This window comes from Paraglaciecola algarum, assembly GCF_021532655.1.
Lineage (GTDB): Bacteria > Pseudomonadota > Gammaproteobacteria > Enterobacterales > Alteromonadaceae > Paraglaciecola > Paraglaciecola algarum.
Genome location: NZ_JAKGAS010000016.1, coordinates 1 through 57,671 on the forward strand (window position 1 = coordinate 1; position 57,671 = coordinate 57,671).

General features: G+C 38.4%; 43 protein-coding genes and 1 other RNA gene (1 of these 44 running past the window's edge). 21 read left to right on the plus strand and 23 right to left on the minus strand.

Annotated features, from left to right (window positions below; genetic code table 11):
* The 3 genes from L0668_RS19090 to L0668_RS19100 all read left to right on the plus strand — a co-directional run.
* Positions 1-120: transposase (locus L0668_RS19090; RefSeq protein ID WP_441295211.1), on the plus strand; the 120-nt coding region annotated here is incomplete at its 5' end.
* 228 nt (positions 121-348) lie between these two features.
* Complete coding sequence (locus L0668_RS19095) at positions 349-960, plus strand: hypothetical protein (RefSeq protein ID WP_235314324.1); 612 nt, start codon at positions 349-351, stop codon at positions 958-960.
* 423 nt (positions 961-1,383) lie between these two features.
* The gene (locus tag L0668_RS19100) at positions 1,384-2,151 is read left to right on the plus strand and encodes an Abi-alpha family protein (RefSeq protein ID WP_235314325.1); all 768 of its coding nucleotides are present in this window, start codon (positions 1,384-1,386) and stop codon (positions 2,149-2,151) included.
* Between the two features lie 133 nt (positions 2,152-2,284).
* On the opposite strand, the gene ssrA is transcribed toward L0668_RS19100, so the two are convergent.
* Positions 2,285-2,642: a transfer-messenger RNA gene (ssrA, locus tag L0668_RS19105) on the minus strand.
* Positions 2,643-2,935: 293 nt separating this feature from the next.
* Between ssrA and L0668_RS19110 the strand changes: the two genes are divergently transcribed.
* Complete coding sequence (locus L0668_RS19110; protein WP_235314326.1) at positions 2,936-6,358, plus strand: ThuA domain-containing protein; 3,423 nt, start codon at positions 2,936-2,938, stop codon at positions 6,356-6,358.
* Positions 6,359-6,465: 107 nt separating this feature from the next.
* Here L0668_RS19110 and smpB read toward each other — a convergent pair whose 3' ends face one another.
* Complete coding sequence (gene smpB / locus L0668_RS19115; RefSeq protein WP_235314327.1) at positions 6,466-6,945, minus strand: SsrA-binding protein SmpB; 480 nt, start codon at positions 6,943-6,945, stop codon at positions 6,466-6,468.
* Positions 6,946-7,095: 150 nt separating this feature from the next.
* Here smpB and L0668_RS19120 point away from each other — a divergent pair, with 150 nt between their 5' ends.
* A complete protein-coding gene (locus L0668_RS19120; RefSeq protein ID WP_235314328.1) occupies positions 7,096-7,527 on the plus strand; it encodes a type II toxin-antitoxin system RatA family toxin in 432 nt (143 codons plus the stop codon).
* Positions 7,528-7,584: 57 nt separating this feature from the next.
* Complete coding sequence (locus tag L0668_RS19125; protein WP_235314329.1) at positions 7,585-7,911, plus strand: RnfH family protein; 327 nt, start codon at positions 7,585-7,587, stop codon at positions 7,909-7,911.
* Here the strand turns inward: L0668_RS19125 and L0668_RS19130 are convergent, their stop codons facing one another.
* Both L0668_RS19130 and L0668_RS19135 read right to left on the minus strand, forming a co-directional pair.
* Positions 7,912-9,123, minus strand: a complete 1,212-nt coding sequence (locus tag L0668_RS19130) for a response regulator (RefSeq protein ID WP_235314330.1) — start codon at positions 9,121-9,123, stop codon at positions 7,912-7,914. It lies immediately after the preceding gene.
* Positions 9,110-11,788 (minus strand): ATP-binding protein, encoded by a 2,679-nt coding sequence (locus L0668_RS19135; protein ID WP_235314331.1) that lies wholly within the window; start codon positions 11,786-11,788, stop codon positions 9,110-9,112. The genes L0668_RS19130 and L0668_RS19135 overlap by 14 nt, the downstream gene beginning before the upstream one ends.
* A 302-nt stretch (positions 11,789-12,090) precedes the next feature.
* Between L0668_RS19135 and L0668_RS19140 the strand changes: the two genes are divergently transcribed.
* On the plus strand, positions 12,091-13,308 hold the full coding sequence (locus tag L0668_RS19140; protein ID WP_235314332.1) for an EAL and HDOD domain-containing protein: 1,218 nt from the start codon (positions 12,091-12,093) through the stop codon (positions 13,306-13,308).
* A gap of 30 nt (positions 13,309-13,338) precedes the next feature.
* Here L0668_RS19140 and ppsR read toward each other — a convergent pair whose 3' ends face one another.
* Positions 13,339-14,151, minus strand: a complete 813-nt coding sequence (gene ppsR / locus L0668_RS19145) for a posphoenolpyruvate synthetase regulatory kinase/phosphorylase PpsR (RefSeq protein ID WP_235314333.1) — start codon at positions 14,149-14,151, stop codon at positions 13,339-13,341.
* A gap of 194 nt (positions 14,152-14,345) precedes the next feature.
* On the opposite strand from ppsR, the gene ppsA reads away from it, so the two are divergent.
* Complete coding sequence (gene ppsA, locus L0668_RS19150) at positions 14,346-16,721, plus strand: phosphoenolpyruvate synthase (RefSeq protein WP_235314334.1); 2,376 nt, start codon at positions 14,346-14,348, stop codon at positions 16,719-16,721.
* Between the two features lie 85 nt (positions 16,722-16,806).
* Here the strand turns inward: ppsA and L0668_RS19155 are convergent, their stop codons facing one another.
* The gene (locus tag L0668_RS19155; protein ID WP_235314335.1) at positions 16,807-17,028 is read right to left on the minus strand and encodes a PGPGW domain-containing protein; all 222 of its coding nucleotides are present in this window, start codon (positions 17,026-17,028) and stop codon (positions 16,807-16,809) included.
* 154 nt (positions 17,029-17,182) lie between these two features.
* Between L0668_RS19155 and L0668_RS19160 the strand changes: the two genes are divergently transcribed.
* Positions 17,183-17,365, plus strand: a complete 183-nt coding sequence (locus L0668_RS19160) for a DUF1289 domain-containing protein (protein WP_235314336.1) — start codon at positions 17,183-17,185, stop codon at positions 17,363-17,365.
* A 265-nt stretch (positions 17,366-17,630) separates the two neighbouring features.
* Positions 17,631-18,818 (plus strand): amino acid aminotransferase, encoded by a 1,188-nt coding sequence (locus L0668_RS19165; RefSeq protein ID WP_235314337.1) that lies wholly within the window; start codon positions 17,631-17,633, stop codon positions 18,816-18,818.
* A 111-nt stretch (positions 18,819-18,929) separates the two neighbouring features.
* Here L0668_RS19165 and rraA read toward each other — a convergent pair whose 3' ends face one another.
* Entirely contained in the window at positions 18,930-19,409 is a 480-nt protein-coding gene (rraA, locus tag L0668_RS19170; protein ID WP_235314338.1) for a ribonuclease E activity regulator RraA, read from the minus strand.
* Between the two features lie 151 nt (positions 19,410-19,560).
* On the opposite strand from rraA, the gene glmS reads away from it, so the two are divergent.
* From glmS to ydiJ, 5 genes are all read left to right on the plus strand, one after another.
* Complete coding sequence (gene glmS, locus L0668_RS19175) at positions 19,561-19,983, plus strand: methylaspartate mutase subunit S (protein WP_235314339.1); 423 nt, start codon at positions 19,561-19,563, stop codon at positions 19,981-19,983.
* Positions 19,983-21,353, plus strand: coding sequence for a hypothetical protein (locus tag L0668_RS19180; RefSeq protein WP_235314340.1), 1,371 nt, complete (start codon positions 19,983-19,985; stop codon positions 21,351-21,353). The genes glmS and L0668_RS19180 overlap by 1 nt, the downstream gene beginning before the upstream one ends.
* Positions 21,350-22,552 (plus strand): glutamate mutase L, encoded by a 1,203-nt coding sequence (locus L0668_RS19185; RefSeq protein WP_235314341.1) that lies wholly within the window; start codon positions 21,350-21,352, stop codon positions 22,550-22,552. Before L0668_RS19180 ends, L0668_RS19185 begins: the two co-directional genes overlap by 4 nt.
* The gene (locus L0668_RS19190) at positions 22,543-24,117 is read left to right on the plus strand and encodes an AMP-binding protein (protein ID WP_235314342.1); all 1,575 of its coding nucleotides are present in this window, start codon (positions 22,543-22,545) and stop codon (positions 24,115-24,117) included. Before L0668_RS19185 ends, L0668_RS19190 begins: the two co-directional genes overlap by 10 nt.
* Positions 24,118-24,396: 279 nt before the next feature.
* The gene (gene ydiJ / locus L0668_RS19195; RefSeq protein WP_235314343.1) at positions 24,397-27,420 is read left to right on the plus strand and encodes a D-2-hydroxyglutarate dehydrogenase YdiJ; all 3,024 of its coding nucleotides are present in this window, start codon (positions 24,397-24,399) and stop codon (positions 27,418-27,420) included.
* A 128-nt stretch (positions 27,421-27,548) separates the two neighbouring features.
* Here the strand turns inward: ydiJ and L0668_RS19200 are convergent, their stop codons facing one another.
* The 9 genes from L0668_RS19200 to lldD form a co-directional block, all read right to left on the minus strand.
* On the minus strand, positions 27,549-28,007 hold the full coding sequence (locus L0668_RS19200) for a GNAT family N-acetyltransferase (protein ID WP_235314344.1): 459 nt from the start codon (positions 28,005-28,007) through the stop codon (positions 27,549-27,551).
* 71 nt (positions 28,008-28,078) lie between these two features.
* The gene (locus tag L0668_RS19205) at positions 28,079-29,254 is read right to left on the minus strand and encodes a cupin domain-containing protein (protein ID WP_235314345.1); all 1,176 of its coding nucleotides are present in this window, start codon (positions 29,252-29,254) and stop codon (positions 28,079-28,081) included.
* A gap of 37 nt (positions 29,255-29,291) precedes the next feature.
* Positions 29,292-30,518 carry an adenylate/guanylate cyclase domain-containing protein gene (locus L0668_RS19210; protein WP_235314346.1) on the minus strand — a complete coding sequence of 409 codons (1,227 nt, stop codon included), beginning with the start codon at positions 30,516-30,518 and terminating at the stop codon, positions 29,292-29,294.
* 103 nt (positions 30,519-30,621) lie between these two features.
* The gene (purB, locus tag L0668_RS19215) at positions 30,622-32,001 is read right to left on the minus strand and encodes an adenylosuccinate lyase (protein WP_235314347.1); all 1,380 of its coding nucleotides are present in this window, start codon (positions 31,999-32,001) and stop codon (positions 30,622-30,624) included.
* Between the two features lie 10 nt (positions 32,002-32,011).
* A complete protein-coding gene (gene hflD, locus L0668_RS19220; RefSeq protein ID WP_235314348.1) occupies positions 32,012-32,683 on the minus strand; it encodes a high frequency lysogenization protein HflD in 672 nt (223 codons plus the stop codon).
* Positions 32,683-33,813, minus strand: coding sequence for a tRNA 2-thiouridine(34) synthase MnmA (mnmA, locus tag L0668_RS19225; RefSeq protein WP_235314349.1), 1,131 nt, complete (start codon positions 33,811-33,813; stop codon positions 32,683-32,685). Before mnmA ends, hflD begins: the two co-directional genes overlap by 1 nt.
* A 242-nt stretch (positions 33,814-34,055) precedes the next feature.
* Positions 34,056-34,349, minus strand: coding sequence for a hypothetical protein (locus L0668_RS19230; RefSeq protein WP_235314350.1), 294 nt, complete (start codon positions 34,347-34,349; stop codon positions 34,056-34,058).
* A 209-nt stretch (positions 34,350-34,558) separates the two neighbouring features.
* Positions 34,559-35,275 (minus strand): substrate-binding periplasmic protein, encoded by a 717-nt coding sequence (locus L0668_RS19235; RefSeq protein WP_235314351.1) that lies wholly within the window; start codon positions 35,273-35,275, stop codon positions 34,559-34,561.
* A gap of 367 nt (positions 35,276-35,642) precedes the next feature.
* Positions 35,643-36,779 (minus strand): FMN-dependent L-lactate dehydrogenase LldD, encoded by a 1,137-nt coding sequence (lldD, locus tag L0668_RS19240; protein WP_235314352.1) that lies wholly within the window; start codon positions 36,777-36,779, stop codon positions 35,643-35,645.
* Positions 36,780-36,895: 116 nt separating this feature from the next.
* Here lldD and L0668_RS19245 point away from each other — a divergent pair, with 116 nt between their 5' ends.
* Positions 36,896-37,816 carry a LysR family transcriptional regulator gene (locus L0668_RS19245; RefSeq protein WP_235314373.1) on the plus strand — a complete coding sequence of 307 codons (921 nt, stop codon included), beginning with the start codon at positions 36,896-36,898 and terminating at the stop codon, positions 37,814-37,816.
* A 702-nt stretch (positions 37,817-38,518) separates the two neighbouring features.
* Positions 38,519-39,340, plus strand: a complete 822-nt coding sequence (locus tag L0668_RS19250) for a VWA domain-containing protein (RefSeq protein ID WP_235314353.1) — start codon at positions 38,519-38,521, stop codon at positions 39,338-39,340.
* Positions 39,341-39,730: 390 nt separating this feature from the next.
* Here L0668_RS19250 and L0668_RS19255 read toward each other — a convergent pair whose 3' ends face one another.
* Positions 39,731-40,498 carry a phytanoyl-CoA dioxygenase family protein gene (locus tag L0668_RS19255; RefSeq protein ID WP_235314354.1) on the minus strand — a complete coding sequence of 256 codons (768 nt, stop codon included), beginning with the start codon at positions 40,496-40,498 and terminating at the stop codon, positions 39,731-39,733.
* 71 nt (positions 40,499-40,569) lie between these two features.
* On the opposite strand from L0668_RS19255, the gene L0668_RS19260 reads away from it, so the two are divergent.
* Together L0668_RS19260 and L0668_RS19265 are read left to right on the plus strand one after the other, a co-directional pair.
* Positions 40,570-40,773 (plus strand): hypothetical protein, encoded by a 204-nt coding sequence (locus tag L0668_RS19260; protein WP_235314355.1) that lies wholly within the window; start codon positions 40,570-40,572, stop codon positions 40,771-40,773.
* A 67-nt stretch (positions 40,774-40,840) separates the two neighbouring features.
* Positions 40,841-41,614 (plus strand): IclR family transcriptional regulator, encoded by a 774-nt coding sequence (locus L0668_RS19265; protein WP_235314356.1) that lies wholly within the window; start codon positions 40,841-40,843, stop codon positions 41,612-41,614.
* Positions 41,615-41,679: 65 nt separating this feature from the next.
* On the opposite strand, the gene L0668_RS19270 is transcribed toward L0668_RS19265, so the two are convergent.
* The 5 genes from L0668_RS19270 to L0668_RS19290 all read right to left on the minus strand — a co-directional run bounded on the left by L0668_RS19270 (position 41,680) and on the right by L0668_RS19290 (position 51,586).
* Complete coding sequence (locus tag L0668_RS19270; RefSeq protein WP_235314357.1) at positions 41,680-42,759, minus strand: NHL repeat-containing protein; 1,080 nt, start codon at positions 42,757-42,759, stop codon at positions 41,680-41,682.
* Between the two features lie 212 nt (positions 42,760-42,971).
* A complete protein-coding gene (locus tag L0668_RS19275) occupies positions 42,972-43,586 on the minus strand; it encodes a GntR family transcriptional regulator (protein WP_235314358.1) in 615 nt (204 codons plus the stop codon).
* Positions 43,587-43,853: 267 nt separating this feature from the next.
* Positions 43,854-45,335, minus strand: coding sequence for a tryptophan halogenase family protein (locus tag L0668_RS19280; RefSeq protein ID WP_349815659.1), 1,482 nt, complete (start codon positions 45,333-45,335; stop codon positions 43,854-43,856).
* Positions 45,336-45,455: 120 nt separating this feature from the next.
* A complete protein-coding gene (locus L0668_RS19285; RefSeq protein ID WP_235314359.1) occupies positions 45,456-47,996 on the minus strand; it encodes a hypothetical protein in 2,541 nt (846 codons plus the stop codon).
* A gap of 17 nt (positions 47,997-48,013) precedes the next feature.
* Positions 48,014-51,586, minus strand: a complete 3,573-nt coding sequence (locus tag L0668_RS19290; protein WP_235314360.1) for a TonB-dependent receptor — start codon at positions 51,584-51,586, stop codon at positions 48,014-48,016.
* 782 nt (positions 51,587-52,368) lie between these two features.
* On the opposite strand from L0668_RS19290, the gene L0668_RS19295 reads away from it, so the two are divergent.
* Complete coding sequence (locus L0668_RS19295; protein ID WP_235314361.1) at positions 52,369-53,868, plus strand: tryptophan halogenase family protein; 1,500 nt, start codon at positions 52,369-52,371, stop codon at positions 53,866-53,868.
* A 23-nt stretch (positions 53,869-53,891) separates the two neighbouring features.
* Here L0668_RS19295 and L0668_RS19300 read toward each other — a convergent pair whose 3' ends face one another.
* Positions 53,892-55,415, minus strand: coding sequence for a tryptophan halogenase family protein (locus tag L0668_RS19300; RefSeq protein WP_235314362.1), 1,524 nt, complete (start codon positions 55,413-55,415; stop codon positions 53,892-53,894).
* A gap of 699 nt (positions 55,416-56,114) precedes the next feature.
* Here L0668_RS19300 and L0668_RS19305 point away from each other — a divergent pair.
* Positions 56,115-57,671 carry the beginning of a TonB-dependent receptor domain-containing protein gene (locus L0668_RS19305; RefSeq protein WP_235314363.1) on the plus strand. 2,091 nt of this gene lie beyond the right edge of the window, so 1,557 of the gene's 3,648 nt are visible here — the first part of the coding sequence; it begins with the start codon at positions 56,115-56,117; its stop codon lies beyond the right edge, outside the window.

Below are 57,671 nucleotides of genomic sequence, written 5' to 3' on the forward strand. Positions count from 1 at the left end.
AACAAAAAACTGAATCGTTTTAGCCTTCGAGGTAAAGATAAAGTGCAAGGCCAGTGGCACTTATTCTGTTTGATACATAATTTAGAGAAACTCAATAATTACGGACAGCTAGCGGCGTAGATCGCCTAATCACCACTAAAAATGAAGCCCTTTAAGCCACTAAAAACAGCTATACCGAGCCTGACAAAAGCCAAAACCGGGAGAAGTAAAACCACGAGTAAAAAACTTTGCAATATCTCTTGGCTCAAGGCAAAGTTGTGAACATAATAAATTTAAAGAAAAGCGATGCATGGAATAGTCAAAACCGACTTTTTCTACAGCCTCGTTATGTGACTGGAGAGTACATAGATGAGTGATAGTCCCCATAATACGGAAGGCACCATCAAGCAGGAAAAAACCAATATTTCTGCAGTGCAGTTCTCTGTCCAACAGTTATTTTTCGCACTTATAGGGACTTTAGGAGTGGTCATTAGCACTATTGTTGGTGCTGGATGGTATATGTATACGCAAGGGGTATTCAATCCTGATGAGGAGGCAAGGCGTGCCGCATCGGAAGCGCGTTACGGATTTGAAAAGGCACAGGCGGATTTAGTTGCTGCGCGTACAAAGATTGAATCTCTTAATGCTAAACTGTCTGAGAGCGGCGCAGCAATTGCAAGTCTTGAAGCTGGCCTGGAATTGAAAAAGTCGGAACTCGATTTTCATGTGAACCAAAATACTCTCGTCACACAAATTATTGTAGCGTGCATCAACGCAACAACTGCAGGTGAGGAATCAGAGGAGGCGACTGCTACCGCGAAACCAGGCCAATATAATTATGCTGGCGGTGCAGGTACCGCGGCTGCAGCGGCAGCAATTACGGCAGTAGTAAAAGCTCAGAGCGGTTCTCGCGTAACCGCAGATTGTGCGAAGGTATTTAGTGAGAAAATCGAACCGTTGTTAAAAAGAACAGCGAATTGAACCAGACGTCACATAACAAACAGCTCAAATACGTGTCGCTTCGCTCCACCGGACTCGCTACCGCTCGCCGTTTAGCTGGGCGTTATATTTTAAATAAATTTTTGCACGAGGATTTAATCTATGAATACTAAATTTAAAAAAAGAATTACCTATACAGTTTCAATATTTCTTTTACTTGGCGTAGCTCTCTTTGTTTCTATGGAAGACTATCAAAAAGAAAATATGTCTCGGTTATTGAGTCACATATTTTCCAGCAAACAGGCTAATTGATGTGATTTTCAACAATACAATTAGTGCTTTAAAAATATAACAAGGGTTTTCAAGTCGGACAAATTACAGTTGGCTTTTTGTTCGTGCATCACATATTTTAGCCAACTGCAATTTGCCGTTTAAAACAGCGTTAGGGCTCCAAGGAGAATTAGGATGAACGACGAAAATAAGAGTTTGGACGTTCTTGGGATAAAGCCTGTTGCCGACTCGGTCAATACTTTAACAAAAGGAACAGTTGAAGGGGCGTCTGCATTCCTAAGTAGAATCTGCTTGCCAGCTGCTGAAGAATTTGGGCTTTTGCTGCGAGATAAAGTTAGCGCATGGCGCTCAAAGAATGCTGTAGCAATAGCAAATAAAGCCCAGAAACTTCTCGAATATCAAGTGAAGGGCGTAGTTTTAAGTGCTCACCCTAGAATCATTTATTCTACTATTGAAAATGGATCATGGGCTGAAGACGACTTTATGCAGAACCTATGGGCTGGTCTCTTGGCATCATCTTGCACCGCTGATGGCAAGGATGAGAGCAACCTTATTCTTATAGGTCTTTTATCTCAACTGACTTCTAGCCAAGCTAAAATTATCACTCATGTTTGTACTATAGCTAAAACTTTCAAAAGCAAAAGTGGTTTTATAGCATGTGATTTGGTTTATCTGGAAGCTCATGAACTGATGAAAATCTCGGGCATAACTGATATCCACCAATTAGATAGAGAGTTAGATCATCTTAGAGGGCTAGAGCTAATCCATGAAGGGTTTAACCCCGATCATCTGATAGCAGGCGTAACACCTCATGCTTTGTGTTTGCAGCTTTTTGTAAGAGCGCAAGGTTACGTAGGTTCGCCAATTGATTATTTTGGTGCGGAAGAAAAGAGCCCTAACAAATCAAGTAACTCGGACGCTGCAAGCAGCGCCGGTCCTTGAAGCGTTGAACAATTCTTTTGGTAAAGGTAAATAAAGTACACCAACTAGTTGTTTGATAAATATCTGCGTGGTCAAAGAGTGGGCTGTTAGAAAATAAAAAACCCTTAAGCTATTGAAACTTAAGGGTTTTATTTGGTGGAGCTGGCGGGAGTTGAACCCGCGTCCAGAAAGCGTTAGCCGTCGGTACTACATGCTTATTTTGTCTTTTATTTAACTACGTGGAACTCCGACAAACAGGATTTCGTTGCAGCTGGCCTAATACTATTTCGCGGTTCACCCTTAGACAAGGTTCCCTCGCTATCCTGCTGGGATGACCTTCCGAACCTCTACTAGCAGAAAGAGTATGAGTGGAAGGGCTTAGCCGGTTATTAAGCGGCTAGAGCGTAGTTTTCGTCGTTTGCGACTATTTAAATGCGGCTTTTTACGAGGCAAACCGCTCCTCGACATGCACCTAAAGCCTCAAGAATCCTGTCGAATCCAAAATCAGCCCCAAAGGTAGTTGGTTGCAAACTACCAACGAACCCATTCTAACATAGCTAGTGGCGAAAAGAATATAGAAATCAACGAACTCAATTCAACTGCTTACAAAATATACTGCCTTTCAGTTTGTCATTAAAAAGATATAGGTTTGTTAAATATCGTAATAAAGGTTTAGGGCTTTCAATTAAACGGATTGCGGCTAAACCGCTTGATTTACAACCTATTAACTATTGACTCGCATATAGTAAGGCTTACTATGTCGCACATTAAGAATAATGAAATCGTTACCATAGGTTGGGTTTGTATGAAAATTAGGTCCCGTGCTTTTGCCACTTTATGTAAGTTAGTTCTAGTTTTTTTTCTAGTAAGTTGCGGTGTAGATAATCCTCAAGTTTTAAACCAAGAGAGTAAAGAAGCACAAAGTAAAATATTGATTTTTAGTAAAACCGCAGGATATCGACATAAGTCGATTGAATCTGGAAGTGAGCTATTAAAACAGGCTTTAGTTAATAGCGGTATTGATGTCGTGATTTCTGAAGATGCGGCTTTGTTCAATGATAAAAATTTATCAGAGTTTTCTGCTTTAGTCTTTTTAAATACTACGGGTGATATATTAAACGAACAGCAGCAAGTGGCTATGCAGCGGTATATTCAAGCAGGTGGCGGGTTTGTGGGAATACATGCGGCAACGGACACCGAATGGGGCGGTGATTGGATTTGGTATCGCCGTTTAGTAGGCGGTGTATTTGCAAGTCATCCTAATGTGCCGTCGAATGTACAAACGGCTCGCATTCAAGTCATAAATAAAGACCATCCAGCTACAGCTCACCTGCCAGATAATTTTTTACTAGCTGACGAATGGTACGACTTTAAAAGTTTATCTGACCGTCGCATAGACTTAATGAAAGTAGACGAAACCAGCTATACCGGTGGCAAACATGGGGAGTATCACCCCCTTGCTTGGTATCATGAGTTTGATGGCGGCCGTGCTTTTTATACGGGTATTGGGCATAACGCCGAAAACTTCGAAAAACCTATGTATATAGATCATCTTTTAGGCGGGATTGAATTTGTCATTGGTGAAAATAAAAGAGATTACAGTCTCTCAATGCCTGAACCGAATCGTTTTATCAAAGAAACCTTGGTTTCTGGCCTGAAGGAGCCGGTAAGTTTAGATATTACTCCAGATGGAAAAGGTGTCATTTTTGTCGAAAGAGCAGGACAAGTTAATTGGGTTGATACTGAGTCTGGTGACATGCAGCTGCTTGGTAAAATTGAGGTGTACCATGAAAGGGAGTTTGGCTTATTGACGGTTGCATTAGATCCTAACTTTGCCATAAATCAACATATATACATGATGTACAACATTCCTTCTAATCTAGCTGATACAGGTCCGATCCAGAGAGTGTCAAGGTTTACTTTAGTACAGGGGAAACTCGATATGTCATCTGAAGTAACCATGCTTGAAAGTCCAAATGAAGATTCATGTTGCCATACGGGCGGCAATATGGAATTTGATGAAAAAGGTCATTTATTTATTGCTTTTGGCGATAATGCCAATCCTTTTGAAGCATTTGGCGTTGGGCCGTCTGATTTTAGAGCAGGCCGACAAGCTCATGATGCTTATCGAACTTCAGCCAACACCCAAGATTTACGCGGTAAAATATTACGAATTACTCCTCAGGCAGATGGCACTTATAGTATTCCTAAAGGTAACCTGTTTAGTGATCCTGCAAGGGGCAGGTCTGAAATTTATGTAATGGGCACACGTAACCCCTATACATTAGCTTATGATGAGCAAGAACAAATATTGTATTTTGGTGATGTGGGTCCTGATAGTAAAGCCTATGACGAGCGACATGGTGCTAAAGGGTACGACGAGGTAAACCGCGTTAAAGAAGCGGGTAATTACGGCTGGCCTTTGTTTATTGCAAATAATAAAGCCTATCGCCAGTTTAATTACGCAACTGAAGAGCCCGGTAAGTGGAATAATCCGTTAAGCCCGCAAAACGTATCCCCTAATAATACCGGGATTGAATGGTTACCACCTGCTCAACCCGCCTATATTTGGTATCCGTATGGTCATTCAGATAAGTTTCCTGAATTAGGTGCAGGCTCAAGAAATGCTTTGGTAGCTGGTGTTTACCGAACTAAACTAGGAGAGGGCGCCTTACCCAGTTATTATGATGGTGGTTTGTTTATTTCTGATTTTATGCGCCGTTGGATAAAAGTAGTATTTAGTGACAAAAATGGCGATATCTACAAAATAGATAAATTTGCGCCAGAAGCTGAGTTTCATGCGCCACTGGATTTGAAGTTTAGCCGTCAAGGTCATTTATATGCACTGGAATATGGCGCTAAATGGTTTAGTAATAACCCTGATTCTCAGCTATCTAGAATTGTATATACCGGAGATGGGAATAGGGCGCCAATTGCGAATATGCGGGTGTCTGCAAGTAACGGCCTTGCTCCATTAAGGGTTGATGTATCGGCAGCAGATTCTTCAGATCCAGACAATGACCCATTAACTTATAGCTGGTCTTCAGTGTTGTTAACTTCAGGACAAAACCCTGAGCAGGCTGATATGAGTCAAGGGCAGCAGTCTTCAGGAAAAGACAGTACCTATACCTTAGATAAAAATGGGCAATATTTAATTCGTCTAACCGTGACAGATGTTGAAGGTGCGAGTGATACTGTGCAACAGTTTGTTGAAGTGGGTAATGCTGCTCCGGTTATTGAAATATCTGTAGAGGGAAATCAGGATTTTATATGGCCTAATGTTTCCTCCCATCAATACAAAGTTGTGATTAATGATGTTGAAGATGGCAGCGTTACGCAAGGAACCGCTGAGTTTGAGCGAGTTGATATAAGCTTAGTTGCGGCACAAGATAACGGCGCACAAGCAATAGGACATTTAGCGAATGATCCATTGGGTCCAGGGCGTGCAGCCACTAAAAAACACTTATGTATTGGTTGTCATCAGGAACAAGCCGCGTCTATCGGTCCATCTTTCCAACAAATTGCCGATAAATATATCGCTTTAGATGACCCCATCACTTACCTGAATAACACGATTGCAGCAGGTAGTACGGGTAAATGGGGACAGCATCAGATGCCTGCTCACGACTTTTTATCAGAAGAGGTACGCAGTAGTTTAAGCCGTTATATATTACTGAATAAATCTAAAGCACCAGGTTTGCCTTTGATTGGTCAACTACCAAAAGTGAAAAAAGAAGGAGACTATTATTTAAAAGCGGAATATCAAGACAGCGGAGCTGAAGGTTTATCAGCAATCAAAGTACAACAACGTTATGCATTTCATTCACCTATTCGAATGGGCGAAGAACTGTTTAAAGCCGCTGGTAAGGCGCCAAACTTAGGGTTTGACGGAGGGGGGAAATCCATTGTTATGTCAGGGCCTAATGCTGTATTGCCCCTTGGTGAATTTGACTTAACTCAAGTCAAAGGACTAGAAATAACCCAAAAGTATATAGATTGGTTGCCAGAGCAAGCTAATTTTGAAATAAGGATTGACAGTGCAGATGGAAAAGTAATAGCAAAAGGGCAATTTAGTTATAATCAAGCTGAAGCCTTTAGTTTAGTGTCAAAACGTTTTAATTTTTCGACTCAACAGGTCAAAACACCTTTATTTCTAGTGGTGAATTTGACCGATGCTAAAAAAGAGCAGGGTGTCGCGAATATAGTTTCAGTACGTTATCTTCGTTAGAGCTTTTGCCAAGTGTATTTAAAAATGGCGGTAAACATAATGTTTACCGCCATTTTTTATGTGGAATTTATATACTCGTGGTTAGATAGGGGGAAAAGGTAAGCGTGTTATTGACTGTGTTTCATCATGCGCTCTTTATCTCTGGCCCAATCACGATCTTTTACCGCATCACGTTTGTCATGTTCGTGTTTACCTTTACCGAGATAAATTTCTACTTTTACCCAATTCTTTTTCCAATACATAGCGGTGGCTACGATTGAGTATCCTTGGCGCTCTACTGAACCAATTAATTTATCCAGTTCCCTTTGCTTGAGTAATAGTTTACGTTTACGTGTAGCGTCGCATACCACATGACTTGAGGCTTGGTTTAATGGTTGGATAGTTGAACCGATCAAATAAGCTTCACCTTTTTCTATGGTGACGTAACTTTCAGAAATATTTACTTTGCCCGAACGAATACTTTTTACTTCCCAACCTTGCAAAGCCATACCAGCTTCTAATTTGTCGTTTAAATTATACTGGTGGCGGGCTTTTTTGTTGAGAGCGATAGTGCTGTCGGAATTTGATTTTGACTTCTTTTTATTCATGGGCGGTATTATAGAGATTGTGTTTAGGCGTACAACAAAAATTATGAAAAATGAGTAATAAACCTCAAGTAGCTAGATTCTGATGATGCCGAATAATAGATTAATATGATAACCTAACCATATTCATAGCTGGTAGGTATTGGAGAGTGGATGTCGAATGTTTCGCGTAGCGCATTAGTCGCTTATAGCGCCGATTCCATGTTTGATTTGATCAATGATGTGACTCGTTATCCTGAATTTATTCCGGGATGCGCTGAAACCAAAGTGTTAGAACAAAGTGATGATGAGATGCGTGCATCAATCCTCATTTCAAAAGCTGGAGTAAAACAGTGGTTTACCACTCATAATAATCTTCATCGAGCTGAGTCGATTCAAATGGATTTAGTGGACGGTCCTTTTTCACAATTAACCGGTGGTTGGACAATTAAAGCGTTAAGTGATTCAGCTTGTAAAATTGAACTTAATTTAGATTTTGCGTTTTCTAGTAAACTTGTCGAAATGGCTTTTGGTAGGGTGTTTAACTCTATTGCAGCTAATATGGTGGTGGCGTTTACAGAACGTGCCAAACAAGTGTACGGCTAAGTTAAAGCCTGTACTTAACCTAACTAATTGAATGCAATTGTATCTAAAGTAGAAATTATGACAGATAAACATATATCAATTGAAGTGGTGTACGGTACACCTGATAAACAAGTATTATTAGACGTTGAAATCAAGCCTGGTGCTACAGTAGAACAAGCCATACTGGCTTCCAATATTAGTCAACACTTTGCTGAAATTGATTTAAATATCCATAAAGTGGGTATTTGGAATCGTAGTTGTAAATTAGACGACATACCCAAAGATGGCGACCGAATTGAAATTTATCGCCCATTGATTGCCGATCCAAAAGAAGTCAGACGTCGTCGTGCGGAAAAAGCTAAAGAAGAGGGGCGAGCCAATAAAGTCACTGGCGGGAGAGCCTAATTATTTGCTTCGTTTATTGTTTAGGAATTTTTTAAATATTTTGTCAGTGGTGGATTTTTCTAGGGGTTTTAATATATAGCCTTTGGCTCCACGTTCCATTGCTTTGGAGACTACTGATTTATTTTTATTACCAGACAGAATAATCACTGGGGTATCTTGATTTAAGCCTTTTTCAGAAGCGATTTGATCGACTAAATAAATGCCATTTGTATCAGGTAAATTGACATCCATTAATATTAGTTGGAATTGTTTTTCTTTTATTAATTCTATTGCTTGTCGACCATTTGTAACTGATTCGACATTTGTTTTGTAGTTACGCAATAACATTTTTGTTAGCTGCATACTGATTATATCGTCTTCAACTAGTAGGATGTTGGGTATCTGTGTCGCTTGTTCTAGCAGCTCATCAGCATCCACTTCTTGCTTGTATAAACGATTAAATTGATAGTCTTCTTTAGGTTTATCGCTTGGTACAGTTTCTTTTTCAATTGGTGGTGGTTGAATAAAATGCTCTAATAAATGAATAGTTTTGGACTGAAGTTTCAATAATTCAACTCTCATCTGGTCAGAACGAATAGATGATAAGAGCATTTTTAGTTCAGGAATGTTGATATGGATAGATTTGTCTGACTCAATGTGACTAATCGCCGTATCTATTTCAAGCTCTAATTTACTGAGTCTATTTTTAGATTGTTGGTCAAATAGTTTTATATCATTTAATCGACTTTTAATTGATTGTCGAAGTGGTTCTTTAAATGATTCTATTTGTTGGTGTTGTGTTGCCTTACTAATATGGGTAACTTCGAATTGTATTCCCAACTCAATTAACAAGTGATCGCATATCAGGACTATTCTGTGGATTTCATATACTGGCCTAGATACCATATAGTCATCAATAATTTTGGCATTGTAAGCTTCATAGGCTTCTGCTTCGCTTTTTCTAGGGATTAAACTAACTATTCGATGATCGCATTTTTCATAGTCACTAATTGCTTCAATTGCTCGGTAATAATTGTATAAACTATTTTGCAGTGTATCTCCTGGCAATAATAATATTTTAGGCTCTTTATTTACTAATAAGCGGCATAACTCCTTTAAAGTATTACATTTTGTAATTTTTTCGTAATGCTTACCTAATACTTCTAATACAAGTTCGTCACTTTCTGGATCGGTAACGAATAGTACTATGTGACTTTCGTTAGTTTTCTTCATTATACTGACTACAATGTTTATTTAGTGTGTTAATAAGTAATTGAATACTTTCTTCAATTTGTAGCCATATGGGATAAAGATAAGTCTTGTTAGGAGTTCCACAAGCTTCTAGTGATTCACATTGATGGCTAAGTATCTCTGCTCCAACAATCATGGCGCTACTTTTTAAACTATGGGCTGATTTTTGTAAATCTGGCCAATTTTCATTTACTACTCTGTTAGCCATGTCGTGTTTAATTTGGGCTAAATTCGCTGCAAACTGCTGGAGGTAGTCGATTTCGTCTTGTTTTTTTATGTGCCCAACGACGTCATAGAATTTTTCAATATCGAAACATTTTACTGGTGCAGTTGAAATACTATCAATAAGAGGGTCGATAAAAACGTCAGTGTCATTCAGTCCGAGAAGTACATCATATTTCTGTTGAGGCTCGCTGAACTGGTGTTCATCATCAATATCAATACGTGCATTTTCTGATTTTGCGGACGCTAACAGGCTCTCATCAATATTCTTAATTAATTGTGTTAATTGAACTGATGATATAGGTTTTATTAATACTTTATTTGCGCCAGCTTGAATACATTCTCGGTTACACCGTTCTGTTTTGTCAGCTGTTAAAATATACATTTTACTAGGTGTACATTGCTCAGCTTCTTCAATTTCTCTTAATATTGATATTAATTTTGCTCCTGAAACCAGGGGCATTTGATAGTCACTAATAACAAGATCAAAAGATTGTTGTTCAAAAAAAACTAGGGCTTCCTCAGCAGAAGTAGCGAAATTAATAGCTACGTTAATATTTTCAAATTGCTTTTTAAATATATACATATTGTCGGGATTATCTTCTACTAAAAGAGCTCGAATTTTATTTTGAGGGGTAAACAGATTATTCTCTTTGTGGTAAGCGGTCACAGAGTTTGTGGGTAACTCGCGTTTGGCAATAAGTAACAAGTCATCCAAATGCAATGGGGTTAAATTTACGATGTACTTATTTGACTGTGCATCTTCTGGTGGGGCTTGATCTAAATAGAGCATTTGTCTATCAGAGAACTTCTTTAAACCTATACAATTATCTAAATATAAAGGATTAATACATAGTATTTCTGTAGATTTTAACTCTTTTGGTAGGTTTTCCGAATAATACACTGAGAACTTTAATGACTCAGAATATAATAGAGCGACTTGATAAAAATAAGGGTCATTAGTGACTATACTTGTATCTTGATTAGGGCTTGTATCTATTTGGGTGATTTCTGCAGCTGAGACCGACTCTAAAGGGAGTTGAACTGTAAATTTCGCTCCTTTAGCTATTTCACTTTCTACGAATATCCCACCACCCATTAAATTACAAATTTGTTGGCAAATGCTTAGACCTAATCCTGTGCCTCCATATTTTCCATGAATTTTAGAGTTTGCTTGAGAAAATGTATCAAAAATTAATATTTGCTCTTCTTTGTCGATACCAATTCCATTATCTGATACTGAAAAAATAATGTATCCAGTTAAATCATCTTGTCGAACTTCTAATTTTAATTCAGGGTGTCGATTGTTATTGAATTTTAACCCGTTGCTCACTAAGTTTGACAATATTTGATTGAGCCTAATTTCGTCTACCATTACTTCTTTTGGTAGATTTGGATCAACGAATAACATTAAGGCTGTATTGTTTGATTTTGCATTAGCCGAAAACTTTTCGACTAAATCTTCACATAATATTCTTAGGTTAGTTTCAGTATTACTTAGCTCTGCTTTATTTGCATCGAACTTACTAAAATCTAGAACATCGTTAATTAAGCGTAATAGATAACGAGCACTTTTCCCCATTCTGGTTATAAATTCATTAGAGGCTAATTGAGGATCCAATTGACTTAAATCTAATAAACCAATAATGGCATTTAGAGGCGTTCGTACTTCATGACTAACCGCGGCCATAAAATTACTTTTTGCTTCACTTAAATCATTCGCTTCTTGGCAGGCTACTTCAAGTTGATCGGTCAACGCTTTGAAGGTAGATTCATCAATAAATATTCCAATCCGTTCACCACTGTATGTAATATTGTCTCGGTAATGGAAATATTTGCCGTTAGGCAATGAAAATTCAAAAGAGCACTCTTTATTTTTGAAAATTTTCAGGCGTAAATACCTGAATAAAATAGCGGCTCTTTTCGGTTCGTCTGGATAAATAAATTCAATAACTTCATTCAATAAGCTGAGCAAAGTATGTTTGTGAATACTGTTGTAATCGATCGAATAAAAAATCTTCTGAAATTGTTCATTAACTAAATCAATATTGCCGTCTTTGTTACTAATAATCACTGCATCTGACATTTGGTCAATTACACTGACTATATTATTGTAACGTTTGGCTAAAGGAGATTGGTTGGCCTCGGCTATTTTTATCAAATTTTTACCGTGGGCCATGGGCATAGCTGTGAGCAGCTTTTCTGTGTTACCTACTTGAAAATATACTAGTTCTTGTGCTCCTGATATTAAAGGCTCAACTTTTTTTAATAAATTTGCAGTGTTATCAGCAAGTAAGCTTTCTTGTTTAAATGCGTGGTTGGAAGACACAAGTGTCAAATCATTATCGATTACCATCACAGGATGGATAAATAAATCGATTAATTCTTGAGCTTTAATTTTATCTACAACACCGGTTGAATCCATATCTGGTCATCATCCACTTGGTTATAATTAATTTAGTAATTAAGTGTTTAACCTAATTAAAAAGAAGAAAACTACAACTATAAGTTTACATTAAGATCAGAAAACCAATATCGCAAGTAGAAAGTTAATGATTTCAATTAGTCCTGAGACAGATTACTTGTTTGAAACTATATTTATCAGTATGGATAGAATTTTTATCTCTGTTATATTTGTTTAACAAGCTCTTATTTTCAAAGTAATTGGAAAATATGTTTGGATTAGCTAACTGAAATTATTGAAACTTTCTAACCTAAAGGATTGATATGAACGAGTCTGTATTGTTGGCAAGACAACCGATATTTGATAGCAACAATAATTTATATGCTCATGAGATTTTGTACCGCAGCGAATCATCACTTGGTGCAGGTGATATTAGCCAAATATCAACAAGAGAGTTGTTGGTAAACGCATGTACTAATATTTTAAATGACAATATTAATTTAGGTTTACCCATGTTTGTTAACATTGACGAAGAGTTTTTGTTAGCAGATGATTTTTTTCCTATAGCGCCAAAAAATTTAATTTTTGAAATTTTAGAGACCATTCCCCCAACTGAAATTATTATTGAAAAACTAGGTAAACTAAAACGTTTAGGTTTCGAATTTGCGTTAGATGATTATTTACTGGAAAAGTCTAAAGTCCCTTACTTTAAATACTTAAAAGTCATTAAAGTAGATTTACTTGATGTTGATTTTGAACAATTGGTTAAATCCATGCCTACGCTGAAAATGACACGATGTTTGTTACTGGCCGAAAAAGTAGAAGATCAACAAATGTTCGATAGATGTATTGAACTTGGATTTGATTTGTTTCAGGGTTATTACCTTGAAAGACCAAAAATCATAAAAGGTCGAAAAATTGGGGCTAGTCAACAATTAGTTTTAAATTTAGTCTCTGAACTTAGCCGAAATGATATTGAAGTTGAGGAAGTGGCTGAGCTGATTTCTAGAGATGTCGGGCTTAGTGTTAAAATATTATCTTTAATCAATTGCCCATTATACCAACTTGTGAGAGAAGTTAAGTCAGTTAAAGATGCAGTAGTCATTCTAGGATTAACAACTGTCAAACAATGGGCTATTACTCTAGCCTTAGTAGCAGAATCGAGTCGACCTAAAGAGTTATTTAGAGCTGTCTTAGTTAGAGCGAAAACTTTGTCATTATATTCTGCACATACAAGCACTGGTAATAAACAAGTTGAATCTTCGACTTGTTTTTTAGTGGGGCTCTTATCTGGTATTGAAGCTATCTTTGAAATTGACATGGTCGAGATACTTGATCATATAGTACTAGATGTCGATATTAAGTCAGCTTTGTTAGGACAAGAAAACCAGCTGGGAGCGCTACTTAAGAACTCTATTGGAATGGAACGTTTTGATAGTCGAATATTTGAACAACTCAGTAATCAAGAAATTTGTTTGTTTAACCGTTGTTATAGAGATGCCTTGAAATGGGCTGATGAAGTTATGGATAATTTGGCTTAAATAATTATGTCAATTTGGCACTTCTAACCTCTAATAATTTTTACGCTCTAGCCCTGTTTCAGCTAAAATTTTGGCTGAAATTTCTTCGATAGAAAAATGTGTGCTATTCAAAAACGGAATTCTTTCTTTACGATATAAATTTTCAACTACCCGTAATTCCATTCTACATTGGCGTAACGAGGCATAATGACTGTTAGCTCGTCGTTCAGAGCGGATTTGGTGTAACCTTTCTGCCTGAATTGTTAGGCCAAATAGTTTGTTTTTAAATTGTTTTAGTACTGCTGGCAATCGCAGAATATCGCCCATGTCGTCTTCAGTGAACGGATAATTGGCCGCCTTGATGCCATATTGCAAAGCTAGATATAAACTCGTAGGAGTTTTGCCTGAACGAGACACGCCCACCAAAATAATATCTGCCTCATGATAATCCTTTAAATTAGAACCATCATCATTGGCCAAAGCATAATTGACTGCATCAATTCTAATGTCATAGGTTTTTTCATGAATACTGTGGGTGCGATGTTTTTCTGGTTTGGCCGGAATGCCTAAAACTTTTTCTAAGGGGGCAACAAATTGATCGAGGAAATTGTAGTTGATACCTACAGATTGAGAAATGACTTTTCGGACCTCTGGATTAACGATGGTATAAAAGACTAAGGGTCTATGATCCTTGTCTTGAAAACTTTCAGATATTTTTTTATTTACTTGTTCGGCTTGTTCGACGGTTTCCACAAAAGGAATGGTTACGTGATTAAACTTAACCTCAAATAGAGTAAGGAGTGCGTGGCCGAAAATCTCAGCCGTAATAGCCGTTCCGTCAGAAATATAATAGGCAGTTCTCATTAACATTTTCCTTACATTGTTGTAATTAAATTACGAAAGTGAATTAAATTTTACTTTCATAAAAGACTGATCTTACAATCCTTTTCTGTTGAATTTAAGAAGAGAATCTTAGTCACATTTCAACACTTATGTACTTTACATAATTAAAATTTTTTTGATACATACACGTTAAAATTCAGTTTGGAGAATTAAAAATGCAACAACACGTTTTATGGTACCAACAACTAGGCATGGGTGATGTCGGTACGGTTGGTGGTAAAAACGCATCATTGGGAGAAATGATCTCAAATTTGGCTAATGCAGGTGTACAAGTGCCTGGTGGTTTTGCTACCACAGCCTATGCGTTTAACGTGTTTTTGCAGCAAAGTGGATTAGAAGGTCGAATTCATGAACTGTTAGACAAGTTAGACGTTGACGATATTGCTGAGTTAACCAATGCCGGAGAAACCATCCGTAATTGGATTATCGATACGCCATTTTTACCAGAACTTGAAAAAGACATTAAAAGCGCGTTTGAAAAGTTAGAAACTGAAGCTGGTGGCAATGCTTCGTTTGCGGTTCGTTCATCTGCAACAGCAGAAGATATGCCTGATGCATCGTTTGCTGGGCAGCAAGAAACCTTTTTAAACGTTAAAGGTTTTGATGCAGTGATGTTAGCCATTAAACATGTTTACGCGTCACTGTTTAATGACCGGGCTATTTCTTATCGAGTGCATCAAGGTTATGACCATAAAGGTGTAGCGCTTTCTGCGGGCATACAACGCATGGTTCGAAGTGATTGTGCCTCGTCAGGTGTTATGTTTTCAATCGACACAGAATCTGGATTTGAGGATGTTGTATTTATTACATCGTCTTATGGTTTAGGTGAAATGGTGGTGCAAGGAGCGGTTAATCCAGATGAGTTTTACGTGCATAAACCCACCTTAGCTAAAGGTTTACCAGCGGTAGTGCGCAGAAACTTAGGCAGTAAGTTAACTAAAATGATTTATTCCGATGATCTTGGACATGGTAAACAAGTTGAAATTGTTGATATTGAAGCTACAGATAGTTGCCAGTTTTCATTAAGTGATGAAGAGGTCATGGAGCTTGCTAAACAAGCTGTGATTATTGAAAAACACTATCAACGGCCTATGGATATTGAATGGGCTAAAGATGGCACTGATGGAAAACTCTACATAGTGCAAGCTCGTCCAGAAACTGTACGTAGTCGTGAAAACATTCAAGTAATCGAGCGATTCAGATTAAAAGGCAATGCGAAAGTAGTGTGTGAAGGTCGCGCTATTGGTCACAAAATTGGTTCTGGTGTGGCTAAAGTACTTAGCGGTGTTGAAGAAATGAATAAAATTCAAGCTGGTGATGTTCTGGTTACAGATATGACAGATCCAGATTGGGAGCCAATTATGAAAAGGGCTTCAGCGATAGTGACTAACCGTGGTGGCAGGACTTGTCACGCGGCGATTATTGCGAGAGAACTAGGTATCCCTGCCATTGTTGGTTGTGGTGACGCAACTGACGTTATTGCCAACGGTGACAAAGTGACGGTTTCATGTGCCGAAGGTGATACCGGTTTTATTTATGGTGATGTATTAGATTTTGACGTAGTAACGTCGAATATTGAATCTATGCCGGAATTGCCTCTAAAAGTCATGATGAATGTGGGTAATCCAGATCGTGCATTTGACTTTGCTCGATTACCAAATGCAGGTGTTGGTTTAGCTAGACTAGAATTTATTATCAATCGAATGATAGGTGTGCACCCCAAGGCATTACTAGACTTTGATAATCAGCCTGAGGAGTTAAAAGCTGAAATTTCGGATATGATCGCCGGTTATGCTTCACCAGTTGAGTTTTACATCGAAAAATTAGTAGAAGGTATTTCAACTATTGGCGCAGCATTTTCACCACAAAAAGTGATTGTGCGTATGTCTGACTTTAAGTCGAATGAGTACTTTAATTTGGTCGGTGGGTATCAGTATGAGCCTGATGAAGAGAATCCAATGTTGGGTTTCCGTGGGGCGAGTCGATACATCTCTGAAGATTTTAGAGCATGTTTTGCACTCGAGTGTGAAGCGATTAAACGGGTTAGAAATAGAATGGGCTTAACTAACGTTGAGATCATGATCCCGTTTATTCGTACATTAGAAGAAGGTCGTAAGGTATTAGATTTATTGGCTGAGGAAGGCCTTGTTCAAGGCGAAAATGGTCTTAGAGTGATCATGATGTGTGAATTACCATCAAATGCGCTATTGGCAGATCAATTCCTAGACATGTTTGACGGTTTTTCAATAGGCTCTAATGATTTAACTCAGCTGACATTGGGTCTAGATAGGGACTCAGGATTGATTGCTCATTTGTTTGATGAAAGAGATGCGGCGGTTAAAGTACTACTTTCTATGGCAATAAAAGCAGCGAAAAAGCGCGGTAAATATGTAGGTATTTGTGGTCAAGGTCCATCTGATCACGAGGATTTAGCTCAATGGTTAGTAGAGCAGGGTATCGACAGTGTGTCTTTGAATCCAGATACAGTTGTTGAAACTTGGCTTTATTTAGGCGAAAAACACGCTAAGTAATTACAGTTTGAAGCATAAATTAAAAAAGCCGCTTTAAGATTTTTAAAGTGGCTTTTTGTTAAGTTCGATTGGATAAAATTAAACGTTATTGTCTTAATTTTCGTTTCAATAAAAAACTATCTAATTTTCTAGCTGAACTAGACATAGATTTTTGGCAAACTTTTAGAAGGTGTCGAGCTTTTGGAAAATCATAACTTAACATCACTAAACCTAGAATTAACACAAAAATTGAACCTGGTAGAATAAAAAATACCACACCAAATCCTGCACAAATGCAGCCTAGGGTAATTCTAATTTTTTTCTTCATAGTAAATTCTCAATTTTGTTATTAACTAAATTCTAGCATTTTTACAGTTATTGGAAACGTTCCAGTTGTTACAAACTATTTTTTAGCCAACTATTCTTTAGCCCATTATGTGGGCATAATGTGTCTTTTTTAAATTGAGTATAATCCAACAAATATGTACATAGGAAATAACGTAAATATAATTAGCCCTTGTGTTAGCAATTGTGTACTCGACAACGATGATATTTGCAAGGGGTGCTTTAGAAGCGCCGCAGAAATTACTGACTGGGTGAGTAAGTCGGACGAGGAAAAGTTGAATATAACTATTAGGTGCAAAAAGATGATGGCTGAGCAGTAATAAGTTTAGTGGCCGAGTAAAGCATTTCCTATTGAATTTATACGGGTAGGCAACCCACCTTTAAGAGTGACTTAACGTTGCATTTTTAATGGTCAATAAAATTGGAATTCTATAACCCTAAGGATGGCTAAGTTTTCATCGTTAGGTATAATGCACGTCTTTATGCCACTGTGTACCCTAGTACGTTACTGCCTTAGATATTTTACACGCGGCCTAACTTTATTCATATCCATTTTTATATTCATTAAGAGAGGTACTCAACCTTATGTTCGCAACGATTCAGCCACCACCTGCAGACCCGATTTTAGGTTTGTCTATTAAATTCAAAGCCGATAATAATCCACTGAAAATTGATCTGGGACCAGGTATATATAAAGACGAAACCGGAGCAACGCCTGTTTTGGCTTGTGTAAAGGCTGCAGAAGCATTTCGTACTGAGTTTGAACAGACTAAAATTTACTTAGGGTCGGCGGGTTCTGGGTTGTTCAATGAGCGTATTGCTAGTCTTTTGTTGGGTGACCATCAGGCAATCCAAGATAATAGGGTTCGGACTATTTCTACCCCAGGTGGTACCGGCGCTTTGCGTATTGCCGGCGAGTTCATTAATAGTAGCAAATCAGGGGCGACGATTTGGGTGAGTAATCCTACTTGGGCTAACCACCAAGGCGTGTTTACAGCAGCTGGCCTGAACGTTAAAACGTACCCTTATTATGATTATGATAATAAGTGTTTGGATTTTGAAGGCATGATGAACGCACTGAAACAGGTTTCTAAAGATGATGCTGTTTTGGTACACGCTTGCTGTCACAACCCTAGTGGCATGGATTTAAATAAAGAACAGTGGCAACAGTTTGCTGAGCTGGCTAATGAGATTGGCTTTTTACCGGTTGTCGATATCGCTTATCAAGGCTTTGGCGCTGGGTTGGATGAAGATGCCTATGGCTTGCGTTTGTTAGCTGACAAAGTAGATCAACTGGTTGTTTGTAGCTCTTGTTCGAAGAATTTTGGCTTGTATCGGGATCGGATTGGCGCTTGTTCATTAATAGCTAAAAACAGCACAGTAGCTGATATCATCTATGCCGCCATCCAACGTGTGGTAAGAGTTAATTATTCTATGCCTCCTGCCCACGGTGCAGCGGTTGTGGAAACTATCCTAGGCTCTGAAGAGTTGACTAGCCAATGGCACGGTGAGCTTGAAGTGATGCGAGAGCGTATCAGCCAGATGCGCCAAGTATTGGTGAGTAGTCTAGCTGATAAAGGTGTGAAGCAGGACTTTAGCTTTATCACACGCCAGAATGGTATGTTTTCTTTTCTGGGCATTAATGGTGAGCAGGTTCAACGTCTGCAGGACGAATTTAGTATTTACATAGTGGGCTCTAGCCGGATCAATCTGGCAGGCATTTCCCCTGACAATATCGACTACTTGAGTGAGTCTATCGCCAAGGTTTTATAGTTAGAGCAAATTACTACAGCGAAAACAAAAAATCCCACTTAGCTTTAAGCAAGGTGGGATTTTTTATAATTATGCTTTTTATGGATACAGAGGATTTTAAAAAATCGAGGTTTAAACGATTTTCTCAGCAGTTACTATCACCCCATCATTATCGGTATACACATAATCACCTTCATTAAAGGTTACATCACCAAAGGATACAGAAATTGCACGCTGGCTTTTAGTGACGGGGATTGACTTGCGAGAGCAGGTACCTAATGCAATCAGCGCAACTGGGATATCCTGAATTTGTTCGGTGTCTCTCACATAACCATTTATGATTATGCCTGCGAAATTGTTTTTATGGGCAAACTTCATCAGATTCTCACCCACAACCGCAAAGTAATCCTGAGCGACATCGACTACCACTATCTTGCCAGTGCCATCTTCGTCGCGAAGCAGCGCTACAAGATCGGCGTTGTTTTTATCCAGCTTGATGGTAGTCACCACCCCTTGGCATTTATTTATTCCACCAAAATTTTGGTAACCGGGCCCTAATACTTTTGTTTTATCGGGGTATTCATCACAGATATCTGCTGTAAAAAAGTCCATCGCTATTGTCCTGCTCGAAAAAAGGTTGAAAATTCTATCACTGAAGACCAATTATTTGCATAGAAATTTGCTGATTTTGCATAGAAATTTAGTAGTTTTGCATAAATATTTGATAACATTGCGGCCTTTAATTTTCACAGGTGCAATATTGATGAAGGTAGTTACAGGGGTCGTTGGCAATGATATTCATGTGGTCGCCAACCGCTTGATTGATCTTTCCTTACGAGCTAGGGGTTATGAAGTGTTTAATCTCGGAGTAAACACCTATTTGGAAGAGTTTTTTGATGCCGTAGTGGAAACTGGCGCAGATGTCTTGTTGATTTCATCCCTTAACGGCGAAGCAGAAGGGTGGGGCAGGGAAGTAAAACCTTTATTGACCCAATACAAAAAGCTGGACGATGTGGTCATGATGATTGGTGGCAACCTTGTTGTTGGCCGCGGTGATCCTGACGAAATCCAGCGTAAATATAAAAGTTATGGGTTTGATTTGGTATGCCATCAAATTGACCTCAACACCGGCCTAGACATGCTGGAAACCCATCTTGAAAAAAGAACACAAGAGAGTAATGCCTAATGAGTTTATTGCAGGAAGAGCGAAAAATCATACTCAGTAATGAGTTTGTTGATGCTTTTGACTTTGCTGAGGTGACAGACTTTGTAAAAAACGCGAGTAAAGAGCTGTTCATTTCTCACCATTTTAAAAAAAATAAGAACAAAAAAATGATGGTGCAACCGCGAGGCGGTTTCCCTACCTATGAAAAACAATATGCCCTTTATGAGTTTTTTCTTAAGGCAAATGTGGATGTATTACCGCTGACTGTTGATTCTAATACTCGCTTGAACGATTACGCAACTGCTCAGAAAATGCTTCGTCTTAGTGAAGAAAACAACATAGACATGCTTAATGGCTACCCACTGGTGACTCACGGTTATCGTACAACCCGCAAAATGATTACCCATTTTGACAAGCCGGTGAGCTTGCGTCATGGTACGCCGGATGCTCGTCTGTTAATTGAGACGGCTATTGCCTCAGGTATATTTGAAATTGAAGGCGGTCCAATAACGTATTTACTGCCTTATTCTAAAAATTTCCCACTCGATAAGGCATTTCTTTACTGGAAGTATGTTGAACGAGTTTGCGCTAATTACTCACAATTGAATGAGCCGATCAATCGAGAATCTTTTGGTCCGTTGACAGCAACTATGGTACCTCCGTCAATCACTATTGTGATCCAACTGCTTGAAATGCTGCTATCACTAGAAGAAGGGGTTAAATCATTTTCGGTATCGTTTGCTCAACAGGGCTCGATGATGCAGGACATTGTGACTGGTGCTGTCCTGAAAAAATTGGCTCGATTCTATGCCGAAGAAATCGGTTGTGGCGATGCAGACATTCATTTGGTTTATCATCAATGGATGGGCGCTTTCCCGATGAATCGCGACTACGCAGACCAACTGATCAATATGTCTACTGTGATCGCTTCTATGGTTGGCGCTGACAAAATCATCACTAAAACCTGTGAAGAAGCCGTGGGTATTCCTACCAAAGAAGCCAATGCTAAAACTGTGGCCAATACTCAATATACCTTGCGTATTCTCAATGGGTTGCCAAGCGTGGTTGATGAAGAAGAAGAGGAAATCCTCACCCTTGAAGTCAAAGCGATTATGGAAGCTGTGTTTAATGATCCTGCTGATACCCTTTGGCGTAAGGTATTTAACTGTATCAAAAGTGGCATTATCGACGTACCTTTCTCACCACATATTATCAACCACAATGAAATGATAACGCTGCGTGATGCACAAAAGAACATTCGTATCATTAAGCGAGGCAATGTACCTATGCCCGATCGCTGCTATGAGTATCATAAGTCTCAGTGCGATCTATCCAAAGACACTACCAGTATCGTTAACGATATTATTCACGATATAGGAATTATGCAATGAGTAAGTCCGTAGAGAAATTGTTGATAGATGTGGGGAGCACCTACATGAAGGTTAGTACCTCAGGTCATGTGGAACAGCATTTTCGTGATTTTAATCAGGATATTCTGGATGACCTAGTGAATAAATGTGGTGATACTCTAAAGCGTTTTGAAAAAGACGATGTTCACATTTGCTCTTCGGCAAATGGCGGTCTGACTACCTTGATTATAGGTGTCACTCAGTCATTTTCCCTAAAGTATGCAACCAATATTGCTTTCAATTCTGGTATTAATATTATTGATACCATTCTTTATCAGAATATAGAAGATTACTCTGTACCAAGTGAACCAGTGGATGTGGTTATCATTGTGGGCGGCATCGACAGTCACAGTGAACTATTTTCCGACAGCCTTTATTGTTACCTTGAGCAGCTTACCTACTCAAATATTGTATTTGTTGGCAGTGAAAAAGACGCTCCTGTTATTAAGTCTAAAATTGATGAAGTGGTAGTCTTGCCTAATATTATCGACAACCGTCTACACATTGTGGAAGAGCACCTGAAAGAATACCTGACCAACTTGTACCAACAGGACATCGAAGGCAAAGAAGATATTAAGCATCTGTACGATATCACTAATAATCAGATCTTCTCGACTCCCTATATCGTTAACAAAGCTTTGCCTCATATCGATGCGCGCTTTGCTGTAGTCGACCCCTTTATCTTACTGGATATAGGTGGAGCCACCACAGATATTCATTACTCTAAGGACTTGGTGGACGAAAATATCGTCACAGAAAACGAATATGATCGTTTGGTTTTCAAAAAGTTAGGGGTGTATAAATCCCGTGAGTCTTTGATTTTTTCGGCCAAAGATAACGAATTCGTATATGAACTGTTAATGCACTTAAAAGTGACAGAGAATATCCTTGAGGAGCACAGCAAGCGGGCAACTAAAATACTGATGCAGTTGGCTATCTTTTTGGTATTGTGCAAAACCTCTCACTATCGCAAGGCGTATATAAACTTAAAGCTGTTGGCCATCAATTCGATTGTTTTTACTGGTGGTATAACTAAGGTCTTAAACCAAGAAGAAGTGGAAGATATTGTGGCTTTCTTCTATAAAAAGGTTTTGACCTCAGAACATAAACCTCGATCAATCATAGATAACAATTACGATATTTGGACATTGGGCGCGAAGGAGTTAGAAGCATGTCAATAAATTGTATGAGAGCGGTGCTTGAAGCAGCAGCGAAATCCCAACCGGAAAAGCCTGCCGTTGTATTAAATGACCAGCAGCTGACATACGCGCAACTGTTTACCCGGGTTAATCAGGTAGCATTCTATCTCGATGAGCTAGGTTTACCTAAGGGCAGCCGTATTGGCATCTACTCGAAAAAGTGCATTGATCAGGTTGTGGCGATATTAGCTGTTATGTCGACCAAGCATATTTTGGTGCCTATGACCCAGTTTTTAAAAACCGAGCAAGTTGAGTACATTATCAATGATTGTGACATCAAGTGTGTTTTAACTGATCAGAAGCACTTGGGCGCTATTGAACAAAGTAACTTTGCTGGAAAAGTAGTGTGCTATGAGACTACTCGAAGTGAAATCGCTTCTTTTGAAGAAATTTACAAGTACTATAACAAGCCTTATAACAGTGACATTAATGGCCATGACAATGCACTGATTACCTATTCCTTTGGTCTAACGGGCACGCCTAAAGGCATAGTGATCTCCCATCGTAACTTGATAGATTCGGCGCGAGTAGTATCTCAGTATCTGGATTTACAGCAAGATGATGTTATCTCTGGCTTGTTGATCTTCAATCTGGACTATGGTCTAAATCAGATATTCTGTAGTTTATATAAGCGCGCTACTTTAGCTTTACATAGTTTTATTCTGCCAGATGATTTCTTTAACCACTTAATCAACGACAAAGTCACTGTTTTGCCTTTAATGCCTTTTAATATCTCTCAGATGTTTGAAGGCGGTAACCAGCGCCTGCCTAGTCCTGAATTATTTGACAGCTTGAGGATCATTACATCTTCTGGCGGCAATGTTTCAGCGGGTATGATCCGCGATTGTAAGAAACAGTTTTCTCAGGCCAAATTCTATTCTATGCATGGGCTGACGGAAGCGTTCCGTTCCACCTACTTAGATCCATCACAGGTTGAGATCCGCCCTGATTCTATTGGCAAGGCCATTCCAGACGTTGAACTGTATGTGATTAATGAAAACGGTAAAGAGTGTGCGGTTAGAGAAGTAGGGGAGTTAATTCATCGTGGGGGCTATATCTATCGTGGTTATTGGAATGCACCAGAAGAAACCGCCATGCGCTTTAAATCGGTTGAGATACTAAGTGATGCCGTCGATTTAGAAGGAAATCTAACCGATGAGACTGTCGTTGCTACTGGTGACTATGTGTATAAAGACGAAGAAGGCTATTTCTACTTTGTATCTCGCCATGACGATATGATCAAAACGCGAGGTTTTAGAGTTTCACCCTATGAGATTGAATCTGTAGTGGCTAAAAATATTCCGCAAATTAAGCAATGCGCGGTATTTGGTATGGATAATGAACAGATTGAAGAAGAAGTGGTGATGGTCTACTCGGCTGATAAAGAAATTACCAAAAAGGAAATCTTGTTTGAGCTGAAGAAACACTTAGCCTCTTATATGTTGCCCAGCAAAGTTGTGTTTAAACGTTCGTTACCTTTAGTGCAAAGTGACAATAATCGAATCAATAAAGATCAGCTTAAGCGGGAAATGTCACAAGGATTATAGTTAAGCCTAACTCGAAGCTATGCCTTTCAATAACCGATAAACCTTACCTTTCTTTTTTGTATCCTCCCCCTCCTTTTAAATAATGAGGGGGCTATTTAATCAATTTTTAGTTATGTGACATAGCTGCTATAAGGCTAGCCTTTTGCTATTAAGTAGGTAATGCTTGTAATACCATTAGTTACTATAATCGGTATTAATCAAAAAGTGATATAGAGAATAGGGGGGATTTGTTGGTATAATTGCACCATCATTTTTGCCTTTGAATCTGAACTTATTACTATGCTTCCAGCGTTAGATCCCCGCTCAATTATCGAGAGTGATTACCAAGAATTTTTAGCTGCGTTAAAACAATCATCATTTTCTGGTGATATTGAATTTAGTTATGCCAGCCGATTGGCTGTGTCGACTGACAATTCAATTTACCAGAAGCTTCCACAAGCCGTGGTTTTGCCTAAAAGTATCGAAGATATTTCTGTTATAGGTAGCATTGCGAATCAGTTTGAAAACGTTAAGTTTTCAGCTCGTGGGGGCGGTACAGGGACCAATGGCCAATCATTAACCTCTGGTATTATTGTGGATGTGTCTCGCCACATGAATAAAGTGTTGGAAGTAAATGTCGAAGAAAAGTGGGCGCGTGTGCAGGCCGGCGTGGTAAAAGATCAATTAAATGATGTGCTAAGGCCGTTAGGATTTTTCTTTGCCCCAGATTTGTCTACCAGTAACCGTGCTACTGTGGGTGGCATGATCAGCACTGATGCTTCCGGCCAAGGCTCTTTGGTCTATGGTAAAACCAGTGATCATGTTTTAGGTCTAACCTCAGTTTTAGCTGATGGCACTGTGTTAAATACTCAGCCAATGGATATTGAAGAAGCTAAAAACATTGCTGATGGAACTTCAGCCCAAGCGCAAGTAACCAAACAGTTATTAGATACCTGCCTAGGAAAGCGCCAACAGATACTTGATAAATTCCCTCGATTAAATCGCTTTTTAACTGGGTATGATCTAGAAAATACCCTAAACGACGATTTATCAAAACTTGATATCAGTCGTGTGATTACTGGTTCTGAAGGTTCATTAGCCTTTGTGGCAGAAGCCAAATTGAATATTACCCCTATCGCTACCTTTAAAGCCTTAGTGAACGTTAAGTATGATTCTTTTGAATCCGCCTTAAGACACGCTCCCAGTATGGTGGCAGCTAACGCCACATCAGTTGAGACGGTTGATAGCAATGTATTGAATTTGGCTAAACAAGATATCATTTGGCATTTAGTCAAAGATTTAATTACTGAAGTGGAAGGTAAAACTGTATTGGGCCTGAACATGGTGGAATACAATAGTAATGACCAAGCGGATATTGAGCAAAAAATAGCTAAACTTTCAGAAAGTTTAAACAAAGCCAGTGACAAAGGAGTGATTGGTTTTCAAGTCACTTACGACAAAGCTGATATAAATAAAATTTACGCTATGCGTAAGAAGTCTGTGGGTTTGTTAGGTAAAACTAAAGGCGAGAAAAAACCTTTAGCATTCGTAGAAGATACAGCCGTTCCTCCTGAGAATTTAGCTGACTTTATTATGGAGTTTAGAGCATTACTTGATAGTTATGATTTGAAATATGGCATGTTTGGTCATGTAGATGCAGGCGTGTTACATGTGCGTCCAGCCTTGGATATGTGCGATCCAGAACAAGAAAAAATGATCCCTGTTATTTCAGACAAAGTTGTGGAGCTGGTGGCAAAGTATGGCGGTTTAATGTGGGGAGAGCACGGTAAAGGTTACCGCAGTGAATATACCCCTCAGTTTTTTGGTGAAGAGTTATACACCGAATTGCGTAAAATTAAATCTGTGTTTGATCCACTTAACAAGATGAATCCGGGCAAAGTCTGTACACCACTAAACTCAAGTGAAGAGTTGGTCAAAGTGTCTGATAAAAAACGTGGTGAGTTTGACAGACAAATCCCAATTGAAATACGTACGTCTTTTGAAGCAGCCATGAGTTGTAATGGTAACGGTTTATGTTTTAATTACGACACCACTTCTCCTATGTGTCCTTCATTTAAAGTGACGGGTGATAGACGTCATAGCCCTAAAGGCCGAGCTGGTATTGTGCGTGAGTGGTTAAGGTTATTGTCTGAGCGAAATATTGATATAAAAGAGCTAGAGCACAACGAAGATCCACCCACTTGGTTTGAACGTTTTAGAAACACCACAGATAAAAATGTAGCCGATGACTTTTCTCATCAAGTATTAGAAGTGATGGAAGGCTGTTTGGCTTGTAAGGCGTGTTCTAGTCAATGTCCGGTAAGTGTGGATGTACCTAGTTTTAGATCGCGGTTTTTAAGTATTTATCATCAAAGGTACATGCGTCCAGCTAAGGATCATTTAGTGGGCAACATTGAAAAAATGGCACCTTTGATGGCAAAAGTTCCAAGCGTGGTGAATTTTTTCTTAAAACAAAATTGGTTAAATACAGTTATTCGTAAAACCGTGGGTTACGTGGATACACCTATCTTGTCTGAGCCAACGTTAGATAAAAGGTTGGTAAACACACCAAGCTCTCAATTTAATTTAGATAAGTTAAAAATGTTAAAGCCTGCTGAGTTGGCGAAAAAAGTATGCATAGTACAAGATCCATTTACCAGTTATTACGATGCTGATGTTGTGGAGTCTTTGGTAACCCTAATGACCAAGTTAGGTTATGAACCCATACTGTTGCCATTTATGCCAAATGGTAAACCACAACATGTTAAAGGGTTTTTAAAAGAGTTTGCACAAACCGCAAAAAATGCTGCAGATTTACTCAATCAATTAGCAGATTTAAACATGCCTTTGATAGGCGTGGATCCTTCTATGGTGCTTTGTTATCGAGATGAATACACAAAAATATTAGGCAAAGAGCGTGGAGACTTTAACGTACAATTGGTACATGAATGGTTAAGAGGATTAACTCTACCTGAAGTAAAACAAACCAGTGGGGATACCACAACTTATGCCTTGTTTGGTCACTGTAGTGAAAAAACAGCTTTGCCTACTTCTGAAAAAGAATGGCAGAACATATTCCAAAAAGTAGGTTTAGTATTAAAATCTATTCCAGTTGGGTGTTGTGGTATGGCCGGTACCTTCGGTCATGAAGCCAGTCATTTAGAAGAGTCTAAAGGTTTATACCAGTTAAGTTGGGAGCAAGCTGTAAAACAATTAGCCCCAGAACAGATATTAGCCACAGGTTATTCATGCAGAAGCCAAGTTGCACGTATGGAGCAAATTAAGCCTAAACATCCATTGCAGATATTAGCTGAGAGTTTATAACTCTTGAGGTTAAACTGGATGAGAAAACTTGGGCTAAATTAGGTAATTCTTGTCATTCTTGAGAGTATATTTTCTCTGGAAATAACAAACCCTAATTTTGCCCTAGAGACTAATATTGTATCTTGTCTCTAGTGGGTGAGTTCTACTCTGGCGAGTGAGAAATCATTTAAGCTGCATACCAATTGTTGCCTAGGTATGCCAGCTTCCATAAATACCGAACCGACTGGACGGAATCCCTGTTTTTTATAGTAATTAACACCTTCCAACTCGCATTGCACTAAAACGTTTTCCATTCCATGTTGTTTAGCAATATTAAGCAATGCATTAAAGAGTACTTGATAAACTTCTGGTCCTCTAAATTGAGGTTCAACCGCAATCCGGCCAATCTCTCCTTTAGGAGTAATTCTCCCTGTAGCCACATCTTGATTATTTTCGTTAACAATCAAAATATGAAACGCTATCTTGTCATCTTGGTCAAATTCGCATTCTTCGGGAATGCGCCATTGGCATACAAATACTTTTTCTCTAATTCTTTTAAGTTTGTGTTGTTCGTTTCCCCAGTCGACGTTTTTGGAATAAAACGCCATTTACTTGCTCCTTTATTAAATCTATCAAGATAGATAATTGAAAGTTATTCGAGGTGTTGTTATCAAAAATATTACTCATCAATATACCAAAACCCCGAATTAACTAGTGTAGACAATAATTGTGTAAAAAATAAACGTTTGTAGGCATTATTTTCAACTGAATCATTAAATTTGGGATTACAAAGAAAGTTTTTAACCAATTTGGCTTCATTATTAGCGACTGAAGAATTAACAACTGAAAATTGCTGGCCTTCAATATAAAATCTAAAGGTGTCTGATTGTACTACGTCTTGTTCTGCCTTTTGCTCTATAAAGACAGGCTTGATCCCCGGCGCTCTAACAAAAACGCTACCTAGTTTTAATTCTTCGGTTATTTGCTCTGGGGTAACACTATCTTGAACAAGGTGACTCTGAGCTAACACTTTGCTTTGACTCATAAAGTTAGGTAACCATTGTTCAAGTTGATCACTTTGTAACGCATCTTGCAGCATAGCCTTAAATGCAGCTAATTCTTGTTGTTTTATTTCACCGCTGTATTGACGAGTGGATATCTCTTTATCCGAATATCGGTTAGTTAACATATTGTTGTCGATGGCATGATCGGCAAAAGAAGATAATAACTCTTGTGTTGTTGGAGCTCTAAAGCCTACTGAATAATTCAAACACTCTTCTAGGGCAACGCCATTGTGGGGATGATTTGGTGGAATATATAAAATATCGCCGGCAGATAGTACCTCATCAATTACCGGCTCAAAGCCTGTTATTTGTGATAAGTCGCAGTGTGGTTGAGTTTTTTGAAAGTCGGCCGGTAGCCCAACCTGCCAACGCCGAGTCCCTTTTCCTTGGATAATAAATACGTCGTATTGATCTAAATGGGGGCCAACACCGGCTTGTGCGTTCGAATAACTTACCATCAAATCGTCCATACGCCAGTAAGGGATAAAATCAAAGGCTCGCATTAATTGATCAGCTTCAGGTAAATAGTGATCGACCGATTGAACTAATAAACTCCAAGCACCTAGTAGGTGTTGATTGATGTCATCAAATGGACCGTGTGTTACCTGCCACTTTTGGTTATCACAACTCACTATCCTAGAATCGACTTCGTCTTCTTCAGTTAATCCTGCTAACAGGTGCTCATCGACGGGATCAATAAAGTTTTTAAAACCTTGTTTAATCACTAGTGGCTTTTGTTGCCAGTAATGTTTTAAAAACTGTTCATTATTAAAATTTTGTAATTTATACATTTAGCATGGGCTCTTAAATAGATTTATGGACTCTCAATTAATTCTTTTGTCCTAGTAACCAATAGGTATCCACTGTACCAACTCCCTTAATATTAACCGCGCCACGTTTTTCGTAGTTAAAGTTATGTTTGGTTAGCTCGTAAGTGGAGTGAGTCGTTTGGATCTTGTTAGATATGCCGTGGCTTTCCATGCGCGAAGCTAAGTTTACTGCTTCACCCCACAGGTCGTAACTAAATTTATTTTTACCTATGATACCAGCAATTACTTCTCCACAACCAATACCTATCCGTAATCCTGTATTTAAATGATGTTTTTGGTTGATTTTCTCAAAGGCTATCTGCATGTCTAAGGCACAATGACAACAGTGAATGGCGTGGTTAGGATCAGCTTGAGGTAAGCCACAAGCCGCCATGTAACCATCACCGCTGGTTTTAATTTTTTCTAATCCATAATGGCTGGATAACTCATCGAAGGTGCAATAAATTTCATTCAGTATTCTAACCAATTGTTGCGGCGTTTTTGTTTTACACAAGGGCGTGAAATTGTGAATATCAGCAAACAAAATACTGGCTTTTGCAAAGTAATCGGCAATTAGTGCATGGGGATGTTTCAATCGTATTGCGATACTAGCTGGCAGAATATTAAGCAGTAATTGTTCAGAACGAATACGCTCATTGGCTAGTTTACGCCAACTTCGATTGACGTTTTTCCATAGGTGATACCCACTGAGTAGGCAAAACAAAGTAAAAATACAGGTATAAGAAATCCTAAATAATTGCTGATGTAAAGTGTGGCGCATAATAGGTTGTTGAATATAAAACCAAGCTTCAATAGATAGAAAAAGTGCACATAGAATAATAATACTGGTTAACATTTCTACTATTTCATTTTCATCAAAAAAGAATGGGCAAATTAGAACAGCTAACACCAAAAAGTATTGAATATTCAGGTTTATATTCCACATCATACAGGTTAATAATATATTTAGAGCATAGGTACTGATAAGCACACTTCTAGCTAGTTTATGGGCTTTATGTTGGTTGAGTATGGGTACTAAACTTAAAAATAAAGCGCTAGAAAAGGCAATAGTTAATTCGAAATAGATTGATTCTTGCCAGAAATAAACGGCTATAGGTACTTGTATTAACACTACGAATATCACAAATAAAGCAGCGATATTAGTCAGGCGGATAGGGTTAATGTTGGTGAGAGACTTGGGATCAATCCCTGACCAAATCCACGTTTTGAGAACGGCCTTAAACATTTTTAAATCCATTTAAAAATCGAAGTGAAAACTAAGTGTAGTCTAAACTTCGATTTTTGGGATTTGAGATTGTAACGCTGTGATATAGCTTTAAGTTAGTCTTCTAGCTGTTTACTTCTAACTGCTCAACGAATTCAATCGCACGGCCAATATAATTAGCAGGTGTTAGCAATTTTAGTTGTGCTTTTACTTCATCAGTTAACTCAAGGGTATCGATAAACTCAGCCATGATTTGCTGATTAACCTTTTTACCACGGGTTAACTCTTTAAGCTTTTCGTAAGGCTTTTCAATACCATAACGACGCATTACTGTTTGTACAGGCTCTGCTAACAACTCCCAGTTGTTGTCTAGTTCATCTAGTAAACTTTGTGGATTCACCTCTAGTTTACTGATCCCTTTTAACGATGCTTGATAAGCAATGATGGCATAACCTACACCCACACCTAAATTTCTTAAAACCGTTGAATCCGTTAGGTCACGTTGCCAACGAGATACGGGTAATTTTGTGGCTAGATGGCCAAACATAGCGTTAGCTAAACCTAGATTACCTTCAGAGTTTTCAAAATCGATTGGGTTAACTTTATGCGGCATGGTAGATGAACCAATTTCACCAGCAACGGTTTTTTGCTTAAAGTGGCCTAAAGCAATATAACCCCAAACGTCACGGTCAAAATCAAGCAATATAGTATTAAAACGGGCAATGGCATCAAACAACTCTGCGATATAATCGTGTGGTTCGATTTGAGTAGTAAAAGAATTCCAAGTTACGCCTAAACTCGTGACAAATTCTTGGGCAAAAGTATGCCAGTCTAGTTCAGGATAAGCTGATAAGTGAGCATTGTAGTTACCTACTGCGCCATTGATTTTACCCAACATTTGTACCTGAGCGATTTGGTCTGTTTGACGTTGCAAACGGATCATCACGTTAGCCATCTCTTTGCCCATAGTGGTAGGAGAAGCAGGTTGACCGTGGGTACGAGCCATCATAGGCACAGATTTTAATTCAATGGCTAAACGTTTTAATTCTGCCACTAACTTATTACAGTAAGGTAAAATAACTGAGTCACGGGCTTCGGTTAACATTAACGCGTGAGATAAGTTATTGATGTCTTCTGACGTACAGGCAAAATGAATAAATTCATTCACAGCGTGTAATTCAGCGTTATCAGCTACTTTTTCTTTTAAGAAGTATTCAACCGCTTTTACATCGTGATTAGTAGTACGTTCTATTTCTTTAATGCGCGCCGCATCTTCTTCATCGAAGTTATCTACAATGGCATTTAATACAGCTTGTGCTTCACTACTAAAAGCCGGCACTTCTTGAATTTCAGTAGTCGCCGCTAATTTTTGTAACCAACGAACCTCAACCACTACACGGTATTTTAATAAACCAAATTCACTAAAAATGTGTCGTAACTCAACTGTTTTACTTCCGTAACGGCCATCTATGGGGGATACCGCCGTTAATGCAGATAAGTTCATGAAATAACTCCTAATTTGGTGTGCTAATGAGGTTAAAGGTTTGTTGTGCGCTATTTAATATTTGTTGTCTATTTAACAAAATATGTCGGCGGCGACCGCCAAGTTGTCGCCAAAGTACCGCAGCGCGAACGCCAGCCAATAATGCGGCTCGTACGCGGTATTGATTATCTTCTCGTTTTAGTAGTGCGGGGTCTCCACCTACTTGAATTTTTCTGCCTAATGGGCTTATCACATCAGCATAAACACTGTCTAAATTACGTAACATTTGGGTGTCTAACAATTCTAAATGTTGTTGTTGTCTTTGGATGTTGCTGATTCTTTCGCCTAAAGCAGCCATAGCTTTTTTATTAGGGCTAAGTTTACGTTCAATAGACAACAAATTGGCAATATAACGGGTGATCTCAACGTCTTTATTTGACTGGTTACCTAACTGACTGAGTATGGTTTTAAAGCCAAGGTATAATTGTGATACATCACCAAATACTTGTTCGGTATTCTCAGGTTGGGTAATAGTAATACTGCGAATACTCGTTTCTAAAGCCCCGTGATCATAATCGGTTGATCTAGCAATTTGCTTAACCACAGCCGCTGCTTGGCATACTCCGGCTAAGGCTAGATTGCTTTGATAAAACCTGTCTTCTTTGTGTGACAGGTTATTTGTTTGGTTATTTTCTTGATTCATTAACGGATATAATTCTCTATGATCCCGCCACCAAGGCAGACTTCATTTTGGTAAAAAACAGCAGATTGTCCTGGCGTAACGGCTTTTTGTGGTTGATCAAACATCACTTTAACTGAACCATCTTCTTGTGGCGTGACTGTACAAGGAATGTCTTCTTGACGATAACGGGTTTTGACTGCACATTTTATTTCGTTTTGAGGTCCGGTGCGATCAACCCAGTGTAATTGATTGGCGATTAAACCATCTGAATAAAGGCGAGGGTGGTTAGCCCCTTGACCAACAATCAAAACATTTCGTTCAACGTCTTTGTCCACCACGTACCAAGGATCGTCGCCAAACTCCTTCATTCCACCGATCAGTAATCCTTTTCGTTGACCTAAAGTGTGATACATCAAACCTTCATGTTGCCCTATGACTTGGCCTTCTGCCGTTTCAATTTCGCCAGGTTGGGCGGGCAAATATTGGGCTAAAAAATCTTTGAACTTGCGCTCGCCAATAAAACATATACCCGTACTGTCTTTTTTATTGTGGGTGACTAAGTCTTGCTCAAGGGCGATTTCACGCACTCGGGGTTTTTCTAAGTGTCCAATTGGGAATAAGGTCTGGGCAACATGTTGCTCCCCTAGTGTATATAAAAAATAACTTTGATCTTTGTTGCCATCTAAGCCACGCAACATTTGCCAATTTCCAGAAGCATCTGAACGCTGAACATAATGGCCTGTCGCGATGTAATCAGCAGATAATTCTTCCGCGGCAAACTCAAGGAAAGCTTTGAACTTAATTTCTTTGTTACACATGATGTCGGGATTAGGCGTGCGGCCAGCTTTGTATTCTGCTAGAAAATACTCAAATACATTGTCCCAATATTCTGCTGAAAAATTGATGGTATGTAATTCTATGCCAAGTTTATCAGCCACCGCTTGGGCGTCTTTCAAGTCTTCAGCCGCCGCGCAGTATTCGTCATTATCGTCTTCCTCCCAGTTCTTCATGAACAAACCTTCCACTTGGTAACCTTGCTCTTTGAGCAAAAATGCAGAGACAGATGAATCTACACCACCAGACATACCTACAATGACTTTTATTTGGCTGTTGTCAGGTTCGGATTGAGGAGTTTGAGCTTGTGTTGTCATAAAAAATATTGGGATCGATATAGCTGCAAAAATGGAGGCGAAGTTTAGCAGGAATTTGGGGGAGAATCATCTGGTTAATAAATGGAATTTTTATTAAAACCATAAAATGTAAGGCGCTAGTAATTGGAATACTTTGTTTCTGCAAGATACCAGTTAGATATTGTGTTAGATGTAATCTAATAGGCTCATAATTATATCGAGTAATAGATAACACCTGTATCTATTACTGTCGGCGGTCATGATTACTTTTTCATATTTTGTTTTTCTATGTCCGACTGAGCAATAACATGAGCGCAAGTTGTCTTAGTTTTCATTTTGCCATTATTATCTTTGTTTTTTTGATCGAAGATTGTTATTTCATATTGGGTTTCTGCTTGGTGCAAACAAGCTTGCTGAGAGCCGGCCGCTCTAGCGTATTCGTCTTTCGTGTCTATGGTTGTGCAGGAAGAAAGTGCAAATATAGGAATAGAAAATAAAGGCAGGGGAATTAATATTAAGCTAGCTATTTTTCTCAGATTTATGGTTCCATTTTTCATTTGGCTTTTCCTTTTAATATCAAGTTATTAAGCTTAGTTACTGATAGGTAAGAAAAGTTCCATTATATGCCAATTTACTCACTGTTTTATTTTTTGCAAAAGTAATACGAGGAGCACACGGGCCAGCTGCATCCTCATTTACGAAAGTATTATTTACTTGTTAGCAGTAGCTTGACTATTCACTATGTAACACTTTTACTATTGTGAATTTAGTTACTTTGTTTGGCAAAACTTGTAAGTAATTCTTGATATCTGCCTGAATCTTGCAGTTTTTGAAAGCCTTTGTTGTACAAGTCCATGTATCGTTTGTTGTTTTTATTTTTCTTATTTAATAATAAGTATAAAGGCATATTTTGGAACGATTTAGGGTGAAAGGTAAGTTGTTCTCGCTGTTTGCTATTAAACAACTTGCGCATTTGGGCTATGCCTACTTCCCTTTGTTGAGGGAATATATCTATACGACCTTTGAGTAACATTTTAAAATTGGATTCGTCTGATACTACTCTTATATAGGTTAATTCTTGGGCTTTTAGATTATTAACTAATTCATTTTCTCCATCTAAAACCCAGTCGCCAATTGTAACGCCAAAAATTAACCCTTTTAAATCGTTTATATTCTCCCAAAAAATTGGTTTATCAATGCGGTGAAATAGAACCCAGTTACCCGTATTAATGGGTTGATTACTATAGAAATGGGTATCTTTATGTTGCTTGTTTAATGGCCATCCAACTGTTCCATGCCAACGGTTGTCTTCTGAAAACTTATAGGCACGTGCCCATGGGAAAAACTCGTATTTAACTTTGACACCTACTAAAGCAAAACTCTCTGCGACAATTTGCGAATCTAGCCCGTAGTGAGGTAAGTTTTTTGAATAGAATGGAGGCCATTCACCATTAGTTAGGTGAATGGTATCTGTTATTTCCACTGCATTACCAATATAACTTGAAGCAATTAAAGTTAATAAAAGTAAAACACGTTTTAATTTTATACATTTAGAATATATGTTAATAGGTTAAACTCAGTTACCTGCTCTTACGTGTATCTTAATTATATGCAGAAACGACTGAATTAACTATTCATTGAATTGAGAATCAAAGGATTTGATGTTTGGGAGCCTAATCAATTGAAAATACCCTAATACTTGATGGGCTTTTCGAGAATAGAACTACATTTAAATAGTGAACTGCGAGTATGAAGAGTTTTTTGCGTGACTTAACTTATAGTATTTATGGTATTAATCATGTGGTTGCTAGTTTTAGCAACCACATGTTTTAGAAAACCAATAATTTCGGTTATAGGTTTACCAGCGACTCATGGTTTATTTCTTTAATACTTTTTGCGCCGGTTAAGGTCATGGCTACGCGCATTTCTTTTTCGTATAAATCCAATAGGTTTTCAACTCCTGCTTGGCCATGGGTGGCTAAGGCATAAATATAAGAACGTCCTAAAAGTGTACAATCTGCTCCTAGGGCTAGCATTCGTACTACATCCAGTCCGGTTCTAATACCTGAATCAGCAAATATTTTTAGATCGCCTTTTACTGCATTGGCTATGTCGGGCATGGCTTTAGCTGAAGACATCACGCCATCAAGTTGACGCCCACCATGATTGGATACCACAATACCGTCGGCGCCAAAACTGACTGCATCTTTGGCATCTTGTACATCTAGAATACCTTTTATGACCATAGGGCCATCCCAAAAGTCTCGGATCCATTCTAGATCTTTCCAGCTAATAGATGGGTCGAAGTTATCACCTAACCAGCCAATGTAATCTTCTAACTTGGTAGGCTCTCCGCGATAAGTTGAAATGTTTCCTAAGTCGTGAGGTTTGCCGAAAATGCCTACATCAAATGCCCATTGAGGGTGGCACATAGATTGAACTACTCTGCGAAATGCGGCATTAGGGCCACTCATGCCTGAATGCATGTCTCGGTATCGAGCGCCTGGGACAGGCATATCTACAGTAAATACTAGGGTAGTCACACCTGCGGCCTTTGCACGCTCTAGAACGTTTTTCATAAATCCGCGATCTTTTAAAACATAAAGTTGAAACCACATTGGGCGTTCAATTGCCGGAGCCACCTCTTCAATTGGACATACCGAAACCGTGGACATAATAAAAGGTAAGCCTTTTTTGTCGGCGGCTTTTGCTGCTTGTACTTCACCTCTGCGAGCATACATGCCAGTGAGCCCTACTGGAGCAAGGGCGATAGGTAAGTCTAATTTTTCACCAAATATTTCGGTTTCAAGGTTTAAATCAGACATATTGTTCAACACTCTTTGTCTCAGAGCCACTTCGGCTAAATCTAGAGTATTCCGTTTAAGAGTATGTTCGCCATAAGAACCGCCATCTATGTAATGAAACAAGAAAGGAGGGAGTTTAGCTTTAGCTGCTTTGCGGTAATCTGTGGATGCTGAGATGATCATGGTTTCAATCCTAGTATTTTTAGATATTTTAATTTTAACTTTAGCTAATTTACTGCTTTATTTTTTGTTTATAAATAGAAATAATGAAAAACTTTATTTCCAAAATTGACTTAATTATGAATGCAAACGATTTAATTCTATTTTCACAAGTGGTTGAGTTGGGAAGTTTTAGCAAAGTAGCGGATGTAAATAACCTTACAAATTCGGTTGTGAGTAAACGTATTGCCCGTTTAGAAAAAGAACTAGGGGTGCAATTGTTGTACAGGACAACACGTAAACTCACTTTAACAGAAGCCGGAAAAATACTGATCCAAAGAGCTAAGTTGGTCAGCCAAGCTACCACTGAAGCAATGCAATCTGTGTCAGGGTTTGGCGAGAGCTTAACCGGACATATTAAAATGTCGGTGCCGACTATTTCAGGTGATTTATTACTGGCAGATGCCGTGACTGAATTTTGCCACTCACAACCGGGCTTAACCGTTGATATGTCGCTGGATAACCGTATGGTTGATTTGATTGGAGAAGGTTACGATATAGTGATCAGAACGGGTTATCTCGATGATTCAAGTTTAATTGCTCGGCATATTATTGATTCGCAATGGGTTGTGTGTGCATCATTAGCCTACATCAATGAATATGGTCGACCGGCTAATCCAACTGACTTAGTTAAGCACAATTGTTTACGGTATGCTTATCAAACAAGGGGCGCTAGTGAGTGGGAGTTTAAAGAAAATAATCAAAATTACTTGGTAAAAGTATCAGGTGCTTTTTCAACTAATAATGCAGCCGCACTACGTAAAGCAGCTCTAGGTGGTTATGGTATTGCCTATGTTCCTAGGTGTTTAGTTTACCATGATCTACAAGACGCTAAGTTGATTGATTTGTTTCCTCAATCGGTGGCCAAAAGATTAGGTGTGTATGCGGTGTATCCATATACTAAGCAACTTCCATATAAAATTAATCTATTAATTGAACACATTAGAGATAGATATCTAGCTCATTCTCAGTATTTTTTAACACCTGAAGACTCAGTTTAAAGCTATTTTGTCAGATGTATTCGAATTAGTTCTGATTTTACAACCATAAACTCTGCTGGCTAAATATTCATTTTATTGATGGCTAACTTATGTATTTCATTTTCCACAACTAGTTTATTTAACAATTTTATGAAATTTTTTTTGGCCTAATGGCCTTTTTATTTATTTGTTTGTTTTGGATCTTTTGCTAACTGGCGTCAGGCTGATGTTTCTATTATGGGGACTAATATCCATGTGGAGGTTTGGGCTGAAAAGCCTGCTTAAGCTGATAAGTCGATTCAGACTGTTGGCCTAGGATATTATCCAACAGTGGAAAATTAACACAGAATAAAGTCATTTAACTAAGGAACGTAATTTTTGTGGTGAGAATTCGGATAGATCTAATCGATACATGTTTATATAAGTAAGTTGAACTTATTTTTATGTGAGTGTAATTTTATACACATTGCGTTTTACAGTGTCAGATTATTTAACATATTCCAATCCTATGAAGTTTATATGTTATTTAATCATTTGATTTAAAATGAATTATTTACTCTGGAATGAAATATGCTTCAGCGTTGCGAGTTACAAATCGTGTGACTATTTGTTATGCATAAATGCTAAAATTTTTTACTTGAAGGATGTAGTAGGTAATTAATATTGGTTAATTGTATAACTATAAATTAACTTAAATAGTACTAAGAACTGAAAGGAATTGTGATGTTCAACTTAAAAAAACTCCTCACTCGTGTTGCCCCCGGTGTTTTAATTATAATGATGAGTACAACTTCTACTCAAGCTGCCATTATAAACCTTGGATTTTCACTTGATGAGTCCGGCTCAGTGGGAAGCTCTAACTTTAATCTGACCAGAGATGCCCTAGCTGATGCTTTAGCAATCATACCAACAACCGGAACAAACCAGTATCGCTTAGCTGTAACAACGTTTTCCAGCATAGTGACCCAAGTTATTGCCCCTACAATTGTTTCTGCTGCCAATATTGGCGCACTACAGACTCAATTAAAGGCCACAGCTTATTCTGGAGGAGGTACTGCTACACATTCTGCCATTAGTAATTTGGCAAGCCTGTTTAGTGGATTTAACACTGATCTTACTTTGTTTAATATTACTACTGACGGCTCGCCAAATAGTCAATCAAGTGCCGAAGGCGCTGCCCTTTTTGCGTTTAATGATTACGTTGATGGCATAAGCTTTGAAGCGGTAGGCGGCGGAATTAACAATACTTTTGCTCTTAACAATATGGCTAGAATAGCAGGTTTAGGTACGTCAGGTGATGCAACTGCTGGCGTGGTTCTTGCCTCAGGAGATGCTATCCCTGATGCGGCTCAAACCGGGTTTGTTATACCTGTACTAACTTTTGCTGATTATGAAGATGCCATTAAAGCAAAAATTACTCAGATAGTTGTTGATACAACCCCTGGTGGTTCAACCCCAGTACCAGCACCTTCTGCGGTATCATTGCTAGCTTTGGGTTTTGCAGTTATGTTTGCTCGACGTGCAAAAAAAATGAGTAACTATTAGGTTTTTTAGACCTTACTGTTAACAAACCTATTTAACACCAAAGCATTTTCGAAGCTTTGGTGTTTTATTTTGGGTTCACTTCTCGCACACTCTAAATTCATAGTATAAATTTGAAGTTTTGTCTTAACATAAGCTAATAAATGTGGATCTACTTTAGGTTCATGTATTCTCGTTGTAGGTTAGCTTGGCATTATTGATATGCATCATGCTAACCCTTCCAATTATAGTTAACATACCGATAGGGATTTAAAAACTTAGTACATGATTATCAGGTTGGTGACCCTTGGCCGTAACCACTAAAATTATTTAATGAAATGAAAAGGCAGCTAAATGTTAATTAGTTGCCTTCTTAAAAGTAAAACTAGGTTTAGACTATTCAAACTAGGCGGTTTAGTTTTTTTCTTGCCAATTTAGTATTGCATCATCTTCCACTCGTTCTAGTGGATAATAAACTGCTTCATTATCAATGAATGGTTTATTACTTTCGGCGCAATATGCCATGATTATAGTCCAGCGTGGGTCAGCACTACGGTTTTGATTTGACTTATGCAACAAGTTACAGTGGAAAAATAAAGTATCGCCCGGCTCCAGCTCTACATCGACTAACTCTAAATGTTTTTCTGCTTCTTCAACAAAAGCGATTTCAGCGCCTTTTTGATCACCCGTTCGGCTGTGATTCAAACGACCTAAATGATGCGAGCCTTTCAATACCTGCAGGCAACCATTTTCAATGGTGGCTTTATTAATGGCAATCATAGTACTGACCAATTTAGGGTATAAATGGTAGTTGTCGTTGTGCCAATATCCGTAATCCTGATGCCATTCCCATGCACCACCTACAAAAGGTTCTTTCATCATTATTTTTGTACTGGTGTGGTATACAGGCTCTCCTAACAATAAATCTACAGAGTCTGATAATCTGCGGCCTCTAGAGAACATACTATATAAATCATCACCCAGTTTATTCCAGATACATACCTTACTAACTGTCCCACTTGCGTCTTTTTTGTCCCAAGCACGTTGGTATAAAGAGTCATCGTTAAAGGCTTTTTCTTGTAAACGGTCTATTTCTGCTTCGTTATAAAAACCACGGGCAATAACATAGCCATCTCGGTGAAAGTCTTTAACTTGTTCTGGGGTTAATAGTTTATTTGGCATTGTTACTCTCCAATATTTATTTCTATATGAATTTAATATTCTAATATAAATATTATGTTAGGCTTTTTTTGATGATTGTCAACAATAAATTTGTTGATATAAATTCAAATAATAGAAATAGGTTTGTGTTCTGTTTAATTAAAGCAGATCACTATCGCAGTAATTATAAAGGCACGCCAAAATCCGGTTTTAGAGAATGGGGCGTTGTGGATCAGAATAGAAATAAAAAGCAGGCTTATTTTCAGCTAAAACAAGTGATTGAAATGTGGAAGTAAATTGATTTTGCGAGTCGAAATGCTACTCTATCGTGCTAAATAAAGCTTGTTTGATAGATAGAAACTCGTGACTGAACCAGAAGTAAAAAATAAATATGCTGTTCCGGCATTAGATAAAGCCCTAGACGTGTTGGAATATTTAGTTGATCAAGAAATTGCTAAATCGCAAACGGAGATAGCGCAAGCCTTAGGCCGCGGGCCAAACGAAATTTATCGAGTGTTGGTGAATCTAGAGGGTAGGGGATATTTAGTCCGTGATCCTTTGTCTGGTCACTATCGAGCGTCGTTAAAGATGTATACCCTTTCCCGTCGAATTTCACCTATTGACCAATTACGTCAATGTGCCATGCCACATATGGAAGATTTGGCGGTTAAAGTAGGCCACTCATGTTATTTAACTATGCTTTACCAAAGTCAAACTATGGTTTTGGTTCAAGCACGAAGCCAAGTACCGATTTCGGTTAATATCACCGAGGGGTCTATGTTTCCAACTCTTTCCACTACCTCTGGAAAAGTCTTATTGGCCAATAGTAATGATGAGGTTCGCGAATTACTCTTAGAGCGGATTGATGGTTATGCAGATTATTCTGCACAGGATAAAAGCCAGTTAATCAAAGAATTAGATGAAATTAAACAAGATGGTAGTTTGAGCGCTCAAAACCAGTTTATCCAAGGTGTAGTGGATTACGCCTCTTTAGTTGGTCAGCCCGATGGAAAAGTAGTGGCTTGTTTGGTTGTGTCTACTTTAAATACATATAACAAAGATCTAGCTAATCAAGCTGAGATCATCGAACAAGTGATTAAAACGGCCAAAACCATAACCAAACAGTTAGGGTGTTAACTTAGCTGCGAGATACGAGCCACGAGCTTCATTCTGCTCGAGGCTCGTACAACTCGCAGCTGCTTTTAAAGTTTTTCTAATTTTATTGGGTAACTTTGATTGGCGCGCCATTGGCCAACATACACATTGCCTTGTTCATCGATACAAACCCCATGGCAGTGCTTAAATAAATCCCAAGTTGAACACATAGGCTGCAATTTGCCATCTATGTATTCAGGTTGAGTACCGCCTATATTAGCAACTACCTTGTGGTTTTCATCAAGAATGGCAATAAAACCAGAGTCCTCTGCATTTTTTCCATCATGATGTGACCAACAAACTGGTGCATAACCAAATTTACCATCTAACACTGGTCCACCAATATAGGCGCCAGGTGTCTCTATCGTAGAAATATATTCACCAGTCATACTAAATATTTTAAGCGCCCGTTCGCCACGTGAGCTAATTATAAGTTTGGGTTCACCAGGTTTTCGTGAGTCTATTGCGATGCCATGGGTGTTAGATAAGTTTAGATTTGGATCTTGATTGTCGTGTCCGCCCCAGTGACGAATATACTGACCTTGTTTATTGTACTGCAAAACATAATCCGAGCCGTAACCGTCGGTTACATAAAAATCACCATTGTTGGCTATTGCAATATCTGTGGGTCTAAAGGGCTGTTCTGGTGTGTATACGCCTATAGTTTGAGGATGACCAACACTAAAGATTAACCTGCCTTCTATGCTTAATTTGGCGATAAAGCCACTTTGTGCCACTACTTTATTGGTAGGAGAGTCCCAATCATCTGTGGATACGCCATCCCATTTGGGATTAACTAACCAGCCGCTATCCACCACGTATAAATAATCTTGGCCATTTTCATTCACCACTTTTATGGCATGAGCGCCTGGAAATTCTGTGCCCCAAGCCTCTAACAGTTTACCTTCTGGACTGTAAATAATGATGTTATTTTTAACATTGTCGGTGATCATGATTATCCGACCTTGGGAGTCTATAGCTAAATCATGACAGTTCTCTACTGGAAACATAGCAGGATCAAGTTGCCCCCAGTGGGTATTGACTTTGTAAGTAAACTCTCCTGCACCGACAATTTTTTCATGGGGATCTTGCTGAGATTTAGGTAATGGGCTTACGTACTGAGTCATAGAGGCTCTCTTTAACTAGATTGATATCTAGCACAATTAGGAATTTAAAGATGGGATTGTATCAACTGAAATCTAGTTGTAAATGGTAGATTGTTTACAATGACGTGATTTAAGAATTAACGGCTAAGAACTAAAATGGCAAGTGGGATGTTAATAGGCATTTAGCTATGTACTAAATGCCTATTAGCTTACTTAAATAAACTTGTGTTGAATTATCTAATATTAGCTTTTACTGCTTTGGTGGCTTTAGATACTTCGCCACTACGTAGGGCTTCTACTATTAATCTATGCTCATTTACACATGCATCACCAGAAGTAATACGCTTATAATTCAAACGCATACGCATCACAAATGGGTACCAAATATTAACTAGCTCATCACCACCAGCTTTATAGATGATGTAGCGATGGAAAGAAATATCGACTTTTGTTACCTGGGTGTAATCTTCATTTTCAAAAGCACCTTGTAAATCATCTAAAATTTTATCTAATTCAGCAAAATCTTTTTCTGTAAGTGAGCCATGTAATTGCTCAATAGCGTAAACTTCGATGTTTCTTCTTAAATTAATCATCAACTTTTGCATACTTGTATCGAGTACACTATTTACTGAAGCGCCCACGTTATTCTTGGAAATTAATAACCCTTCTTTGGTTAATTGCAAAATAACGTCACGAATCGGGCCGCGAGAAAGACCAAAACGTTCAGCTAATTCTTTCTCATTAAGCTTAGTGTTAGGCGCTAAGTCACCAGAAATAATATCTGAACGTAATTGTTCTGCTATTTGATCTTTTACAGACAGTATTTTAGTTGGTCTAGAGCCAGCCATTATCTTTCCTTTATTAATGTAAAGCGTAATTTAGTTAACATTTCGCTTATATTTTATTGTTGACATAAAATGTTTTAAGTATTTTTGTAAATGTTATCATACAAGACTACAAGCTACATCAAACCAAATTGAATTTTTTATGCCTTATTGTACAGTTACTTATATTACATTGTTAATGAAATGTAAATTACAATGTAATATAAATAGTTAACAAAATTTGGTTTTTAATTTTGGTAATAAAATTATACATAGGTGTTTAAATCAAAATTAAGATCTGCTCGCACAATATTGCTTGATGTAATCTTGATGCGAGGGTAGAGATGAAGCCCTTTGCTCAATTAATTCGCGCATATCACCTAAAAATTTGCTCAATTCTTTAGCACTCATGTTATCAACGATTGGATGATAGTTTTCAGGTGTTAAACCTTGACCAATCATAACTTGCATCCATGAGTCTTCAAATAACTCATCATTTTTTAAACACACATGTCCAGATTGTTTAAACAGCTCTATTCGATGTTTCAAAGACTCGGGTATGCTCATTTGGGTATGATACTGCCAATAGGGGCTATCATCACGCTCTGTGACTACATAATGCAAAATAATGAAATCTCGAATGGAAGCTATATCCACTTCGGTTTGCTGATTAAATTCATCAATATCGACTTGGCGCAAACCATTAACCGGAATTAGTTTAAGTAAACGAATTATGGATTGTTGAATCAAATGAATACTGGTGGATTCTAAAGGCTCTAAAAATCCTGATGACAAACCTATGGCAACACAGTTTTTGTTCCAGTGTTGACTGCGACTCCCTGTTTTAAAGCCAATTTTTCTAGGTGTGGTAAGAGGCTTTCCTTCAATATTATTGAGTAGGAGTTGCTCTGCTGCTTGGTCATCTAAAAACCGGCTACTATAAATTAACCCGTTACCGACTCTATGTTGTAAAGGTATTTTCCATTGCCAACCACTGGCATGGGCAATCGAGCGCGTATAAGGAAGTGGCGGCTCGGTGGATTGTGTTTGTACTGCAATTGCACTGTCATTGATTAACCAGTGGGACCAATCTTTATAGGGGGTTTTTAATGCATCACCAATTAATAGGGCTCTTTGTCCAGTACAATCTATAAATAAGTCGCCACTAATATTTTGACCAGACTCAAGGGCTAAGCTCTCAATTTCACCACTGTTTGTTGTGAGTGTAACTTCAGCAATTTTACCTTCGACTCGCCTAAAGCTTTGGTTCTTTTCGCAAAGCATTCTTAAATATTGAGCATAGGCAGTTGCGTCTAAATGATAAGCGTAATTAATACCTTTATTTTGCACTCGAGCAAATTTACCTTTTAAGGCTGCGACTCTTTCCAAACAAAAATCGCCAAATTCATATTTAAGCCCAAGTTGCTTTCCTTTTAACCAAAAATGTTGAAAGTCAGCAGCCCAACAATCTTTACCTGTTACACCAAATCCATGGAAGTATTGGTGTTGGGTATTTCTCCAGTTTTCAAAATTAATTCCAAGTTTAAAGGTGCCGCCTGTGGCCTTTAAAAACTCAGCTTCATTGATGTTCAATATTTCATGAAAAAACTCAAGGGTAGGGATAGTGGCTTCGCCCACGCCAACCGTAGCGATATCATCAGATTCGACTAATACCACTTCAGTGTTTTTGATTAGCCTAGTCATAGCAACGGCTGTCATCCAGCCAGCGGTACCACCTCCTGCAATGACTATTTTAGTTTTATGTTCTTTCACTTAAGCCTCGTGGTTATTGTTTTTGTTAGATGTTTTTATTGTAATGACTATTTTTGGTAACAAAAAGGCCTAGTGAAATTCACTAGGCCTTTGGCTTATGTTTTTATTAGTAATCTCAGATTACTGAGGTACCGGGAACAACTTAATGTTGTCTATTTCGAAGGTTTGTCCACCTGGAATATTAATTTCCACCCGAACTTTTGCGTTTTCCCAATCGAAATCAACGTCACTTGCGTACTTTCCAAGGTTTCCATTCCAGTCAGTACCAATGGATTGCGTATTTAAGTGATATGCATAGGTATTCCACTCTGTCGAGCTTGGTTTGGCAAATGCACCTTTACGTACCCAATTACCAGTCTCCTCATCTACAATTCTAGCTAGAAGTGGTGATGGGTTAGCGCCATTCGGATCAGAATAAGTAGGGTTACTTAAATCAAACTGCAAAATGTAACGCATACCTTTTTTGATACCACCTTGAATTAGATTGTTAGAATCTAAATACAGCGTACCACCACCAGGTCCGGCAGTTGCTTCAAGACCATATTGTAAGTCATCGGTATTTTGTACTCGGTTGGCTTCTTCAGTAACGGCTAGGGTGACATCCCCAGTAACAGCCCACCCTCCAGCTGTGCCTGAGGTAAATACTCCATCAGGAATGAGGTCACGAGATTTCTGATAGTCGTATTTTATCATCGAGAAATTATCGTAAGTACCTGTAGCTAGACGGAAAGTGACGTCAAAAGTCGCATCTTTCGTGAAGAACTCGTTGGCATCTACGTATGTTAAAGAATGTTCTACCCAATCATTAGTACCGCCGTTGGCAGAGTTTTCAATTTGGAATGGATCGTTTGTGTCACCATTTTTATTAAAGGAAACTCGCACGCCACCCCATGCCGCGTTTTGTTTACTGTTGAAGCTGATGTAGTAATCATCCCCTTCTTCGATTTTACCTTGCTCTATACCCGCTACATCAATTTCCATAAAGGTATTATCTGCAGCTACATTTAGCCCGTACTCTCCACTTGCCGCAGCTTCCATTGCAACAGAAGCCACACCATCACCACCTTGCCAAGCACTACCGTCTAAACTACCTGTTTCAAAGGTGTTGTAGTCAGGATTAGTCTTATGGAAAAGGTTGTGGTTAGCACCTGTGACATTAATATTTAACGTGCGCTCATCAGAGGTAAACAAACCATCGGTTAATCTATAGGTATAAGATAATGTTCTGCTTTCACCTGGTGCCAAGTCTAAGAACCCATATGGATCAACTTTCACCACATTAGGATTAGATAAATCGATACCATAACCAGTACTACCATCTGCAGCAACAAAATCAATCACCTGCATATTGTCACCATCTAGATCAAATGCGCCTTCTTTTAAATCAAAAGTAGTAATAGCGGCATTGGTACCCATAGGTTTATCTAATACGGCTTCAGTAAACTCTGGTGGGTTAACAACATCCGCACCTTTAATAGTTACAATGAAGCTACGGTCAGTAGTATTGTTATCATCTGAGACTTGGTAAGTAAACTCAAGGTCTACTGAATCACCACGGTTTAATGCATCTGCATAAGGTGCGGGGTCAATTTCGACCATATATTCAACTATGCCACGCTCTTCAGTCCATTTAGTTGTATCATTAGTTGGATTGTAAACACCTGGAGGCGTTCCTTCTGGTGCCGTTACTCCTAACACATCTAACCGCTCAACTGTGTAGTCTTGAGACCTATATATCTCGGTTAAATCTCCCACTTCACCTTTAAGTATTTCAATATCTTCAATATCTTGATCATAGATACCTTCTGCGATATTGATCTTGATGGGCTCGTCTTTTTCTGACAAAACAATTGGTTTAATTTCAAACGGTTTACGTTCGCCAGTATCATCATCAAGAATTGGCTCACCATCTTCATTGAGTTCAATAAATACTGGTGCTGTATCTTCACCGTCAATAACAATTTTAATCCTTCTATCTATGCTTGATTCGCCATCCGTTACCTTATAAATAAGGTGTATTTGCGATGTTTGGCCTGTTCTGAGTATAGGTGCAAACTTTGAAGGATTTACCATTATTGAGGTTTCTTTCAACTCTAAACCATAAATAAGTTCATTTGTAACAGGTAAGTTTTGAAGTTCACGAATCTCTTCTTCCTGTTCAAATGTAGTATCGATGATATTGCCTTCAGCATCGAATAAATCTAACGCTTCAAGAATTGGATCACAGATCTCTGGATAATCAGGAGCATTGCCTAATGTGTCTGAACAGTTAGGCCCTTCCCACAAAAATTGGACATTTTCTACTGACAGTGCAGAGCCGTTATCTGCGTCAGATATGCCTGTTAATAGATCAATTTCTACATGGGCTACAGGCTCTGGATTTCTTGAATCGTTACTCGGAAAACTCCCAGCACTTTCTTTAAAACGATACTCCCACTCCAATTTACCATCATCGTTATCGTAGGTAGATGTCATCCATTTGATATCGCCATTGGCATAAGCTGCAGCATCAGTATAACCCTCTACTACTAATACTGAAGTATCTAGCATGGGAGCTGTTTTATTTTCGATTTTTACTATTTCGTTATCTGTTCCGCCACCACAGCCATAGAGTGCAGTCATCACCGCCGGAACTAATAGATTTTTATATTTAAATTTCATTTTCATTATTCCTTACTCTAGAAATTAACCCTTAGGTTTAAACGGTAGGTACGACCTGTATGTTGCAATAATGTCGTTCTGCTTTTATTCACATCATCTTCAAGTGCATTACCTTCGTTAAACAGAATTCCTTCTCCTTGCGCATTTACATCACCTAAATCATGTTCACGACTGGTGTAGTAACGACGAACGCCTTCATTGGTCAAGTTTAATGCCTGAAGAGAAAGTTGAATATCATTAGTGATACTGTAACTAGCTGATAGGTCGAATGTCCCCGTTCCTTCTTGCCAAACAGAGCCTTCATTTTGGAATTCAGTAACAAGCTCATCTGATTTTCCACGGTACGCTAGACGAATTTGGTGTCCATCTTGTTCCCAGAAAACCGTCGCGTTGTAGCTGTGTTTCGGTGTCCAAGAACGAGGCATTTGTGGTAAAATTTTACCGGGCTCTAGAGTTGACTCTTGTTCATCAGTTTTAGAGTTTTGGAAGGTATAATTAACGGTTGTACCTAAACCACTCATCCAGCCAGGTAAAAAGTCATAAACCTGTGAGTAGGACATTTCTATACCTGTGATGGTTGCACCATCACCATTGATGATGCGCTGAGCGTCGTATTTAGCACAATAATTGAGTAAATCTGAATCGTCGAACCACCAATCTGAACTAACAGCACCCAAGGCGCCACGAGCTGGCATACAACCGGCCTGTCCAATTTCTGTATATCCCGTTGGATTGGCGGCAAAGTATTCTCGAATTTGCTCTTCGCTTCTAATTAATTGGCCAGCGTCATAGCCCGATAGGTCTTTATCACGTAAATCATCAACATATACTACCGAAGATTCAGTGACGATAAAGTCAGACATATCTTTATTAAACAAAGCCACTGATACCATACTACTTGGGTTAAAGTACCACTCAAAAGATAAGTCTAAATTAACCGATTCTTGTGGTAACAATTGCGGATTATTTAAGGTAATACGAGAGCCTCGGGTATCGTTAGTTGGATCACCCCAAATACCTTCATTTAGGTTAAATCCAGGCTTTAAACTATCAATAGGTGGTCTGGACATGGTTTTAGATACAGCAAAACGAGCTATCAAGTCCTGTCCTATTTGATAGTTTAAATTTAAACTAGGTAAAATCATGTCATAAACGTTTGTTCCGACAGTAGGAAAGTTTCGTCGACTATTATCTGGAGCGGTTGTACCATATTGTGTTGGATCATCTGTGAAAACATCAACAGCCAACGTACTTATGTCACTGTGGCGTCTATTCCACCACCAACCACCTTGCTCAGCATTTTGAGTGGTTCGTACATCAAAACATGGATAGCCACTTGGATCTTGTGGTAAACGTGTTGGGTTATTAGGATCAGATCTATCCCAACCGTTACCGTCTATGCGGTTTTCTTGGAATTTGCCTTGCGGGTTAGGAGCGAACAATTCTTCTGTTACGCAGCTATCTAGGTTCTGATTACGTAACTGACGCCATACAAATGGGTCATAAAGCCTATTAGCAGGGTCACCAAATTGAGCTCCAGAACTACCATAGGTTTCTACTTCTGTTTCAATGTAACGTAATCCAATATCACCGGTTAGTTTGCTATCTAAGTATTCAAAATTAACTTTAAAGTAAGCGGCTTTATTTTCTAGAATGGCTTGTCGGGTTCTAGAGTTGTCAACTTCAAAGTTATTACCTTCGAGACCATAAGCCATTTCAATGAGTTGATCTGAGCTAACTAATTGCCATCCATCGGTAATATTATTTCTAGGAATACCAAATGCTGACATAAAGTTATCTACAGGGAATGCTTCGTCTGTAGCATAATTGGCTGCACTAATAGAGCCAATACCTTCACCCGCAATAACCCCTTTTAATCCAGCTACGTTACCTTCGGCATCAAAACGGATAATCTGAATTGGCTGGGTTGTGTTACGGAATTGCCCCAGTTGATCATCTACATATTTATCACGCTCGGACCATTTAGCCCCAAATTCAACTTTGGTAATGCCCGCAAAATCTAAATCGTAATCAAAATCAACAAAGGCAGTTTTTTGCGTATCCGTTACTTCGCGTTCAGTCATTCCCATCCAGTTAACTGCTTGGGCAGCAATATCGTCTGGATTAAAAGCAGAACGACCCATATTGTCGCTATTGTTATCTGGATCCATTAAAGATACGAAGCCATCACCGAATATAAAGTGACATACGCCTGAGCTACAGTCATAACCAGCAGGTTGTATACCAGTATGTGGCGTACCATAAGCATCTGCACGAGCTTTAACCTGAGCCTGCACACCATAACTATTGAACAAATTCATGTTTATATTTTCGGTAGGCTTTAAGTGGGTTTGTGAATAATTCACACCCACTTCCATTTTTAAGTCTTCAGTTATGTATTGAGTAATATTTAAATTGGCCACTTTGTTTACAGTGGTATCAAGACTCGTCGAACGTTTCATGCCACCATCAGCAAAACGGTTTACGTTTCTTACTAACGTACGTGATTCTGGGTCAATTACCCACCAGTCTTGTTGGGGATCAGTGTAAGTAGGGTAATTGTCTTCACCTGGAATTCCAGAGTTTTCATTATAGATACCTTCTCTATAATTAGCTTCGTCAGCACGAGCACGAATACCTACACCGTGACTGGAATTGGCAACATCTTGGGTGGCCCAGTTAAGGTTTAATACAATATTGGTATCATCTGTTGGTTGATATTGAATGGTAGTGTCGATACCTTGGCGGTTACGTTCGTTCGTAAATAGGTTATATTCCACACCGTTTGCAGCAAGTACATTAACGTCATTGACAATATTGCCGTCCAAATCTCGGGCTATATATGCATTCACAGCATCGAATTCGTTGACACTCATTTGATCTCTGCGAATAGAAGAAGTTTCATCAACAGCTGTGATTAATATTCCTAACGTTTCGTCTAAGAATTTATGAGAAAATGTACCAGATAGTTTGTGATCCGCATTTTCAGAGAAATCATTATAACGGCCTTGAATTGATAGACGGCGTACGTCTTTAGCTATGTCTAATGGCTTTACTGTGTTTAAACGAATAGACGCACCTAGAGAGCCTTCATCGTGGTCAGCACTAGGTGTTTTAACTACGTTTATACTAGATAATACGTCAGCGGAGAAAGCACTTAAGTCAACGGCTTGGTTAAAATCCGCAGAAGTCAAAGTTACGCCGTTTAGCGTAATAACGTTTTGGTCTGGATTTGCACCACGAACCGTTACCTTAGTCCCTTCACCGTCGGCGGTTTGGACGGATACGCCTGTTACTCGCGAAAGTGCATCTGCGATGTTTTGGTCTGTTGATTTACCTATGTCTTCGGCGAAAATAGAATCAGATACGTTTTGACTTAAACGTTTTTCGTTCATCGATTTTAAAAGACTACCTTTAAAACCGGTTACTTCGATGACTTCTGTCTCATCTTCTTCTGCTGCGGTTGCAACATTAGTTTGATTAACGGCAGTCTTGGCTACCTCGTTTTCTTGAGCAAAAGCACTAGTACCGCTGGCTAACATAGCCAAAGTCAGCGCACTTAACTTAAACCTTGTTCCCGTGTTGTTCATGTGTTTCTCCCTTAGGGATGTTATTTGACTGACTTTAGCGATTGGGGAGTACCAAAATCAGAGCCTCTAATATAGTTATATAATTGCTTTATTAACAAAGGCTATACAACTCAGTAACACTATATACCGCCTTGCATTCAATAATCCATAAGTTCAATGATTGATTGTTGACAATGTTACACGGTGATTTTTCGGGTTTTTTGTAAGTTACAGGACCATGTATTTTGTAACTAGCTAAAATATAAGGTTATTATTTAAATCCCCTTACGTATATTCACATGTAAAAGGATTAAATTAAAAATAAAATAAAATAAAAATCATAACGATTAAAGTAAATTTCATAAGGTGCGAAAAGCCCGCAAGAACAAAGGTAGTATTGTATTATAATTTATATGTAAATGAATATTTTGTATGTGATTTTAATGTAGAGTGGAATTTGAAAAGATGGTTTTCACCTCGTTTGTAAGCTTGTGAATGTTTATTTATATGAATACTAATTTCGTAAAAATGACTATTTTGGGGTCATTTAATAAACTTTAATGCCTGTTAAATAAGGTTTTGTTTGTGTAGTTTGTTATGTTGTGATGTTTGTTGTAATCTAGTCTTGTTAGCAATAAATTTACATTTGGTTTTTTAGATTTTAATTGCTTGTCACTTATAGTTTTTATGCACTTTTTTAGTGCGCAATCAAATATAAAGAGTGTTAACTAAAAATGCTAAAGAGGATTGTTGAGGTTGTTCACTCAATTTTGCTTGGTAATCTCTGACTAGAATAGAACTTCATGACTAAACCTAGCACGGTTAAAAAAGAAATTTTGATTGTTGGTGGTGGCACTGCTGGCTGGATGAGTGCCTGTTTAATGGCTAAAACTCTAGGCTCTGAACAATTTTCTATATCTTTGTTAGAGTCAAATAATGTACCGACAGTTGGCGTCGGCGAAGGTTCGACCCCATATATTAAACGTTTTTTCGATGCCCTAGAAATTACTGAAGCCAAGTGGATGCCTGCATGCAGTGCGACTTATAAAGGAGGCATTACCTTTGCCAATTGGTCCACAAAAGCTGGTTTTGCCCAGTATTTTCACCCGTTTACAAGCTCCCTAGATGCTGAAAGTTTTGATGTATTTAAGCAAGTCACTCGATTAAAACATGCAAATTATCATGTAGATGCTCATCCTAATTACTATTTTTTACAGGCGGAATTGGTTAATCAAAAGCGAATCCCTGTATCTCAAGACAAACAAAAAGTTGATTCTATTTATGCTTACCATTTTGATGCAACTAAGCTTGGTTTGTTTTTAAAGGATTATGCTTGTTCGTTAGGAGTTAAACATATTGTCGATGATGTGACAGCTGTTAAATTAGCCGAATCTGGGGCAATTGAATCAGTGACTACTCAGTCAGGTCAAACCATTTCAGCTGATATATTTGTGGATTGCACTGGCTTTAAAGCTTTGTTAATTGAAAAAACCTTAGGCGTGAACTTTAAGTCTTTTAAAGATAACTTATTTAACGATTCTGCGGTGGCTATTGCTACACCTAAAGCTGACTTTTACGCTCCTCACACTATTTCAACTGCTATGAGTAATGGTTGGCGATGGGATATTCCTCTCACATCGAGGACTGGAAATGGTTATGTATATAGTAGTGATTTTCAGTCTGCTAGTTCCGCTGAAGAAGAGCTTCGTAAAGCTATTCATATCCATGATGATGTCGAAGCCCGTCATATTAAGATGAAGGTAGGGCGATTAGAAAAACACTGGCATAAAAACTGTGTAGCTATTGGTTTATCTCAAGGTTTTATTGAACCGCTAGAAGCAACGGCATTACATATTGTGCAATTATCTATTGAACAGTTTATAGAGCAGTATAAGCGGGGGGATTATTCAGATAAGTATCAAGAGTATTATAATCATGGGGTTAATCATTTATTTGAACATATTCGTGATTACATAGTCTTGCACTATTTAACCAACAGCAGGAGTGATACTGATTATTGGAAAGCATGTCGGCATGACATTAAGATCTCGGATCGTCTGCAAGCTGCAATGGAAGTCTGGTGTAGTGGTGGAGATTTAGATGAAGAACTTAACTGTCAACAAGTCACCCAGTATTACTCTTCAATGTCTTGGCATGTTTTATTGGCTGGTATGGGAGTGTTTCCAACCTCAAACCAGACAACACCAATCTCTCATCCCCAAGCTGAACAAGCATTAAATGATATTAAGCGACATATATCTGCCCATACTTCATATTTCCCAAAGAGTAAAATGTCTACTTAATAAGCCCTTTGCATCTGCTTTTACTAAATTTGTTGTTTGATTTTTAGGTTATTAATAAAGTCATTGTGTTCTGGAAGTTTAGCCACCTCATTTTGAATAGCTGAATATACATTTTTTAATACTTGTGTCGCGGCTTCTGCTGATACCCCTGGCAGTGAAAAGCGCTCATAACTATCTAGGTATTTTTGGCCGATTAATATTTGCACCCAACTTTCGAAACTAAACAACTCACGGGGATCAATATTGATATAGCCTGTTCTAGAATATTCTTCTAAACGTAATTCTAGCTCTTTAGGTAATGCCATCTTTTGGCAGTCCCTCCAAAACTTAGAGTCGTCTCTTTGATTGACGTGATAATGCAAAACCAGAAAATCTCTGATCCCTTGGGTTTGAAATGCAAAAGTGGTATTAAACATTTTACTATCGTGCCAGTTGTCAGCATCAAGTTGTTCACGTAGTAATAAAGCATACCGGTAAATTAAATGAATACTAGTGGATTCCATAGGCTCCATAAAACCGCTGGAAAGGCCAATTGCCACACAGTTTTTGTACCAAGGCTCGGTTAAGCAGCCTGTCTTAAAAGGAATGATCCTTGGCTCAGTTATGGCCTCTCCATCTAGTTGAGACATTAACTCTTGTTGCGCTTCTTGGTCAGAAATGTACTTGCTGCAATATACATAACCATTGCCGGTTCTAGTTTGTAATGGTATTTGCCAACGCCAACCTGCTTGCATAGCAATGGCTTTGGTATAAGAGGGCAATGAGTTTGACTCATTTTTTATTTGTACCGCAATAGCTCTATCGGAAGGTAAATAAGCCGACCAATCTTGAATATCTTGCTTAAGCACTTGTTTAATTAATCGTCCAGAACTACCCGAACAGTCGATAAACAAGTCTCCTTCAAAGGTTTCACCATTTTCTAACTGTACACTTGCAATATCACCCGCAGCAGTAAGTTGCACATTGGCTACTGTACCAGTGATATGCGTGATGCCATTTTTAACACTAAAGTCTTGTAAATATTTGGCCATAAGGCTTGCATCAAAGTGCAGGGCATAAGACAAGTTACATAGAGGAAAGAAGTCATTAGCTTTTGCACCGCTAGGTCTAGGTGCAGGAGGAGCAAACTTATTGTTGTATGCGGCTACGGCAGTGGGGAAAAATGGGGTGATACTTGTGCTACCGGTTTTATGAGCGGTTCTAAACCAAAAGTCCAAAAATGGTATTTGGCCAATCTTAGTTCCTAACTCGCCGAAGGCATGCATGTATTGCTCACCGGGTTTTGACCAGTTTTCAAAATGAATACCGTATTTAAAACTACCATCTACTTTAGCGATTAAATCACTGTCATTAAGCTCTAAATATTCAATTAATGAATAAATTGGCGGAATACTGGCTTCGCCTACGCCGACTGGTTGTATTGTGTCTGATTCAATCAAAGTGACGGTATAATTAGCTTGGGCTAAATTTTTTGATAATATTGATGCGGTTACCCAGCCAGCAGTTCCGCCGCCTAATACCACTATTTTCTTTTTTGTTTCAGCCAAAATTATTCCTTTTAATGATTAAGAGTATGTAAATACAGCTCGGTTATTATTCAATTTTGTTAAAGATAAGTATCGCAAAGTTTTTCAACAATAAATACTTAACAACTTTTAAATTTTTATAGTTTGTTAACAAAACTATTTTTAATAGAAAAAATACGCAAGTTTTATTTAATTATTATCTATAAAAATTAAATGTATTTGTCATTAAATTCTCATTGCCCCTCAGGTTTTAAATGCACTTCTTTGCGTTTACATGTGATTTTTAGTTTGGTTGAACCGACATGTGAGCATCAAAGTTATGAAATTAAACAGTTCAGTTATGCTATTGATCTAATAGATTTTAGAGTTGTTTTTAATAGGTTTATCTGATTGTTAGTTTGTTACGCCTTATTTTAAATAACAATTTCGTCACTTCTAATATTACAAAATATTATAATTGCAATGCAATATTCAGTAAAAATAGTTCATTTAAATATAAAATCACAAATTTCTTTATGAATTAAAATTGTCGATTACACATAAGTCTCAGTTTTATAAGGTGATTCCTCTCTTGGTTGATTGAAGACTGTTAACAAAAAGTGATTGACATAATAATGTATACAGTATTAGAGTGGTGTAAATCGTGTTAATAGATTGTTTGTTTTTAACCTCTTTTTATTATTACGACCACACTCAATAACCAGACTTTGGGACACTGAAATGACACAGACCAAACACAATTTTAAACGCAGCTCAATATGCCTTGCGGTTATGGCCGCAACTAGCATAAGTGCATTCGCTCAAGAAAAAGATACAAGTGAAGATGATGTAGAAGTCATTGAAATTACCGGTATGAAGGGCAGCTTAATAAAATCAATTAATGATAAGCGCTTTTCTCGAAATATTGCCGATACCATCAACTCAGAAGATATTGGTAAATCTACCGACCAAAATATTGCTGACGCACTTGGACGTGTGACTGGTGTGTCTGTTGTCAGTAACGATGGTGAGGGTACACAAATTACTGTACGTGGCGCCGATGCTAACCAAAATGCTATTACCCTTAACGGTCAAACGTTAACATCAACTGATTTCTCTCAAGCGGTTGATCTAAGTTCGTTTTCTGCAGATATCTTATCTAAATTAGAAGTAGTCAAAACGGCCAGTGCTGACCACGATGAAGGGTCATTAGGTGCGTCTGTTAACTTAGTGACTGTTCGTCCGCTTAATCAAGCTGAGCCAGTTCGTTCAGCAACTGTACAAGGTCGTTATAATGATTTTTCAGACAAAGCCAATCATAAAATACAGTTTTCAGCGACCGAAAATTTCTTAGATGACACTTTGGGTGTGGCATTAACTGTCTATGATGAATCAAACGCTTATCGTAAAGATCAATATAGTGCTAATAATTTTGTTGAGTCACAAGAATATGCTCAGGCAATTGATCAAAATGGCAATGTTATCTCAGGTGTTAAAGTCATTGAGCCATCCGTGGCTAGTTACGAATTGCATCAAAATGAAAGTAACCGAAAAGGTGCATCTTTAGGTATTCAGTTTTTACCTAATGACGTGAGTGAACTAATGCTTGATGTGACTTATAGCAAACAAGAGTTGGTCAGAACACAAGATGCGATTGAAACTAAAAGTTTTGCTAATAACCAGAATTGGATTGAAGGTGAAGTGCCTACTAGTTTCGTAAGGCCGCCTAATCCTTTTAGTGATCCAATTGATTGGATCCAAGTTAATACTGATACGTATGACATGACTAAACGTATTAACCGTTACGGTAACGGTAATATAGTGCGTTCAGATGGTGGACAAGATAACGAAAACTTAAGTGCGACATTAAATTTCAAAACCGAGCTTACTGATACTTTGCGTTTTGAAGCCCAAGTTGGTCACTCATCAAGTTCATCTGAAAGTTTACCTAGTGCTTATACTGTGATGCAAAACTATGTACAAGTACCAGGTTTTGCATTGTGGGATGCCGGGGAAAATATTGAGCCAGTGGGCGTAGATTGTACTGGTGGTAGTGACACTTGTAGAATGGTTTACGGTAATTCTTTAGTGGATTTAGGTGACAACTTATATGCCTATACTGATGAAAATGGTCAACGTGTTGCGGGTAACGTTGATAACGTGGTTAACACTGGTTTTAATCCTCAAGACGTGTCTTCATTCTTCTTAGGGTTTATCGGTGAATCAGATCGCTCCGTTGAAGATACTATTACCAATGCGCAAATTGATTTTGATTGGGATCTTGATGAGTTTGGCATT

Coding starts and splice junctions, on each gene's coding strand:
- L0668_RS19190 (WP_235314342.1), top strand. CDS start 22,543: ATGTCAATAAATTGTATGAGAGCGGTGCTTGAAGCAGCAGCGAAATCC.
- rraA (WP_235314338.1), bottom strand. CDS start 19,409: ATGGACTTTTTTACAGCAGATATCTGTGATGAATACCCCGATAAAACA.
- smpB (WP_235314327.1), bottom strand. CDS start 6,945: ATGAATAAAAAGAAGTCAAAATCAAATTCCGACAGCACTATCGCTCTC.
- L0668_RS19125 (WP_235314329.1), top strand. CDS start 7,585: ATGACAGATAAACATATATCAATTGAAGTGGTGTACGGTACACCTGAT.
- L0668_RS19185 (WP_235314341.1), top strand. CDS start 21,350: ATGAGTAAGTCCGTAGAGAAATTGTTGATAGATGTGGGGAGCACCTAC.
- L0668_RS19275 (WP_235314358.1), bottom strand. CDS start 43,586: ATGGCTGGCTCTAGACCAACTAAAATACTGTCTGTAAAAGATCAAATA.
- L0668_RS19110 (WP_235314326.1), top strand. CDS start 2,936: ATGAAAATTAGGTCCCGTGCTTTTGCCACTTTATGTAAGTTAGTTCTA.
- L0668_RS19210 (WP_235314346.1), bottom strand. CDS start 30,518: ATGTTTAAGGCCGTTCTCAAAACGTGGATTTGGTCAGGGATTGATCCC.
- L0668_RS19100 (WP_235314325.1), top strand. CDS start 1,384: ATGAACGACGAAAATAAGAGTTTGGACGTTCTTGGGATAAAGCCTGTT.
- L0668_RS19245 (WP_235314373.1), top strand. CDS start 36,896: ATGAATGCAAACGATTTAATTCTATTTTCACAAGTGGTTGAGTTGGGA.
- L0668_RS19135 (WP_235314331.1), bottom strand. CDS start 11,788: ATGGATTCAACCGGTGTTGTAGATAAAATTAAAGCTCAAGAATTAATC.
- glmS (WP_235314339.1), top strand. CDS start 19,561: ATGAAGGTAGTTACAGGGGTCGTTGGCAATGATATTCATGTGGTCGCC.
- ppsR (WP_235314333.1), bottom strand. CDS start 14,151: ATGAGAACTGCCTATTATATTTCTGACGGAACGGCTATTACGGCTGAG.
- L0668_RS19230 (WP_235314350.1), bottom strand. CDS start 34,349: ATGAAAAATGGAACCATAAATCTGAGAAAAATAGCTAGCTTAATATTA.
- L0668_RS19295 (WP_235314361.1), top strand. CDS start 52,369: ATGACTAAACCTAGCACGGTTAAAAAAGAAATTTTGATTGTTGGTGGT.
- L0668_RS19165 (WP_235314337.1), top strand. CDS start 17,631: ATGTTCGCAACGATTCAGCCACCACCTGCAGACCCGATTTTAGGTTTG.
- ydiJ (WP_235314343.1), top strand. CDS start 24,397: ATGCTTCCAGCGTTAGATCCCCGCTCAATTATCGAGAGTGATTACCAA.
- L0668_RS19200 (WP_235314344.1), bottom strand. CDS start 28,007: ATGGCGTTTTATTCCAAAAACGTCGACTGGGGAAACGAACAACACAAA.
- hflD (WP_235314348.1), bottom strand. CDS start 32,683: ATGAATCAAGAAAATAACCAAACAAATAACCTGTCACACAAAGAAGAC.
- L0668_RS19140 (WP_235314332.1), top strand. CDS start 12,091: ATGAACGAGTCTGTATTGTTGGCAAGACAACCGATATTTGATAGCAAC.
- lldD (WP_235314352.1), bottom strand. CDS start 36,779: ATGATCATCTCAGCATCCACAGATTACCGCAAAGCAGCTAAAGCTAAA.
- L0668_RS19095 (WP_235314324.1), top strand. CDS start 349: ATGAGTGATAGTCCCCATAATACGGAAGGCACCATCAAGCAGGAAAAA.
- L0668_RS19270 (WP_235314357.1), bottom strand. CDS start 42,759: ATGACTCAGTACGTAAGCCCATTACCTAAATCTCAGCAAGATCCCCAT.
- purB (WP_235314347.1), bottom strand. CDS start 32,001: ATGAACTTATCTGCATTAACGGCGGTATCCCCCATAGATGGCCGTTAC.
- L0668_RS19155 (WP_235314335.1), bottom strand. CDS start 17,028: ATGAAGAAAAAAATTAGAATTACCCTAGGCTGCATTTGTGCAGGATTT.
- L0668_RS19160 (WP_235314336.1), top strand. CDS start 17,183: ATGTACATAGGAAATAACGTAAATATAATTAGCCCTTGTGTTAGCAAT.
- L0668_RS19180 (WP_235314340.1), top strand. CDS start 19,983: ATGAGTTTATTGCAGGAAGAGCGAAAAATCATACTCAGTAATGAGTTT.
- L0668_RS19205 (WP_235314345.1), bottom strand. CDS start 29,254: ATGTATAAATTACAAAATTTTAATAATGAACAGTTTTTAAAACATTAC.
- ppsA (WP_235314334.1), top strand. CDS start 14,346: ATGCAACAACACGTTTTATGGTACCAACAACTAGGCATGGGTGATGTC.
- L0668_RS19285 (WP_235314359.1), bottom strand. CDS start 47,996: ATGAAATTTAAATATAAAAATCTATTAGTTCCGGCGGTGATGACTGCA.
- L0668_RS19250 (WP_235314353.1), top strand. CDS start 38,519: ATGTTCAACTTAAAAAAACTCCTCACTCGTGTTGCCCCCGGTGTTTTA.
- mnmA (WP_235314349.1), bottom strand. CDS start 33,813: ATGACAACACAAGCTCAAACTCCTCAATCCGAACCTGACAACAGCCAA.
- L0668_RS19260 (WP_235314355.1), top strand. CDS start 40,570: ATGATTGTCAACAATAAATTTGTTGATATAAATTCAAATAATAGAAAT.
- L0668_RS19255 (WP_235314354.1), bottom strand. CDS start 40,498: ATGCCAAATAAACTATTAACCCCAGAACAAGTTAAAGACTTTCACCGA.
- L0668_RS19290 (WP_235314360.1), bottom strand. CDS start 51,586: ATGAACAACACGGGAACAAGGTTTAAGTTAAGTGCGCTGACTTTGGCT.
- L0668_RS19130 (WP_235314330.1), bottom strand. CDS start 9,123: ATGAAGAAAACTAACGAAAGTCACATAGTACTATTCGTTACCGATCCA.
- L0668_RS19120 (WP_235314328.1), top strand. CDS start 7,096: ATGTCGAATGTTTCGCGTAGCGCATTAGTCGCTTATAGCGCCGATTCC.